At 47.7% G+C, this 57671-nt stretch carries 47 protein-coding genes, 2 pseudogenes and 1 riboswitch (1 of these 50 running past the window's edge); of the genes and pseudogenes, 42 read left to right on the top strand and 7 right to left on the bottom strand.

Annotated features, from left to right (window positions below; all coding sequences use genetic code 11):
- The first annotated feature begins 136 nt into the window (after positions 1 to 136).
- The 3 genes and pseudogenes from ACIFQM_RS08605 to ACIFQM_RS08615 all read left to right on the top strand — a co-directional run bounded on the left by ACIFQM_RS08605 (position 137) and on the right by ACIFQM_RS08615 (position 2567).
- A pseudogene (locus tag ACIFQM_RS08605) lies at positions 137 to 1156 on the top strand (WXG100 family type VII secretion target).
- Between the two features lie 88 nt (positions 1157 to 1244).
- Positions 1245 to 1478 carry a hypothetical protein gene (locus ACIFQM_RS08610; RefSeq protein WP_430046216.1) on the top strand — a complete coding sequence of 78 codons (234 nt, stop codon included), beginning with the start codon at positions 1245 to 1247 and terminating at the stop codon, positions 1476 to 1478.
- 489 nt (positions 1479 to 1967) lie between these two features.
- Entirely contained in the window at positions 1968 to 2567 is a 600-nt protein-coding gene (locus ACIFQM_RS08615) for a YdeI/OmpD-associated family protein (protein WP_430065280.1), read from the top strand.
- Positions 2568 to 2750: 183 nt separating this feature from the next.
- Here ACIFQM_RS08615 and ACIFQM_RS08620 read toward each other — a convergent pair whose 3' ends face one another.
- Positions 2751 to 3665, bottom strand: coding sequence for a TIGR01777 family oxidoreductase (locus tag ACIFQM_RS08620; RefSeq protein ID WP_430039733.1), 915 nt, complete (start codon positions 3663 to 3665; stop codon positions 2751 to 2753).
- Between the two features lie 272 nt (positions 3666 to 3937).
- Between ACIFQM_RS08620 and ACIFQM_RS08625 the strand changes: the two genes are divergently transcribed.
- The 4 genes from ACIFQM_RS08625 to ACIFQM_RS08640 all read left to right on the top strand — a co-directional run bounded on the left by ACIFQM_RS08625 (position 3938) and on the right by ACIFQM_RS08640 (position 8908).
- On the top strand, positions 3938 to 5065 hold the full coding sequence (locus ACIFQM_RS08625) for a deoxyribonuclease IV (protein WP_430039730.1): 1128 nt from the start codon (positions 3938 to 3940) through the stop codon (positions 5063 to 5065).
- A gap of 22 nt (positions 5066 to 5087) precedes the next feature.
- A complete protein-coding gene (gene purU, locus ACIFQM_RS08630) occupies positions 5088 to 5987 on the top strand; it encodes a formyltetrahydrofolate deformylase (RefSeq protein ID WP_430039727.1) in 900 nt (299 codons plus the stop codon).
- A 390-nt stretch (positions 5988 to 6377) separates the two neighbouring features.
- Positions 6378 to 8423 carry a transketolase gene (gene tkt, locus ACIFQM_RS08635; protein WP_430039725.1) on the top strand — a complete coding sequence of 682 codons (2046 nt, stop codon included), beginning with the start codon at positions 6378 to 6380 and terminating at the stop codon, positions 8421 to 8423.
- Between the two features lie 170 nt (positions 8424 to 8593).
- On the top strand, positions 8594 to 8908 hold the full coding sequence (locus ACIFQM_RS08640; RefSeq protein ID WP_430039722.1) for a pyrimidine/purine nucleoside phosphorylase: 315 nt from the start codon (positions 8594 to 8596) through the stop codon (positions 8906 to 8908).
- Between the two features lie 108 nt (positions 8909 to 9016).
- Here the strand turns inward: ACIFQM_RS08640 and ACIFQM_RS08645 are convergent, their stop codons facing one another.
- Positions 9017 to 9916, bottom strand: coding sequence for an NAD(P)-dependent oxidoreductase (locus tag ACIFQM_RS08645; protein ID WP_430039719.1), 900 nt, complete (start codon positions 9914 to 9916; stop codon positions 9017 to 9019).
- A gap of 254 nt (positions 9917 to 10170) precedes the next feature.
- Here ACIFQM_RS08645 and ACIFQM_RS08650 point away from each other — a divergent pair, with 254 nt between their 5' ends.
- From ACIFQM_RS08650 to ACIFQM_RS08660, 3 genes are all read left to right on the top strand, one after another.
- Positions 10171 to 11526: a glucose-6-phosphate isomerase gene (locus ACIFQM_RS08650; protein WP_014280425.1), complete on the top strand. Its 1356-nt coding sequence runs from the start codon at positions 10171 to 10173 to the stop codon at positions 11524 to 11526.
- Between the two features lie 149 nt (positions 11527 to 11675).
- Positions 11676 to 12308 carry a YigZ family protein gene (locus ACIFQM_RS08655; protein WP_430039716.1) on the top strand — a complete coding sequence of 211 codons (633 nt, stop codon included), beginning with the start codon at positions 11676 to 11678 and terminating at the stop codon, positions 12306 to 12308.
- Positions 12309 to 12313: 5 nt separating this feature from the next.
- The gene (locus tag ACIFQM_RS08660) at positions 12314 to 12895 is read left to right on the top strand and encodes a TetR/AcrR family transcriptional regulator (RefSeq protein WP_430039713.1); all 582 of its coding nucleotides are present in this window, start codon (positions 12314 to 12316) and stop codon (positions 12893 to 12895) included.
- 145 nt (positions 12896 to 13040) lie between these two features.
- Here the strand turns inward: ACIFQM_RS08660 and ACIFQM_RS08665 are convergent, their stop codons facing one another.
- A complete protein-coding gene (locus ACIFQM_RS08665; RefSeq protein ID WP_430039710.1) occupies positions 13041 to 13376 on the bottom strand; it encodes a secondary thiamine-phosphate synthase enzyme YjbQ in 336 nt (111 codons plus the stop codon).
- A gap of 220 nt (positions 13377 to 13596) precedes the next feature.
- On the opposite strand from ACIFQM_RS08665, the gene ACIFQM_RS08670 reads away from it, so the two are divergent.
- Together ACIFQM_RS08670 and ACIFQM_RS08675 are read left to right on the top strand one after the other, a co-directional pair.
- Positions 13597 to 14658, top strand: a complete 1062-nt coding sequence (locus ACIFQM_RS08670) for a sulfate/molybdate ABC transporter ATP-binding protein (RefSeq protein WP_430065282.1) — start codon at positions 13597 to 13599, stop codon at positions 14656 to 14658.
- A 154-nt stretch (positions 14659 to 14812) separates the two neighbouring features.
- Entirely contained in the window at positions 14813 to 15583 is a 771-nt protein-coding gene (locus tag ACIFQM_RS08675) for an MBL fold metallo-hydrolase (protein WP_430039704.1), read from the top strand.
- A gap of 9 nt (positions 15584 to 15592) precedes the next feature.
- Here ACIFQM_RS08675 and ACIFQM_RS08680 read toward each other — a convergent pair whose 3' ends face one another.
- Entirely contained in the window at positions 15593 to 17086 is a 1494-nt protein-coding gene (locus ACIFQM_RS08680) for a PLP-dependent aminotransferase family protein (protein ID WP_430039702.1), read from the bottom strand.
- Between the two features lie 133 nt (positions 17087 to 17219).
- Here ACIFQM_RS08680 and ACIFQM_RS08685 point away from each other — a divergent pair, with 133 nt between their 5' ends.
- Complete coding sequence (locus ACIFQM_RS08685; RefSeq protein ID WP_430039699.1) at positions 17220 to 18131, top strand: DMT family transporter; 912 nt, start codon at positions 17220 to 17222, stop codon at positions 18129 to 18131.
- A 119-nt stretch (positions 18132 to 18250) separates the two neighbouring features.
- Here the strand turns inward: ACIFQM_RS08685 and ACIFQM_RS08690 are convergent, their stop codons facing one another.
- Together ACIFQM_RS08690 and ACIFQM_RS08695 are read right to left on the bottom strand one after the other, a co-directional pair.
- The gene (locus ACIFQM_RS08690) at positions 18251 to 19051 is read right to left on the bottom strand and encodes a Cof-type HAD-IIB family hydrolase (protein WP_430065284.1); all 801 of its coding nucleotides are present in this window, start codon (positions 19049 to 19051) and stop codon (positions 18251 to 18253) included.
- A gap of 162 nt (positions 19052 to 19213) precedes the next feature.
- Complete coding sequence (locus ACIFQM_RS08695) at positions 19214 to 20215, bottom strand: lipoate--protein ligase (RefSeq protein ID WP_430039693.1); 1002 nt, start codon at positions 20213 to 20215, stop codon at positions 19214 to 19216.
- A gap of 164 nt (positions 20216 to 20379) precedes the next feature.
- Here ACIFQM_RS08695 and cobD point away from each other — a divergent pair, with 164 nt between their 5' ends.
- From cobD to ACIFQM_RS08750, 11 genes and pseudogenes are all read left to right on the top strand, one after another.
- Positions 20380 to 21483 (top strand): threonine-phosphate decarboxylase CobD, encoded by a 1104-nt coding sequence (gene cobD / locus ACIFQM_RS08700; protein WP_430039691.1) that lies wholly within the window; start codon positions 20380 to 20382, stop codon positions 21481 to 21483.
- The gene (gene cbiB, locus ACIFQM_RS08705; protein WP_430039688.1) at positions 21473 to 22444 is read left to right on the top strand and encodes an adenosylcobinamide-phosphate synthase CbiB; all 972 of its coding nucleotides are present in this window, start codon (positions 21473 to 21475) and stop codon (positions 22442 to 22444) included. Before cobD ends, cbiB begins: the two co-directional genes overlap by 11 nt.
- The gene (locus ACIFQM_RS08710; RefSeq protein ID WP_430065287.1) at positions 22444 to 23238 is read left to right on the top strand and encodes a histidine phosphatase family protein; all 795 of its coding nucleotides are present in this window, start codon (positions 22444 to 22446) and stop codon (positions 23236 to 23238) included. The genes cbiB and ACIFQM_RS08710 overlap by 1 nt, the downstream gene beginning before the upstream one ends.
- A 123-nt stretch (positions 23239 to 23361) precedes the next feature.
- A riboswitch (cobalamin riboswitch) is annotated at positions 23362 to 23579 on the top strand.
- A gap of 206 nt (positions 23580 to 23785) precedes the next feature.
- Entirely contained in the window at positions 23786 to 24790 is a 1005-nt protein-coding gene (locus ACIFQM_RS08715) for an ABC transporter substrate-binding protein (RefSeq protein ID WP_430065289.1), read from the top strand.
- Positions 24787 to 25833 carry a FecCD family ABC transporter permease gene (locus ACIFQM_RS08720; protein WP_430065291.1) on the top strand — a complete coding sequence of 349 codons (1047 nt, stop codon included), beginning with the start codon at positions 24787 to 24789 and terminating at the stop codon, positions 25831 to 25833. The genes ACIFQM_RS08715 and ACIFQM_RS08720 overlap by 4 nt, the downstream gene beginning before the upstream one ends.
- The gene (locus ACIFQM_RS08725) at positions 25830 to 26696 is read left to right on the top strand and encodes an ABC transporter ATP-binding protein (protein ID WP_430039676.1); all 867 of its coding nucleotides are present in this window, start codon (positions 25830 to 25832) and stop codon (positions 26694 to 26696) included. The genes ACIFQM_RS08720 and ACIFQM_RS08725 overlap by 4 nt, the downstream gene beginning before the upstream one ends.
- Positions 26697 to 26770: 74 nt before the next feature.
- Entirely contained in the window at positions 26771 to 27841 is a 1071-nt protein-coding gene (gene cobT / locus ACIFQM_RS08730; protein ID WP_430039674.1) for a nicotinate-nucleotide--dimethylbenzimidazole phosphoribosyltransferase, read from the top strand.
- A pseudogene (locus ACIFQM_RS08735) lies at positions 27838 to 27969 on the top strand (bifunctional adenosylcobinamide kinase/adenosylcobinamide-phosphate guanylyltransferase); the annotation flags it as partial. The gene cobT and the pseudogene ACIFQM_RS08735, both read left to right, overlap by 4 nt.
- Positions 27958 to 28599 (top strand): bifunctional adenosylcobinamide kinase/adenosylcobinamide-phosphate guanylyltransferase, encoded by a 642-nt coding sequence (locus ACIFQM_RS08740; protein WP_430065323.1) that lies wholly within the window; start codon positions 27958 to 27960, stop codon positions 28597 to 28599. The pseudogene ACIFQM_RS08735 and the gene ACIFQM_RS08740, both read left to right, overlap by 12 nt.
- Complete coding sequence (gene cobS / locus ACIFQM_RS08745; protein WP_430065293.1) at positions 28596 to 29462, top strand: adenosylcobinamide-GDP ribazoletransferase; 867 nt, start codon at positions 28596 to 28598, stop codon at positions 29460 to 29462. The genes ACIFQM_RS08740 and cobS overlap by 4 nt, the downstream gene beginning before the upstream one ends.
- Before the next feature lie 39 nt (positions 29463 to 29501).
- On the top strand, positions 29502 to 31118 hold the full coding sequence (locus ACIFQM_RS08750; RefSeq protein WP_430065295.1) for a cobyric acid synthase: 1617 nt from the start codon (positions 29502 to 29504) through the stop codon (positions 31116 to 31118).
- A gap of 100 nt (positions 31119 to 31218) precedes the next feature.
- Here ACIFQM_RS08750 and ACIFQM_RS08755 read toward each other — a convergent pair whose 3' ends face one another.
- Positions 31219 to 32919, bottom strand: a complete 1701-nt coding sequence (locus tag ACIFQM_RS08755) for a methyl-accepting chemotaxis protein (protein ID WP_430065297.1) — start codon at positions 32917 to 32919, stop codon at positions 31219 to 31221.
- A 438-nt stretch (positions 32920 to 33357) separates the two neighbouring features.
- Between ACIFQM_RS08755 and ACIFQM_RS08760 the strand changes: the two genes are divergently transcribed.
- The 18 genes from ACIFQM_RS08760 to ACIFQM_RS08845 form a co-directional block, all read left to right on the top strand.
- Positions 33358 to 34593 (top strand): PTS transporter subunit EIIC, encoded by a 1236-nt coding sequence (locus ACIFQM_RS08760; protein WP_430047657.1) that lies wholly within the window; start codon positions 33358 to 33360, stop codon positions 34591 to 34593.
- Positions 34594 to 34916: 323 nt separating this feature from the next.
- Complete coding sequence (gene licT / locus ACIFQM_RS08765) at positions 34917 to 35750, top strand: BglG family transcription antiterminator LicT (protein ID WP_044644666.1); 834 nt, start codon at positions 34917 to 34919, stop codon at positions 35748 to 35750.
- 167 nt (positions 35751 to 35917) lie between these two features.
- Positions 35918 to 37822: a beta-glucoside-specific PTS transporter subunit IIABC gene (locus ACIFQM_RS08770; protein ID WP_430065299.1), complete on the top strand. Its 1905-nt coding sequence runs from the start codon at positions 35918 to 35920 to the stop codon at positions 37820 to 37822.
- A gap of 234 nt (positions 37823 to 38056) precedes the next feature.
- On the top strand, positions 38057 to 39454 hold the full coding sequence (locus tag ACIFQM_RS08775) for an L-cystine transporter (protein WP_430065301.1): 1398 nt from the start codon (positions 38057 to 38059) through the stop codon (positions 39452 to 39454).
- Positions 39455 to 39703: 249 nt separating this feature from the next.
- Positions 39704 to 40402 carry a queuosine precursor transporter gene (locus tag ACIFQM_RS08780; RefSeq protein WP_134910656.1) on the top strand — a complete coding sequence of 233 codons (699 nt, stop codon included), beginning with the start codon at positions 39704 to 39706 and terminating at the stop codon, positions 40400 to 40402.
- 532 nt (positions 40403 to 40934) lie between these two features.
- Entirely contained in the window at positions 40935 to 41987 is a 1053-nt protein-coding gene (locus ACIFQM_RS08785) for a hypothetical protein (RefSeq protein ID WP_430039652.1), read from the top strand.
- Positions 41988 to 42009: 22 nt separating this feature from the next.
- On the top strand, positions 42010 to 42444 hold the full coding sequence (locus ACIFQM_RS08790; protein WP_430039650.1) for a DNA polymerase III subunit gamma/tau: 435 nt from the start codon (positions 42010 to 42012) through the stop codon (positions 42442 to 42444).
- A 125-nt stretch (positions 42445 to 42569) separates the two neighbouring features.
- On the top strand, positions 42570 to 42788 hold the full coding sequence (locus ACIFQM_RS08795) for a hypothetical protein (protein ID WP_430047666.1): 219 nt from the start codon (positions 42570 to 42572) through the stop codon (positions 42786 to 42788).
- 65 nt (positions 42789 to 42853) lie between these two features.
- Entirely contained in the window at positions 42854 to 43369 is a 516-nt protein-coding gene (locus ACIFQM_RS08800) for a hypothetical protein (protein WP_430039645.1), read from the top strand.
- 55 nt (positions 43370 to 43424) lie between these two features.
- Positions 43425 to 44042 carry an S-layer homology domain-containing protein gene (locus ACIFQM_RS08805; RefSeq protein WP_430039642.1) on the top strand — a complete coding sequence of 206 codons (618 nt, stop codon included), beginning with the start codon at positions 43425 to 43427 and terminating at the stop codon, positions 44040 to 44042.
- A 1-nt stretch (position 44043) separates the two neighbouring features.
- Positions 44044 to 45093, top strand: coding sequence for a hypothetical protein (locus ACIFQM_RS08810; RefSeq protein ID WP_430039640.1), 1050 nt, complete (start codon positions 44044 to 44046; stop codon positions 45091 to 45093).
- A 10-nt stretch (positions 45094 to 45103) separates the two neighbouring features.
- Complete coding sequence (locus tag ACIFQM_RS08815) at positions 45104 to 48562, top strand: peptidoglycan DD-metalloendopeptidase family protein (protein WP_430065303.1); 3459 nt, start codon at positions 45104 to 45106, stop codon at positions 48560 to 48562.
- A gap of 107 nt (positions 48563 to 48669) precedes the next feature.
- The gene (locus tag ACIFQM_RS08820; protein ID WP_430065305.1) at positions 48670 to 49089 is read left to right on the top strand and encodes a hypothetical protein; all 420 of its coding nucleotides are present in this window, start codon (positions 48670 to 48672) and stop codon (positions 49087 to 49089) included.
- A 3-nt stretch (positions 49090 to 49092) separates the two neighbouring features.
- Entirely contained in the window at positions 49093 to 49479 is a 387-nt protein-coding gene (locus tag ACIFQM_RS08825) for a hypothetical protein (RefSeq protein ID WP_025682897.1), read from the top strand.
- A gap of 17 nt (positions 49480 to 49496) precedes the next feature.
- A complete protein-coding gene (locus ACIFQM_RS08830) occupies positions 49497 to 51815 on the top strand; it encodes a PKD domain-containing protein (RefSeq protein ID WP_430065307.1) in 2319 nt (772 codons plus the stop codon).
- A 40-nt stretch (positions 51816 to 51855) separates the two neighbouring features.
- A complete protein-coding gene (locus ACIFQM_RS08835) occupies positions 51856 to 53280 on the top strand; it encodes a hypothetical protein (protein WP_430047675.1) in 1425 nt (474 codons plus the stop codon).
- Positions 53281 to 53317: 37 nt separating this feature from the next.
- Positions 53318 to 55153, top strand: coding sequence for a hypothetical protein (locus ACIFQM_RS08840; RefSeq protein ID WP_430047678.1), 1836 nt, complete (start codon positions 53318 to 53320; stop codon positions 55151 to 55153).
- Between the two features lie 30 nt (positions 55154 to 55183).
- Positions 55184 to 57671 carry the 5' portion of a hypothetical protein gene (locus ACIFQM_RS08845; protein ID WP_430065309.1) on the top strand. It continues 1019 nt past the right edge of the window, so the window shows 2488 of its 3507 coding nt (coding positions 1–2488); the start codon lies at positions 55184 to 55186; the stop codon falls past the right edge of the window.

Consider the following 57671-nt stretch of genomic DNA (forward strand, 5'->3'; position numbering starts at 1 on the left):
CATCCAGTAGAGCGAAGAGCCTCTTTTTGTACAGGCATAAAGATGTAGTTTACTTATAACAATTAGGAATTGAGAAGGTTTTCTATGAATTTGAATAATGATATCATGTCATAACGAACTTGAACCGAGGTAAATTATGACAACCATTAAAGTGACACCGGAACAACTGATGTCTGTCTCCAATCAATTTGAGCTTGCACAGAAAACGCGACTCAGATGAATAATCAATTGACACAGCGCGGATAAATTCAGATTAGCGGATATGATGGAAGCGGGGAATATAGATGCAAGCTGCTTACCGCCTCCATCTAATTCATGTGCCGTTCCCGCTCCAGATACACGAAATGCGTTCCAGAAATCGGCGGATAGTTTGGCCGAGCTGGGGAATGCGTTTATGGAGGCTGCTGAGGACAGGTATGAAAAACGTTACGATGGCGTGGGCAGTTTTTTGGATTATTGGACGTTTGGTATTCCAAAAGGAATGTATCAGGGCTATATGGAACGTGCAGCTAAACAAGGGGATTCTTTTAATGATTTATTGAATTTCGGTACATGTGGCATAACAGGAACCATCCAGGGGGCGTTTGCTCCTACCAATGCCTAGTCGACGGAACATTGGGCCAATATGATTGGTGTAGCCGGGATGACCGGGGGAGTCAGTTCATTAATTAAGCCTAAAGTTGGATTGGGTACAACGGTTAAGTATGAAGGGGCAGTTGACCTACCGCAAATATCTTCGGATGGTTTACGTAATGAGTTGCCGCTCACTGATCTACAGAAAATAGAAATTATTCAGTATACTAAATCGTTAGATTTTCCCGAAGATAATATAATAATGAGTAGAACTGGTTTTTATGATGATTGGAATACAGGTATGATGTACGATAGATTTATTGTAAATACGGATGTATTACCAGCAGAAAATTCAGGAATTGGAACCTTGAGTGCTAATTCACATGTTTCAGCCAAGGCAACGATTGCCCATGAAATTGTGGGTCATTATGAGGCTTATAAGGCAGGAAGAGCATTTGATTTATATGATGTTACTACAGATACATTTAAGAGAAATTTTGCACTGGATGAAGCTCAAGCTAGTATAAGAGCAGCAAGATTTGCACCTGATTTAACATCCATAGAAAGAATGACACTACTGTGAGATGCTATTACCAGATTAAAAAGTGCCAATCTACGTATACGTGATGTAAAGGGTGACTCTTGATGCCCAAAATGAAGGCACAATTATAATGGGAACTAGTAAAGAATTAGATCATTTAACTCATCCAGAGATAAAAAAGATCATTGGTAATCAAATTCTCATCAAAAACACAGATCAAAATGAGATGGTTTTACGTGTTAGTTCTGTTCAAATTTCAACTTCAATGGCTGAAAGGAAAAATATTGGTATATGTATTGGTAAATTAGAATCCTCTAATCTTATTCAAGCAGGGGCAACTGTGTATAGATTGGAAGACAGATGAGTTTGAATTTTATTTTCATCGTATGGAGATCATAAAATAGAACTACTCAATTTATCTAAAGAAGAAATACGAGAGGGAAAAATAAGTGATGATCAATTGGTGGAATGTTTGGATATCCAGCATAATCAGGTACAGTGGAATGCTATAAGTCAGATCGATAAAAAAAGCTGTGTAATGCAAAATAATCGAAAAATTGAGATATATTAGCCAGTTCAGAGATCCCAAGATAAACAAGCTTTTGTTGAAAGGATTTCAGAGGGGATAAGTTAACATTTATGCGAAAAGCCCATTGGTGGGCTTCTCTTTTTATATAGGTGTACGCAATCATGAAAGCCGTTCTCTACCGACTCTCCGCGGCACCGTAGTCGTGTCCACCAGCATGGATCGGGCGCAAAGGGGGCAAGCTAAGCAAGCAATCAAGTGGATTTTTGAAAATGAACTGCTTATTTTGACAACACAATATTATGATGATGAGAGGGGTGTTTCTTGATGACAAATAGTAGAATGAATCCTAAGGTTGATGAATATTTAAGTAAAGCTAAAAAGTGGAAGGAAGAATTTGAAAAATTGAGAATGATCATTCTTGACTGTCAGCTGACCGAAGAATTGAAGTGGGGTGTTCCTTGTTACACCTCTCAGAAGAGGAACATAGTTTTAATACATGGATTTAAGGAATACTGTGCGCTTCTGTTTTTCAAAGGTGCCTTGTTACATGATGTCCATGGTGTTCTAATCCAACAAACGGAGAATGTACAGGCGGGGCGCCAGATTCGGTTCACCAATGTTCAAGAAATAGTTGCAATGGAAACCATCTTGAAAGCCTATATTTATGAAGCCATTGAAGTTGAAAAAACCGGTTTGAAAGTGGATTTAAAAAAGAATACAGAATTCATAATTCCTGAAGAATTTCAAAATAAATTTGATGAAATCCCTGCCTTGAAAACTGCTTTTGAAGCATTGACGCCCGGACGGCAAAGAGCATACATTCTTTATTTTTCTGAACCCAAACAATCCAAAACTCGAGAGTCAAGGGTTGAAAAATATATGCAGCAAATTCTCAATGGAAAGGGATTAAATGATAGAACATAGCTCGGGACTATCAAGAAAAATATAAGTTATATGCAGTAATCTGAACTTGCTCCTCAATTATAAAAAGGGTGGGCTTTTTTCGCGTGTCAGCATCTTGTGCGAAAATATTTCATACCTAATAAAAGAGGAACCCTAAGCTGATAAAGATCTTATCAGTCCAGAGTTCCTCTTTTTAAAATCAATTCAATGCTGCTTTTGAGGAGAGTGTAATTCCTCCAGTGCTTCCTTCAGTGAAGGATATTTAAACTGAAATCCGTGCTCCAGCGCCTTGCGCGGGATTACTTTTTGACCATCCAATACAAGGGTACTCATCTCTCCGACTAGCTTTTGTACGAGAACGCCGGGAACGGGAAACCAGTGTGGGCGATGATATACCTCAGCCACGGTTCTACCAAACTGGTCGTTTGTCAACGGATGTGGTGATGAAGCGTTCACAGCCCCGGTGATATCCGGCGTATGGATGCAGTGGGTGATCAGGTGGACGATATCCTTAATATGAATCCAGCTCATCCATTGATGGCCGTTGCCTATTTTACCGCCGAATCCGAAGCTGTAAGGCAGCTTCATCAGTGGAAATGCTCCGCGTTTGCTGTCCAGCACAAGGCTGATACGCAGCTTGATTAACCGAGCTTCGGAAGGATAAGCGTTGGCGGCTTCTTCCCACTGCTCGACCACTTGAGACAGAAAGTCTTCCGAACGGCGCGGGCTGGTTTCATCGAACGTTTCAGTAAGAGATGTGCCGTAGGCGGCGACAGCCGAAGCCTGAATGATGACTTCCGGCTTTTTTTGCAGAGCATTTAGCGCTTGGGCCAATTTGGCAACAGGCAACAGGCGTGATTGGAGAATTCTTTGTCTGGACTTGTCCGTCCAGCGCTGATTCAGTGTTTCGCCTGCCAAATTAACGGCCACATCTGTGCCCTCTAATGCTTCCGGCTTTTGTTTCAGTTCGTTCCAGCTCATATATTGCAAGCGTGGGCTCGCTTCGTGACCTGCCATGGGTTTACGGGTGATTACCTTCACCGTATGCCCGTCGTTGAGCAGGCTTTTGGTCAGCGCACACCCTACTAATCCAGTACCTCCGCATATGACGATGTTCATGGAGTTCGACTCTCCTTCCGATTCGCAAAAAAATATGTATGTTATAGAATATAACCCTTTTCAAGAAAAAAACCTCATTCGAATGTACCTGTATATGCTAAAGGATGTCAATCCATGCTTTCATTTACCTCGTTTCCCTTCGTGTAATCCTGATTTGTGTGTGCACTACCATAAAAGCCATGTTGTTTGATTTCAATAATCACGTTAAAATGATTAAATCAAAATAAGATAAGCATAACAGAATAACAAGGATAAGGGGATGAAACCGAATCATGCTGAAAATTGGTTCTCATGTGTCCTTTTCGGACAAGGGTCTGCTCAGCGCTACAAAAGAAGCGTCTTCATACGGGTCCAGCTCGTTCATGATATACACGGGGGCACCGCAAAACACGCGTCGTAAGCCGATGGAATCCATGTATCTGGAGGAAGGCAAGCAGTTGATGGCTGAAAAAGGGATGGATGATATCGTGGTGCATGCCCCATATATTATCAATCTCGGCTCTTACAAGGAAAATACCTATGAGCTGGCAGTTAGCTTTCTTCAGGAGGAAATTCGTCGCACCCATGCGATTGGCGTGAAAAATATTGTGCTTCATCCGGGCGCTTTTACCGATAAGGATGCAGAGTACGGCATTCAGCGTATTGCTGATGGCTTGAACGAGGTACTGCACGGTGTGAGGGAGACGAATGTTAACATTGCGCTGGAAACGATGGCAGGCAAAGGCACCGAAATGGGACGTAGCTTCGAGGAAATTGCCTCCATTATAGATAAAGTAGAGCATAACGAGCGTCTTACTGTCTGTATGGATACCTGTCACATTCACGATGCGGGCTATGATATTGTGAATGATCTGGACGGTGTGCTGGAGCAATTTGATCGTATTGTCGGGCTGGATCGCATCGCAGTCGTTCACGTCAATGACAGTAAAAATCCGGTTGGCGCTCATAAAGATCGTCATACTCCGATTGGATCGGGCTGGATTGGCTATCAGACCATTCATAATGTGGTGCATCATGAAGCACTTCAAGGACGTCCATTTATTTTGGAAACGCCATGGATCGGAAAGGAAGCCAAAACTCAGCGTCCCATGTATGAGGTTGAAATCGCTTTGCTTCGCGGGAATGTGAAGGAGCGTTTTGGTGATGAATTTTTGGGTCAGGTAGAGCAATTGAATTCATTTTTCAAAAAGCAGGATGTGGATGTGCGAAAATTTGTGCTAGACACCTGGACGCTGCTGAAAAATGATGCCAAAGCGAAAAAGGCCGATCCGCGCGAGCCGCTGGAGCGTCTGTATGACATGATAACGGAAGCAGCACTGTTTCCAGAGTTGACCGAAGAACATATTAATCATCGTCTGATTGCCTGGTTTGCCAGCAGTCATTTGCCAGTGACGGTATAAGCCAAGGAGGATTTGTAGCCACATGGAACTTCACGTAAAACATCAGCCAAACAGTACTCAATCTGTGCATGAAAACCGTGCGCGTATGCTCGTATCCTGTCCTGATGGCCCGGGTATTGTAGCGGCCGTGTCTCGCTTTTTGTACGAGCATGGCGCCAATATTGTTCAATCTGATCAATACACGATGGACCCGTCCGGCGGTATGTTTTTTATGCGGGTTGAATTTGATCTGCCATACTTGAGTGAAGCCCAGCCCCAACTGGAGCAGGATTTTGCCGCGGTTGCAGAACAATTCCGGATGGAGTGGACGATTTCAGCGGTCAGCCGCAAGAAAAAGCTCGCTATTTTCGTTTCCAAAGAAGATCATTGTCTGGTGGAGCTATTGTGGCAATGGCAGGCAGGGGATCTGGACGCGGATATTTCTCTGGTGGTCAGCAATCATCCGGATATGAAGGAGTACGTGGAATCGTTCGGCATTCCGTATCACCATATTCCGGTGACCGCCGATACCAAACCGGAGGCAGAACGCCGTCAACTGGAGGTTATTGGTGAGGATATCGACGTCATTATTTTGGCCAGGTACATGCAGATTATTTCACCCAAGTTTATTGAGCATTATCGCAACCGGATCATTAATATTCATCATTCGTTCCTGCCTGCATTCGTGGGTGGGAAGCCATATGCCCAAGCCTATAATCGCGGTGTGAAAATTATTGGCGCTACCGCGCATTATGTAACTGAGGAACTGGACGGTGGCCCGATCATCGAGCAGGATGTGCAGCGGGTAAGCCACGGTGATGATGTCAATGAGTTAAAACGGATCGGTCGCACCATTGAGCGGGTCGTTTTGGCAAGAGCCGTGAAGTGGCATGCGGAGAACCGAATTTTGGTTCATGAAAATAAAACGGTCGTTTTCAACTGATTTTATATTTTTTAAAATGTAAAAGTTCATACTTCTTACAAGCAAAGCCCGTCGAAATGACGGGTTTTTTGCTTTTTTTCTATGGAAAACGGGTGTCAAAACCGGACAAAATACGTTATTTTTCGCGATTCTATGATTTTTTAAATGAGTTTAATACTTTGCGGGTATATTTAAATGAGGACCTGGTACGATTTTTCGACAACCATCTGTATAAACGATCTGGCAAACCTGCACGGCAAATGGTACAATATTTAAGGATGTATAAGTCATATTGAAACATTCAAGCAGATTTACTCACTTCAATGGGCGTCGTTTCTATATCGGACGGCGGTATTGGAGAGCATGACCGAATGCAATTGGCATACTTTTTACAATATGAGGAGGCAAACCATGACCGACCAGAATCAAGCGATTCAAAAGGATGAAAACTCCACGATCGACAATTTGTCCATTACGACAATCCGTACGCTGGCAATTGATGCCATCGAGAAAGCAAACTCAGGACATCCCGGCATGCCGATGGGTTCCGCGCCGATGGGCTACCAACTTTTTGCTAAAACGATGAATCATAACCCGAACCACCCTACATGGATTAACCGTGACCGTTTTGTACTGTCCGCAGGACACGGCTCTATGCTGCTGTACAGCCTGCTGCACCTGAGCGGCTATGATCTGCCTATGGAAGAACTGAAACAATTCCGCCAATGGGGCAGCCTTACACCAGGTCATCCTGAGTTTGGACATACCGCTGGTGTAGACGCTACGACCGGACCTCTGGGACAAGGTGTAGCTATGGCCGTTGGTATGGCAATGGCTGAAGCTCAACTGGGCGCAACCTATAATAAAGATCAATTTAAAGTTGTGGATCACTTCACATATGCAGTCTGCGGCGACGGCGATCTGATGGAAGGTCTGTCTCACGAAGCGGCTTCACTGGCTGGGCGTCTGCAATTGGGCAAATTGATCGTATTGTTTGATTCCAACGACATTACACTGGACGGCAAGCTGAACCTGTCCTCTTCCGAAAGTGTTGCAAAACGCTTTGAAGCTTACAACTGGCAAGTACTGCGCGTAGAGGATGGTAACGATCTTCCTGCGATCCAAAAAGCGATTGAGGAAGCACGAGGAGACTCCACACGTCCTACGTTGATTGAAGTGAAAACAGTCATCGGCTACGGAAGCCCGAACAAACAAGGTAAAGGCGGACATGGCGGTACTCACGGTTCCCCACTGGGTGCAGACGAAGCCAAGCTGACTAAAGAATTTTACAAATGGGTGTACGAAGAGGACTTCCATGTACCGCAAGAGGTTCGTGAGCATTTTGCTACAGTAAAAGAGCGCGGTATCGCAGCTAACAAAGCATGGGATGAGCAGTTCGCGAAATACAAAGCGGCTCACCCTGACCTGGCAGCTCAGTTCGAGACAGCCGTAAACGGCGACCTTCCAGAAGGATGGGACCGTGATCTTCCGAAATACACGACCGAAGATAAAGCAGTTTCGACTCGTGTGGCTTCAGGTAATGCACTGAACGGATTGGCTCCAAACGTACCGTTCCTGACTGGCGGATCTGCCGATCTGGAAAGCTCCACGATGACACACTTGAACAACCTGACGAACTTTACACCAGAAGACTATGCTGGCCGTAACATCTATTTCGGTATCCGTGAGTTTGGTATGGCTGCTGCAATGAATGGTATGACATTGCACCAAGGGGTAAAAGTATTCGGCGGTACATTCTTCGTGTTTACGGATTACCTGCGTCCGGCTGTTCGTTTGGCAGCTCTGATGGGATTGCCTGTTACTTACGTTCTGACTCACGACAGTATTGCTGTTGGTGAAGATGGCCCGACTCATGAGCCGATCGAACAATTGGCTTCCCTGCGTATTATCCCGAACCTGACGGTTATTCGTCCAGCGGACGGCAATGAAACTTCCGCTGCTTGGGCTTACACGCTGGAAAACAAGAAAAATCCGGTTGCTCTGGTATTGACTCGTCAAAACCTGCCAATTCTGGCTGCTACTGCTGAGCATGCACGCGAAGGTATCAAACGCGGTGCTTATGTCGTTGCAGATGCGACAGACGGCAAGCCGGTTGCTCAAATTCTGGCTACGGGTTCTGAAGTACAACTGGCTGTTAAAGCCCAAGAAGCACTGGCAGAACAAGGTATCCAAGTACGCGTTATCAGCTTCCCAAGCTGGGATCTGTTCGAAAAACAAGACAAAGCATACAAAGATTCCGTTCTACTGCCTGAAGTAAAAGCTCGTTTGGCTGTAGAAATGGCTTATCCACTGGGCTGGGAAAAATATGTCGGCGACCAAGGCGACATTCTCGGTATCAGCACATTTGGTGCATCCGCACCTGGCGACCGCGTCATTAAGGAATATGGCTTTACAGTTGAGAACGTTGTTAATCGTGTAAAAGCTTTGTTGAAATAAAACAATTTTTAAACAGACAGTCGTAACCTGAGCAAGGCTTACGGCTGTTTGTTTCATATATTAAGGGAATTTGCAGCCCTGTGTATTTTCATACTGAGGCTTGGAACAAATGTATGTTATGATCCATAAATATTCATTCAACCATTGATGAGCAGATGAGGGGATAACGAATGACACAGTTTGATGGAGTCAGCGTAGTTAAAAAAGCAAATGTATATTACGACGGTCAGGTCACAAGCCGTACAGCTATTTTGGGTGACGGCAGTAAGGTTACATTGGGGATTATGCTGCCGGGAACGTATGAATTCGGCACGGATTCTCGTGAGATCATGGAGATTTTGGCAGGGGATTTGAAGGTGCTGCTTCCGGATACTGAGGAATGGCTGGAAATACAGGGAACGGCAACGTTCCACGTGCCTGCGCAGTCTTCCTTCAAGCTGGAAGTACGAAGCGTAACAGATTACTGCTGCTCTTACCCAGAATAAGTAGTAAAAAGAGGGTAAGCACACTCGACTCTAAGTCAAGTGTGCTTACCCTATAAGCTATGCGATATGTACAAAAGCACAGCAACATGGTTAAAAGAAGAATGCGGCTTATTCGAGTGGCTTACCGCCAATAGTGTGGCCGATCCACGATTCATAGGTCTTCACGACAGCGGACAAGTCCTCGTCGCCGTAGCCTTGCGTTTGCCCGGCTTGAAACAGGCTTTTAGCAATGGACAGCATAGGTGTCGGGATGGACAAGCTATCCGTCAGCGAGGCAGCGAGCTTCAAGTCTTTGAGCATCAAGGCCAGTGAGAACTGGTTGCTGAAATCATGCTCGATGATTTTGCGTCCTTTCAGGTCAGCAGCCTTGCTGCCTGCCGATCCGAGCTGTACCAGCTCAAGGAAGCTTTCCGCCGGAATGCCGGACTTAGCAGCGATGGCGAAGCCCTCAGCCAGAGCGAGGTTGTTAATACCCACCATCGTGTTATGAGCAAGCTTGGCGATGGCTCCGCTGCCATTCGGTCCCATGTGAAGCACCTTTTTGCCCAGCGTATCAAAAACGTCCGACTGTGCGGCAATGGCCTCCGCGTCACCGCCAACCATGAACACAAGCGTGCCGTCTACAGCAGCAGGCTTACTGCCCGTTACTGGAGCATCAATGAAGGAACAGCCCAGCTTGTCCGCTTCGGTAGCTAGTTGTTTGACCAGCTCAGGTGAAATGGTGCTGTTGTCCATCACAGTTACACCAGACGTAAGACCGGCAAACACGCCGTCCTCGCCGTAGTAGATATCACGGATCGAGTGATCATCGCTGACCATGGTAATGACCAGCTGCTGGCCTTCAGCCGCCTCACGGGGCGTTGAAGCCGTATGCGCGCCTTGCTCTCCCAGCGGCTCGCAGCGTGAGGCGGTGCGGTTGTAGACCGTGACTCCATATCCCTGCTTCAGCAGGTTGGATGCCATCGGGGCGCCCATGGTGCCCAATCCGATAAATCCGATGTTCTTCATAGCTAATCACCTTTCTTGTTGGAGGTTGCCGTCCGATGCAGATGCGAGTTTGGCTAGATTTGACGGTTTAAATCAGTTGATCTCCGTTTATTGTAGCATGGGTATGCCACCCCATCTACTACACTAGGGTCTGGCAAGGCACCGGACATACAGGTAACGCAAGCTTGTCAGGCCCTGCAAATTAAAGTATCCTATTCCTAAGTCCTTATGTTCGTATTCATGGTCTTAGCAATACAAAACAGGAGGTTCCAAACATGTCTAAAAAAGTTATTTTTGATTACACCAAAGCGCTCTCCTTTGTAGGACAGCACGAAATTGATTATTTTGCAGAACCCATCAAGCTGGCTCATGAGCAGCTGCATAACCAAACCGGTGTAGGTTCCGATTTCCTGGGTTGGATTGACTTGCCTACCAATTATGATAAAGAAGAGTTTGCACGCATCCAAAAGGCTGCTGCTAAAATCCAAAGTGATTCCGAAGTGCTGATTGTCATCGGCATCGGCGGTTCTTACCTTGGCGCACGCGCTGCGATTGAAATGCTGTCGCATTCCTTCCACAATGCACTGCCTAAGGACAAGCGCAAAGGCCCGGCTGTTTATTTTGCAGGCAATAACATCAGCTCTACATATGTGAATCATCTGTTGGAACTGATTGAAGGAAAAGACTTCTCCGTGAATGTCATTTCCAAATCAGGTACAACAACAGAGCCAGCTATCGCTTTCCGCGTATTCCGTGCGGCTCTGGAGAAAAAATACGGTAAAGAAGAAGCGCGCAAACGCATTTATGCAACAACAGATAAAGAACGCGGCGCTCTGAAAAAACTGGCTAACGAGGAAGGCTACGAATCCTTCATTATCCCTGATGATGTAGGCGGCCGTTACTCCGTGCTGACAGCAGTAGGCTTGCTGCCGATTGCTACAGCTGGTATTAACATTGAGGAAATGCTCCAAGGGGCGGCAGACGCTTCCAAGGAATACAGCAATCCGAATGTAGCTGAGAACGAGGCTTACCAATATGCAGCCGTTCGTAACGCGTTGTACCGCAAAGGTAAAGCTATTGAAATTCTCGTGAACTATGAGCCGTCCCTGCATTTCGTTTCCGAGTGGTGGAAACAATTGTACGGCGAAAGCGAAGGCAAGGATTACAAAGGTATCTACCCTGCTTCCGTTGACTTCTCGACTGACCTGCACTCCATGGGACAATTCATCCAGGAAGGTAGCCGTAACATTTTCGAAACAGTTATCCAAGTAGAAAATGTACCTAGCCACATCACCATCGAAGCAGATGAGGATGATCTGGATGGACTGAACTTCCTGGCAGGCAAAACGGTGGATTTTGTAAATAAAAAAGCATTCCAGGGTACATTGCTGGCTCACACAGATGGACAAGTACCGAATCTGATCGTGAACATTCCTGACCTGAGCCCTTATTCCTTCGGGTACCTGGCTTATTTCTTCGAAAAAGCTTGCGGCATCAGCGGCTACCTGTTGGGTGTGAATCCGTTCGATCAACCGGGCGTAGAAGCTTACAAGAAAAACATGTTTGCTCTGCTGGGTAAACCAGGCTTCGAAGAGCAAAAAGCGGAGCTTGAAGCGAGATTGTCCGAATAAGGAAGCTGTAAACTCCTGACTGAAACAGTTTCAGATAGGAGCGTTATAGGCGTATAGCAAGAAATTAAGTACAGGAAAGCAGTTCACCGGCTGCCAGAAGCGGGGGGACTGCTTTCTTGTAAAATGAAGTAAGGAAGGTTATTTGTGATATGTTGGAACAATACCGAACTGTACGCGGCTCCGGCAGCAAGGAAATTGTGATCCGGAAATCCCGTTTTATCGGTCACATCCAGCCTGTTCAGACCGAGGAAGAAGCGGCTGCTTTTATCGAGCGCATTAAAAAAGATCATTGGAACGCAACCCATAATTGTTCTGCCTACATGATCGGGGAACGAGACGAGATCCAGAAGCAATCGGATGACGGTGAACCGAGTGGTACGGCGGGCAAGCCCATTTTGGAGGTTATCCGTAACCAGAAGCTGAAAAATGTGGCAATTGTCGTTACCCGTTACTTTGGGGGGATTTTGCTGGGAGCAGGCGGTCTGATTCGTGCATATTCAGACGGTGCTGTTGCAGCCATTGAGGCAGGGGATGCGATTACGCGTGTGCTGCATCGTGAAATTTTTGTGGAATTGGATTACACCTGGTTGGGCAAAGTGGAAAATGAATTGCGAAATCGCAGCATCCGTACAGGAGAAACCCTGTTTACGGATAAAGTTACCTTAACCTGTCTGCCGCTGGCTGGTGATGCGGAATCCTTCAGCAACTGGATAACAGACTTGACACAGGGGCAATCGCTTGTGTCGGAGGGAGAGCAGCTTTACTTTATTGAAGGGGAATAAAAAATATGGCTAGAAGAGCAGTGGAACAGGAGTTGTCAAGAGGGCGGATTCTGGAAGCGGCCAGGCACTTGTTTATTACCAAGGGCTACCGTGCTATTTCAATGCGCAGCATTGGCCAGCATCTGGGTTACAGTCACGGTTCATTATATTATCATTTTAAAGAGAAGGCTGAACTGTTCTACGCCATTGTGATTGAGGATTTTAATACGTTACGCGGAATTCTACTACAAGGAGCAACAGGTACTCCGAAGGATGGTCTGAACAGACTGGAGCACTTGATGCTGGAGTTTATCCGTTTTGGCTTGGAAAATCCTTATCAATACGAAATTATGTTCATGATGCACGATGAAGAACTGTTCGCATATTGTCGCACAGAGCAAAACCGTTGTGTAGAATTATTCGCGTCCATGATCCGTCAGGAATTAAGTGATCAGGGACATTCGGAGGAAGATTCTTCACGAGTACCGCAAAGTCTGTTTTTGTCTATGCACGGCTTTGTGTCCTTTTATATTCAGGATGGTTTGACATTTGAAGAAATCAGGCCCGCTGCTTTGGCACATGTAAAGCTGCTGTGCAGAAACCTATGAGCGTACCTGCAATCACATGCCTCGGTTATGAATCTGTAGGGCGCTTTTCTGGATATATTCACTTCATGACGGTGCCTTATCATTACGGTACTTTGCGAAAGCGACTAAGATTGTAACAGACGATGATGCATCCAGCAGGAGAACATCATGGTCTGTTTTTTTGCATGGTCAGTCCATCATGAATAATGACAGTCTGAGAGGGACCTGTGGTGATAGATTTAAGGTGGGATGCCGTATTCCCTTCCATATGGCGATATTGGGGATGCTTCCACGGATAAGCTTCATCCAGCCTTAAAATCACATCATGTTTGACGTCCGGGTCTGCATTTTCATTAATGGCTATTTCGGCCGTTGTGTGTGGACAATAGATCAGTGCGGTTCCTTCCTGGACTCCGCTTTTTTCGATCAATGAAGCGACCTCGCGTGTAATATCACGCATCTCATCTCGTCCGCTAGTGGATAATTCTAAAGTATGCAACATTATTACACTCTCCCTTCTTCTTATTACTTTACCCATTTTACACCTGACGTAATATATAGAGTTGACGACGAAAGCTTTCCTTTGATAAAGTATCACATAAGAAAAACATAGTATATACATTGGAATAATAACATGATTTCAAATGAGGTACGCGCTTTGCGGTAAGCAAGGCTGCTGCTGTTCCTGCACAGGTTCAGAAGCGGAAAGGAAGTGTACGGTTATGCATGTGGAAGTAAGGGGTTTAAACAAGCATTTCGGTAATTTTCATGCGGTTAAGGACGTATCCTTTGATATTCAAGCGGGTCATCTGATTGGTTTACTCGGTCCGAGCGGTGGCGGTAAAACGTCCATTCTTCGGATTTTGGCGGGTCTGGAGCAACCGGATGCGGGAGAAATTCATTTTCACGGAAAAAGGGTAAACGAGCTGGCCCCGCAGGAACGCGGAATCGGATTTGTATTTCAAAACTATGCTTTGTTCAAGCACATGAGCGTGTATGACAATATTGCCTTTGGTCTAAAAGTGAAAAAAAGCTCCAAGGCCCGCATCAAGGAACGTGTCACAGAGCTGGTCGAGCTGACAGGACTCAAAGGCTTCGAGCATCGTTATCCGCATCAGTTATCTGGTGGACAACGGCAGCGGGTTGCTTTTGCACGCGCCTTGGCACCGGAGCCTCAATTACTGCTGCTGGATGAGCCTTTTGCAGCCATTGACGCCAAGATTCGCCAGGAGCTGCGTACCTGGCTGCGGGAGTTGATTGAGCGAGTGGGGATCACTTCGATTTTCGTCACGCATGATCAGGATGAGGCTATTGAAGTAGCCGATGAAATTATGGTGATTAATCAGGGACGGCTGGAGCAGAAGGGAACACCTTGGGATATTTATAAAAAGCCGGGGACGCCGTTCGTAGCTTCCTTTATTGGGGAATCGACGGTGATCGAGCAGGCGGGCCGTCTCAAAGGCTTTGAGACGGCTGCTGGAACGGGAGCACGTGCCTTGATCCGTCCGGAGTATATTGATGTCGGGCCAAGCGAGGAGTTTGCGCTTTTGTCAGCGACCGAGGAAGGCATTGTGAAGCATTTGCATTTTCGGGGGAGTGAATGGATGGTTGAAGTACAGGTCGGGGATCATCGACTCATGACCTACCGTTCGCTGGAGAAGTCCACGCTGGAGCCTGGTCAGCAGGTGCGCGTACTAGTGCATCGGGCTTATCTGTATAACGACCAGTCCAGTTGGATGGTGGAAAACCGTCTCAAGAAAGATCCAATGCCCATTATGATTTAAAATTATAACGCGATCATACATGAGGGGATGTCCGGCCTGTATTCAGGGTTTTGGGGCATGCTCCTTTTGGCGTTGGGCGCTGGAAGGATTTACGCAGATATGATGTGTTCGTTATAATAGTAGTAAAAACACCCAGATAGATAGGAGTTAAACCATGAATCGGCTTATTTTTCTTGGCACGGGGGATGCGATGGGTGTTCCGCGTGTGTATTGTGATTGTCTCGTATGTACGGAGGCCCGCACGACAGGGGCAAATGTGAGGCTGAGGTCGTCTGTGCTGATCGAAAGCGAGACGGAGGACTTTATGATTGATTGCGGCCCGGACTGGCGCAAGCAGATGGAAATACGCGGGCTTCGCTTCATCGGTACGATCCTCGTGACGCACGCACATTTTGACCATATTGGAGGACTGCCGGAATGGGCAGATGCCTGTCGCTGGACCGGGAACAGAGGTCGTTTGTACGCTCCACAGGAGGTGATCGACACGATCCTGCGTCAATTTTCTTGGCTTCCGGGGCATATTGACCTTATCCCTGTCGATCAGGGGGCCTTGCTTGGAGGGTGGAATATCCGGGGATGGCGTGTGAATCACGGGAAGAACGGTTATGCTTACGCTTATCGACTGGAAAAAGACGACTTCTCGTGGGCCTACTGCTCGGATTCGATTGGGCTAAATGATGCGGAAATCCTGCCCCTGCACAATCTGGATTTGCTCGTGCTGGGAACGAGCTTTTATCATGAGGAGGCCGAATATGCAACCCGCTCGGTATATGACATGCTGGAGGCTCAGGAGCTTATAGGGAGACTCCAGCCTAACCGCACGGTATTTACACATATGTCTCATGATGTGGATGCCACACGCAACTACGGGCTTCTGGAAGGGATCAGCCTGGCACGGACCGGAATGAGCCTGCCATTGGAATAATGCTGTCCCTTACATCGTCCGGCTGATGCGGAGAAGGGTCGCGATGCCTTCTTTGATTTGCAGCTCGTTGGCATACGAATAGGACAATCTCACATGCGTTTTGCCTTCCTCGCCAATCGGATCGAATACATTACCTGGTACGAAGGTGACCGACTCCTGTACGCATTTGGCGAGCAGTTCATTAGGTTTCAACGTAGAAGGCAACTGGAGCCACAGACTGAGGCCGCCTGCCGGGCTGGTCCATGTCCAGCCGGAATCGCGGAGGCTGTCTTCCATCGTTTCCTTACGGATCTGGAGCGCTATACATAGCTTTTTGAGATGCTGCTGCATGCGTGGAGATTGAAAGTATTGCAGGAACAGCTTCTGATTCAGCAGTGGCGAGCCGTTATCTACCAGCGCTTTGACATTCAGCAGGCTGTTCATGAGCTGTGGTCGGCAGGTCACGGCTGCGATTCGCAGACCTGGCGCGACATATTTGCTATAGCTGCGAATGTAGACGACGCTTCCCGAAATATCATAAGCGAAAATAGGTAACGGCGGCTTTTGTCCAAAACTGATGTCATAGGTACTGTCGTCCTCGACAATAAGGCAGCCGTAGCGCTCCGCCAGCTCGGGCAGACGTTTGCGCTGTTCATCGGGTACCGTGAAGCCAGTCGGGTTATGAAACGTTGGATTGATATAGAACACACGTGGCTTTTCTGTCTTCATACACCATTCAATGTGTTCCATATCATAGCCTTCCGGTCGGATATCGGTCATGGTCAGGCGCGCACCTTGTCTGCGGAATATTTCCATAGCAGGGCCATAGGCGGGACGCTCGGTCAATACGCGGTCTCCTGTCCGGATCAGAGAACGGGAAATCAGGTCGATGGCCTGCTGTGCTCCGGAAGTAATCAGTACTTCGTCTGGTGACAATGCAAAATGCTTATCAACGCTAAAATGCTGCGCCATCGCATCCCGAAGCTCGGAATCGCCCTGTACAGAGGAATAAGTGGCCGCTACTTTCGGATGCTTTTCAAATACCTGCATCATCAGCTCACCCCAATATCGGTTGGGCAGGAGAGACGGGTCAATCAGCGCCTTGGAAAACTGAAAATTCGCATTCACCGATTGAACGCGGCTAAGTCCATCCATTCCCCTCCAGGCTGAAACAGACGGATCATCTGCCGCATGGGCGGATTCGGAGTGAAACGTAAGGTCAATGGATGAATGCCCCGAGTAGCCAGCATATTTCGCATGGCCGGTCGCTGGGGAAGCATGAACGTAATATCCTGATTTGTCCTTTACATAAACCAGCCCCCGTTGCTTCAACTCCTGATAGGCCCGGAAAACGGTTAGCCTATGTACACCCAACTCCTGAGCCAGGCTTCGTACGGATGGCAGCTTCGTGTCTGCTTGCCAATCCCCGCGATCAATCCGCACAGTCACATAATGGATGACCTGCTCATACAGCTTTAAGGCATGATCGGCTGGAAAAAGTAATTCGCTGTTGTTCTTGCCCACGCTGTCCACGCTCCTTTTGTGTGTATTTTACTATAAAACATTTCAAAACCGTCTACAACTGTTCTGTGAGTACACATCTGTTCTGTTCGTCTCCCTGTATGCTTGAAAGCAACTGAAGGGAGAGGGACGTATCATGGTTGGTATCGCGTTTACGATAATGTGTCTTATTTTTGGTACAACATTTTTGGCTATAAAAGTGGGGGTAGAAGCGGGACTTCCGCCGTTTTTGTCGGCAGGCGTACGTTTTTTCGCGGCAGGGGCTATATTGTTTATCGCCATGAAGCTGATGGGAAAAGTTCGCTGGTCGTTATTATGGCGTAAGGAAATGGTACTCATTGGAGCGGGAACGACCTTTGGTACGTTTTCGGCCTTGTATTGGGCAGAGCAATATGTCAGCTCGGGCATCGGAGCCATTTTGTCAGCCACGGGGCCGATGATGATCGTCATTTTGCAATCCATGCTGCTAAGGCAAAAAACGTCGCGGATTACAGTCATTGGCTGCATGATCAGCTTTCTTGGCGTGGTGCTGGTGGTGCTGCCCGGATTGGCGGTTCAGATCAGCGGCCTGTGGCTGGCGGGATGCCTTGTCATTTTGCTAGGGGAGCTGTGTTATTCCGGGGGCGCTCTTTATTCCAAGCGGGTGATGGATGTATTTCGCGAAACGAACCCGATTGCTCTGAATGCGGCGCAAATGCTCCATGGAGGATGGATGCTGCTGGTACTGTCTGCGATTACGGAGCCGTGGAGTTCTGAGGGGTGGCAGTACCTTCCTGCCATGGGCTCCTTATTGTATCTGATTTTGTTTGGCTCGATGATTGCACATACACTGTTTTACTGGCTCATGGAGCGTACAAATCCTCTTTTCCCGACGACGTGGTTGTATATTTCACCGCCGATTGCGGTGGGATTGGGAGCCTTGGTGTACGGAGAGCATGTAAGCTGGTGGATGCTGGCGGGGGTGCTGCTCATTGTGACCGGATTAATGCTTATGAACAATGGAATGATCCGTCTGGTGAACAGGCGAAAGGTGCGTTCTGCTGCCTGATATTTTGAAGTCGTATTTAGGTATTCTATGATAGGACAGAAAAAACCTCCAAGCTGCCGCGTGTTATTGAACATGCGACGTTTGGAGGTTTTGTTGTGTTGCTATTTCATGAGCACAAATTATTCAGCATTCAGCACGAATTTGTCAATGGCGTGCTTAACGCCGTCTTCGTTATTGCTGCTAGTGATGTAATCAGCCAGCTTTTTCAAATCCGGAATAGCATTCTCCATCGCTATGCCGAGACCCGCACATTCGAGCATTTCGTGATCATTCCAAGAGTCGCCGATTGCAATCGTTTCGGACAGATCACAGCCGTAATGGTTAGCAAGGAACGTAAGAGCGTGACCCTTGGTGCCTTCATGATGCATGATTTCCAGAAAATGAGGCTTGGATTTGGTAATATGCACTTCATTACCAAGCAGCTCGCGCAGTTCTGGAATTAATTTGTCCAGCACTTCCGGCTCGTCAATAATCAGCATTTTAGGTGTAGGCAGTTCTATCAATTTGCTGAATAAAGGCTCTACAAAATATTCCGTACTGTTTAGCGCGGTGTAATCTTTGATTTTCTGATTATCTTCACGTGTGTACAATTTGTCATCTATATACGTTTGCAGATGCAGATTACGTTCCACGCAGAATTCATACAAGCGACGTGCAGCCACGAGTGGAACATAACGCTCATACAGCACGTTTTCGTCCAGCAGATTTTTAATCAAGGCACCTTGGTACGTAATGATCGGAACGTTCAAGCCCGTTTGGCGGGCAAGTTGTTTGGCAGATGCATAAGCACGTCCTGTTGCAAGTGTAACCACGACACCTTTGGCTACAGCAGCTTCAAGCGCCAGTTGCGTTGCAGGAGTAACTTCTTTCTGATCGTTAATGAGTGTATCATCGATATCAATGGCAATTAATTTATACATATCGGTATTCTCTCCTTTATCTCAATCATGGGGCAATGTCCAAATTGTATCTTATAATATTCAAAATGACAATATCACAATGAAAAGGGGATGACTCCTTTAAGAGCCTGTCCCCTTATAACCACTGAAGAATTGGATTGAATCAATGGGGAAAAGTGGATGTTAGTCTTCCAAAAATACGAGTCCGACAAAATCGTCCAATTCAATATTGCCGAAATAATGCTTCAAATCAAGAGAGGACAAGGCTTGACGAACCTCACCTTCATCGTAGCGTTTGCCGCGCAGGATATTTTCAATATCAGCGACGTCACCCACACCGAAGAAATCACCGTAGATTTTAATATCACGGATGTGGCCTTCCTTGAGATCCATGCGGATATCAATAATGCCAACCGGAAATTTACGTGTGTGCTTGATATTGCTTTCAGGCGATTGACCATAGTTCCAGTCCCACGATTGGTAGCGTTCAGCGGAAATTTCATGGATTTTGGCCCAGTCGGCATCGGTTAGCTTATATTGGGGTACCTGGTCCAGCTCTGCACCGAATATGTAACGCAGTAGCTCCTCGCGGAATTGCTCAATGGTCATCTCACGGTCCATCAGCTCGCTGATGTTAGCGACGCGACTGCGGACCGATTTAGTACTTTTGGATTTAAACTTTTCGGGATTGGCATGCAGTGATGAAGCCACATTGTCCAGATTCAGGTTAAACATCAATGTACCGTGGCTGAACATGCGTCCGCGCGTGGCAAATTGGGCGTTCCCTGAAATTTTGCGCTCACCGACCTGAAGATCATTGCGTCCGGTCATTTCGGCTTCCACACCCATTTGGCGCAGGGCGTCGATGACAGGCTGCGTGAATTTGAGGAAATTATGAAAGGACTCCCCGTTATCCTTGGTAATGAAGCTGAAATTTAAATTACCGAGGTCATGATATACAGCCCCGCCGCCAGACAGGCGACGAACGACTTGAATGTTGTTGTCTCTGACAAACTCGGCGTTGATTTCTTCAATGGTATTTTGATGCTTGCCTATAATAATAGAAGGCTGATTAATGTAAAACAGCAGATAGCTGTCGTCCAGCTGAAGATGCTTGAGTGCGTACTCCTCAATGGCAAGATTAATGGCTGGATCGTGTATGCCCTGGTTGTCGATGAACAGCATGTCCATTCCTCCATATATATAAACTGTGTAGTTTTAGGTGTACCTCCTTCTATTGTAACCCAAGTGAGCGATGTACACAAAAGCTCATTTGCATTGACGGGACGCGAAAAGCAGCCCCATAATGGAGCTAAATGATTCGGAACGGCCGGAAAGGATGATAGGCAATGATAGAGGTTTACGGTCACGGCGGGGACAGGGAGACGGCTGCGGCGACATTCGGCGGGGCGGCTGCGGATTTTGTGGATTTTAGCGCAAATATTAATCCGCTGGGTCCGCCACCGGAGGTGCTTGAGGTGCTGCAAAGTGCGTTGGACACTGTGGTTCGCTATCCAGATCCCGGGCACCGGAATTTTAAAAATATGCTGGCGCGGCGACTGCATGTTCCACCAGAGTCGCTGAGTATCGGAAACGGCGCGGCTGAGAGCATGGCGTTGCTGCTACTGGGACTGGCTCCCAAGCGTGTGGGTACGGTGGAGCCATGCTTTTCGGAATATGCAGAGCTGGCTGGTAAATTCGGAGCCGAGGTAAGCCGGGTGTACGGCAAGGCCTCGCTTCAATGGAAGGCGGACGTGGAAGACATACTTCAGCTCATGGAGCAGGTGGATGTTCTGTTTCTCGGTCAGCCGAATAATCCGAACGGTGTGCAATACGGCGATCAGGAGCTGCGCGAGCTGGCAGAGGCGGCGGGGAAAACGGACACCGTGCTGGTGGTGGATGAAGCGTTTATTGATTTTATCCCGCTGGAGCGGCAAATTTCACTGCTGCCTGTGCTGGATCGGTATCCTCATGTGATTTTAATCCGGTCGATGACGAAATTTTATGCCATTCCGGGCTTGCGCTTGGGCTACGCGGTTGCTCATCCAGACTACATCCGGCGAATGACGGCCAAGCAGGTGACCTGGAGCGTGAACGGACTGGCGTTGCTGGCCGGAGAGGCGTGTTTGCGAAGCGGTGGGGCGTACGAGCGTCGTACGCAGGAGCTGATTGCTACGGAGCGTAGCCGTCTGCTGACCGCTTTGGCGGAATGGGGCTGCGGTGTCATCCCCGGTGAAGCGAATTACGTGCTGGCACGGGCGCCGGGGACGTGGAGCGCATCGGCCATTCAACAGGCGCTTGGACAGCGCGGGATTCTGATACGGAGCTGTGCCATGTACCCGGGGCTGACGACGAGCCATTTTCGAATTGCGGTCAAGGACGCGGAAGCCAACGGCATGCTGCTGTCGGTATTGGGCGAAGTGCTGGAGGAGGAACGGCGGCGTGACAGTTAGCTTGATGATGATGGCTGCATATCTTCTGGACAGGCTGATCGGTGATCCGAGGTGGTTGCCACATCCGGTCATCGGCATGGGACATGCCATTTCTGCCTTGGAAAAGGCGATTCGCCGCCGTGTTCACAGTGACCGTGGTTTGAAACGCGCTGGCTTGCTGCTGCCACTGATTGTGGTGGGCGGCTCCTTCGTGTTTGGCTGGGCGTTACTGTGCTTGCTTGCCTGGATTCATCCGTGGCTGTCTATCGGCGCGGAAATGGTGCTGATCGCCACCACGATTGCTTCCAAAGGACTAAAGGACGCCGGAATGGCGGTGTATCGCGAATTGAAGGCGGGTGACCTGCCTGCGGCACGCCGGGAGCTGGGGATGATCGTCGGGCGGGATACGCAGCAGCTTGATGAGCCTGAGATTGTACGCGGTACCGTCGAAACGGTGGCTGAAAACATCGTGGACGCGATTATTTCCCCGCTTTTTTATGCCCTGATCGGGGGAGCACCCTTAGCTCTGGCTTATCGTGCCGTGAATACCCTCGATTCCATGGTTGGCTACAAAAATGAAAAGTATCTGCATTTGGGCTGGGCCTCGGCACGTCTGGATGATGTGGCTAATTACATCCCAGCACGCCTGACAGCCGGGATGCTGGTAGTAGCGGCGTGGATTTATCGGTATGATGCCAGACATAGCTGGCGTACGGTTAGGCGAGATGCGCGGCTGCATCCCAGTCCGAACAGTGGCTTTCCAGAATCAGCAGTTGCGGGTGCGTTGGGGATTCGCCTCGGGGGCTATAATGTATATCATGGCGTACGCTCTCTCCGTGCATATATGGGAGAGCTGGTGCGACCGATGGAGCCGGAGGATATCCGACATACGATTCGGCTGATGTTTGCCGTGTCCAGTATGTTCGTGGGATTGTGTCTGTTCGTGTCCGCCGGATGTTATGCACTGGGGTGGACGCAGTGATGAAGCGTGACGCACCGAACACCAGCAATAGAGCAGGAAGTGATGTGACCTTGAAGCATGATTTTACAGAACACCCGCCATGGGATGTGGAGCTTGTGCTGGTACGTCACGGCACAACCTTATGGAACAGGGAACGTCGATACCTGGGGCACTCTGATCTGGGCTTGCTGCCAGGAGCAGAGCAGGAATTAGAGCCTTTGCGGGAACAATTACAGACACATTCCTTTGCCCGAATCTATTGTAGTGACTTGATACGTTGTCGTCAGACCTTGCAGATCATTTTGCCAGAATCGGAACTGAAACCAGATAATATGTCTGCTTGGTCTGTCATCATGGAACCACGTCTGAGAGAGCTTCATTTTGGGGAATGGGATGGAAAAACGTATGATATGCTCAAAGATGTGGCATTGTACCGCGCGTGGATTGATGAGCCGCAACGGGTTACGCCGCCGGGTGGAGAGCCCTGGAAAGACTTTGTGAACCGCCTTGGTGAATTTCTAGACTCTTTGTATGAGTGGCGTACAATGATGGAGCTTCAGAAAACAGGTTTGTCTGATGCTCCACCTTCCGTTCTGATTGTTACGCATGGTGGAGTGATTCGTCAGTTGGCTTGTATGCTGGTATCGGGTCATGATTTTTGGAGCCTGAATCCGAAGCCGGGAGGGGCCATTAGGATTCGGTTGAGTTTGGCACAAAAGCCATTTGCATATTTAACCGCCACCTGTTCTACAGCATCACATCCAGATTTGGCTACAGGGCACAAGTTCACCGGATGGCTGGTGGATCAGAACTGACTGCGTATATACTTCTCATGATCACAGACATAGGGCAGGTAAACAGGCGGTTTGGGTTGTAAGCCAGTCTTTTTTAACCTATAATCATCAAGTAAAAGAACGGCTTGACCAACACTACATCAAATATCCAGCAGACGAGGTCGGTGCAGTGGTATGAAACCCTCGGATTCATATCGGTGCGCTGTTAAAAGGGAAGTCGGTGTGAATCCGGCGCGGTCCCGCCACTGTAAATGGAAAAATGCCAGTCCGCTCTGGTTTATGTGCCACAAAGCATATGAAGGAGCAACAGGCTGTCGCATATTTCTGTAAGTCAGGATACCTGCCCGTCCGCCTGTCACCATAGTCCTTCGAGGAAAGGATGACGTGTTCGCAGTGACTGTCCATGCGGAAGAAACTGCCGCCTGCGTACGATCTGCGCTAACGTGACCCCTGTGTCCTTATCTGAGGATGCAGGGGTTTTTTGAAAGGAAAAGAAGGCTGGATTTAGAGATATCGGATGATGTTCAAGTGACGCTTTTAAAAGAATTTATATGGAGGGGTGCAAATCATGGCAGGGAATAAAATAAAGGTCTGGACTACAGGCTTATTGGCTCTGGTCTTGGCGGTTGTGCTGAGTGCATGTGGAGCTAACGGAAAGAACGCTGAAAATAAAGGGGATCAAGCCTCACAGCAACCGGGACAGACGGCAACCGCTCAGGAGCCTCCGGGCAAAACGGTCTACCCGCTGATCATTAAGGATGCGACCGGACAGGAATTTACGTTCAAAAAAGCGCCGGACAAAATCGTTTCTGTCTCCCCGGCTGAAACCGAGGCGCTGTTCGCCATCGGACTGGATAAGGAAATTGTCGGTGTATCGGACTATTCCGATTACCCGGAAGCAGCTACGAAGAAGCCCAAAGTGGGCGGCATTATGAAGCCGAATGAAGAGGCGATCATTGCTGCGAATCCAGAAGTCGTTTTTGCAGGGATATCACTCAGTGAGCAGGCGACAACCAAGCTGCGTGACCTGGGAATTATGATTTTTAAAACCGAGCCGAAAACGGTTGAAGATGTCATGGCTAACATCGAACTATATGGGAAAATTACCGATCATCAGAAAGAAGCAAGAGCGGTAACCGACAAGATGAGAGCCGATGTAACGGAAGTGAAAAACGGTGTTAAAAATATCGGTAAAGGGCAAAAGCTGAGAGTCTACGTCGAATTTTCACCCGGCTGGACGGTCGGCAAGGACGAGTTTATGGACGAGCTGATTTCTTTGGCGGGCGGCGAAAATGTGGCAGCAACGCAAAAGGGCTGGTACCAGATCAGTGAGGAAAATATTATTGCGGCTAATCCAGACGTCATTTTATACAGCAAGAATGTCAAGGACGACAAAACAGGCCAAACACTCGGCGATATCATCAAAGCCCGTAGTGGATGGGATCAAATATCGGCTGTTCGTCTCAACCGGGTGTTTGCCGTGGATGATAATCTGATTAGTCGTCCGGGTCCGCGCGTAACGGAAGGTCTCAAGGCAGTGGCCAAGGGCGTGTATCCTGAAATTTTCAAATGAATCGTAGGCTGATTGGCTTTGGAGGGGCAGGTCTTGCCTTATTGCTGCTGACGCTGCTGCTCTGTCTCGGTATCGGCTCGGCCAAGCTTCCCGTCAGCCAAATTGCGGGTATTCTGGTCAACCATCTGCCGTGGTTAGGTGAGACGGTTACACCGGATTGGAATCCATCTACAGAGCAGATTATTTTGAAGGTCAGACTGCCGCGTGTGTTACTGGGTATGCTGGTAGGCGCAGCGCTTGCGCTGGCGGGAGCCGGATTTCAGGGTGTGCTACGCAATCCGCTGGCTGATCCTTACACGCTGGGGGTATCCTCGGGGGCTTCGGTAGGGGCAGCGGTACTGATTTATTGGGGGCTTCAATTTTCGTTTGTAGGCGTATGGACACTGCCGCTGGTGGCGTTTACGACCGGAATGCTGACGTTGTGGATGGTGCTGACGCTGGCGAGGGAAGGCGGCAAAATTCCGACGCAAAGCCTTATTTTATCGGGCGTGGTGATGCAATCTTTTCTGGGTGCGGTTGTTTCTTTTCTGACAGCCATGTCGAAGGAGACGGTTAATGAAATATTGTACTGGACCATGGGGAGCCTTAGTCTGCGCGGCTGGTCGTATACAGGCATCCTTTTGCCTTATGTGGTCATTGGGCTGGTGTTTCTGTGGAACCGGGCACGAGTGCTGAACATTCTGGCCTTGGGTGAACGTCAGGCGGCTCATATGGGGGTTCATGTCGATGCAACGAAGCTATCTGTTCTGATCATATCCACGCTGCTGACAGCCACGGCTGTCTCGGTATGCGGAGTGATTGGCTTTGTGGGACTCGTTGTACCGCATATTATCCGTCTGGTGACGGGCCCCGACTATCGGATGATTGTTCCGTTATCCGCATTGGGCGGGGCTATTTTTATGGCTTGGGCCGATACTGCGGCGCGTACATTGCTGGCTCCGACGGAAATTCCCCTTGGTGTCATGACCGCCTTTGTTGGCGCACCGTTCTTCGCATATCTCCTGTACCGGAACAAGAAGTTGCGCAGGGGGGGATTGCTGTGAAAGATGCAAATGAACCACAGGAGACGCGGGTCCGAGCGTTAGAGATTGCCAGTCTGACTCGTGATTTTGGGGAATTCCATGCGTTGAAAAATATAAGCTGGAGCGTGGATGAAGGAGATTGGTGGGGCATCATCGGCCCGAACGGGAGTGGAAAATCGACGCTGCTGCATTTACTTTCCGGTGTGGATCACCCGACTTCGGGCAACGTTCTTGTATATGGTAAAAGGGTCAGCAGCTATGGCAGAAAAGAGCTTTCCCGTCTTGTAGCTGTACTCCAGCAGGAGGGGCTCCCCCCGGTGGGTTACACGGTAAGGGAAGTCGTGGAAATGGGACGCTTTCCCCATCAGGACTGGTTTGGTAGAGAAAAGGTGGGTAAGGAAAAAGGGATGGACCCGGGAATCATTACGGATCGTGTGCTGGAGAGGCTGGATCTTACCGACTTGTCGGACAGGTCGTTAGACCGTTTGAGCGGGGGACAGCGGCAGCGCGTGGCTTTGGCGAAGGTGATGGTGCAGGAGCCACAGATTTTGCTGCTGGATGAGCCTACAACCTATCTGGATTTACGCTATCAGCTTGAATTTATGGAGCTGCTGGCGGAATGGCGGCGGGAAACAGGTGTGACGATTATATCTGTTCTGCATGATCTCAATTTGACTGCCCAGTTTTGTGATGATTTGCTTGTGCTCAAGGACGGGATGGTTGAAGGGTTAGGAGCTTCGTCAGAGCTGCTAACAGAGGAACGAATTCGCCATGTGTACGGTGTTGAGCCTGTGATGCTGCCTCACCCGGATAGTGGTGTGCCGCAGCTTTTACTGCGAAGACGTGCAAGGGATGTATCTGGTCAGGGTGAACGACTTGATTGAGTCAAGTGCTGAAGCAACAGAATTTACGATGAGATCACTAAACACATATGTATACGGAGCAGGGAGTGGAAGGCATGAACGAAAAATTACAGCAGTTAATAGACAGCATCGCACAGCCGGATGGGGCGACAGCCTTGGAGGCTTCGCAGCATCTGGATCAATTAACGAAGCCACCGGGAAGTCTTGGAAAGCTGGAAAGTTTGGCTATACAGCTGGCAGACATTACGGGGGTGGACAAGCCTGAGTTTGACCGTAAAACCGTTATGGTGATGGCTGCGGATCATGGTGTGTGTGTAGAGGGGGTCAGCGCCTTCCCGGCTGAGGTTACACAGCAAATGCTGTATAACATGCTGTCCGGCGGCGCGGCAATTAACGTGCTGGCACGTCATGCAGGCGCAGATGTCAAGGTGGTAGACGTGGGTGTGAATGCAGAGGTTGCTCATGCGGATCTGGTGAACCGCAAGGTGCGTATGGGGACCTCGAACATGGCCAAGGGGCCGGCGATGCTGCGTACGGAAGCGGAGCAAGCGGTTTTGGCTGGAGCTGAAGCCGTAGCGGAAGCATTCAAAGGCGGCACACGACTGTTCGTAACCGGAGAGCTGGGCATTGGAAATACGACGGCCAGCGCTGCGGTCGTGTGTGCCCTTACCGGGCTGGAGCCAGAAATAATCGTCGGCCGGGGCACAGGTGTGGATTCGGCCGGGCTGACCCGTAAAATAGCGGTCGTCTGCCGCGCATTGGACGTGAATCAGCCTGACGGAAACGACGCCCTTGACGTACTGACCAAGGTCGGCGGTTTGGAGATTGCTGCATTGGCAGGCGTCATCCTCGGCGCAGCCGCTCATCGCTGTCCAGTCGTGCTGGACGGCTTTATCTCGGGCGCTGCTGCGCTCGCTGCGCGTACACTTGCGCCTGCAAGCGCAGCGTACATGCTCGCTTCGCACGCCTCGGACGAGCGCGGGCACGCGGCGGTGCTCCGCGAGCTCAAGCTGGAGCCGATGCTTCATCTGGACATGCGGCTCGGGGAGGGCACGGGCGGTGCGCTTAGCCTGCACCTGATTGATGCGGCGTGCCGCATTATGCGCGAAATGGCGACCTTTGCCGATGCAGGCGTATCGGACGGTCAGGGAGCCGCGCAGCGATGAAGGTGCTCGTGACCGGCGGCGCACGCAGCGGTAAAAGCGGCTTTGCCGAGCGATTGTGCATGTCGCGCGCCCCGCGCGCCTGCTACATTGCAACGGCGCAAGCCTACGACGTGGAGATGAAGGAGCGCATCGCCCTTCATCGGCTCCAGCGCGAGTCTGCCGGGTACGACTGGCAGACGCTGGAGGAAGCGCAGGCGCTGCCGGAGCTGCTGCGGCGCCTGGGCAGCGGCGTAGAGCCACGGCTGGCTGCGCAAGGCGGCAAGCCTGCCGACGAAGCCTCCGCGTCGGGGGCATCTGCTGCGTTCTCAGTGGCGCAGCCTGATGCATCGACAATAGGCGAAGGCCGCAGCGCTTTGCATTCTGCGGCGCGGTCTGCCGCTGCGGAACAGCAGCGCAGCAGTGGCACTGCCAACTTGCACGCCAGTCAAGCATCGCAGCCATCGTCCGCGCCGATGGTGCTGGTCGACTGCCTGACCCTCTGGCTGTCGAACGTGCTGCTGGCCGCAGGCGAGGACGGCGAAGCCGCATCCAGAGCCGCCATGGATGAGCTGGCGATAGCTGTGGAGCAGTATCCGGGACCGCTCGTCATCGTGACCAATGAGGTCGGTGATGGCATTGTGCCCGAGTATCCGCTTGGACGGCTGTATCGGGATTTAAGCGGGATGATGAATCAGCGGATCGCCCGCCTTTGTGATGAGGTATTTTTAGTGACGGCTGGCATTCCCGTAGAATTAAAACAGTTGGAATACAAGCTATGAGTGGCGAACGTCAGGCGATTGCGGCGGCTTTTCAATTTTTGACCCGTCTTCCAGTTAAGGCAGAGCTGGATTTTTCGCCAGAGCTGCTAAAACGTAGTGCAAGCTATTATCCGTTGGTAGGGATGGTCATTGGCCTCATCGTATGGTGCTTTGCAGCGCTTGCCTCTCTGATATTGCCACCGTTGCCATGTGCAGTTCTTACTCTTGCCGTTTGGGTGTGGCTCACGGGTGGGCTGCATCTGGACGGCTGGATGGATGCGGCTGATGCTTTGTTCAGCTACCGTTCCCGTGAACGGATGCTGGAGATTATGAAGGATAGCCGTGTAGGAGCGATGGGCGTCATTGCTTGTGTGTTATTGCTTATGCTCAAGGCTTCTTTGCTGTATACGGTGCTGGCTGAACGGGATCTGTCCGGTTTATTGCTGCTCCCTATGGTTTGGAGCCGCTGGTTTATGGTAAGCGCGATGAAGCGCTGGCCGAAAGCTCGTAATGATGATGGACTGGCATCGCGTTTTGCCGATATGAGTAGCAGACGTGCCGGATTGGCTGTGTTCTGGGCTGTACTCATTACGGTGTGTGCCGCAGTAGGGCAATGTATCGTTGCAGGATGGTTCACAGGAACAGGCGGCATGGGCAATACATCTTTTACAGCGTATGGGAAGTCCGTTTTTTTCCATCCGGGCGACTTAGCCATTTGGACAGGCTTTTTGCTGCTGCCGCTGCTGGCCAATGGAGTTGGAAGCTTCACAGCAAGCCGTATTAACCGCCGTTTGGGAGGACTGACAGGGGATATTTACGGAGCCTTGAACGAATTGCTGGAGACCGTTTTATTGCTGTTTATTGTAATTTTGCACGGACTGTAGGCAGATTTTTAAATGAATTGGTAAAAGGGGAAGAGGCAATTGTCAAATTTCGAACCGTCCCGCACGAATCCCGCAGCGGTGCTTATGCTCCAGGGCACAGCATCGGATGTGGGCAAAAGCTTGGTGACCACTGCACTGTGCCGTATATTCACGCAGGATGGCTATCGTCCCGCACCGTTCAAGTCACAAAATATGGCGCTAAATTCTTATGTCACCGAGGACGGCAAAGAAATTGGACGCGCTCAGGGTGTGCAGGCAGAAGCCTGCGGTATTGAAGCGACGACCGACATGAATCCGATTTTGATCAAACCGGTCAAGGATATGCATTCACAAATTGTTGTTCACGGTGTGCCTTATGCATATATGAGTGCTTCCGATTATCGAAAGAAATTTTTGCCGCAAGCCAAACAGACGGTCATGGACGCGCTGAATCGGCTGCGTGATACCCATGACATTGTGCTTATGGAAGGGGCAGGCAGTCCGGCAGAAATTAATTTAAAGGACCGCGATATTGTAAATATGAATCTTGCGGGCTGGGCGGACGCTCCCGTGCTGCTTATTTCGGATATCGACCGGGGCGGTGTTTTCGCTTCTCTGGTAGGAACGATTGAGCTGCTGGAGCCACATGAGGTGCAGCGTATCCGTGGATTTGTCATTAACAAGTTCAGAGGGGATCTGTCCCTGCTTCAGCCGGGACTAGACTGGCTGGAGGAACGAACCGGTATTCCTGTACTCGGCGTGCTGCCCTATCTACCGGATATCCGCATTGAGGCAGAGGATTCTGTGGTGCTGGACAAGAAGCCCAAGCTGTCTGCAAAGGATAAAGCGCTGGACATCGCGGTCATTCGTTATCCGCGTATTTCCAATTTTACAGACACGGATGCTTTGGCCGCAGAGCCGGATGTGAGTGTACGTTATGTCACGGAGGCCGGAGAACTGGGTGTACCTGACGCTATTATATTACCGGGGACGAAGGACACGATTGGCGATCTGCTTGAATTGCGGACAAGAGGTCTGGAGCAGGACATTCGGGAGGCTATGAATACGGGACGCACGCAGTTGGTTGGCATTTGTGGAGGTTATCAGATGCTCGGCACAGCCTTGTTTGATCCCGAAGCGGTCGAATCTGGGTTGCCGCAGCAGGCAGAAGGGTTAGGTTGGCTGGCTCTATCCACAACCTTTTTAAAGGAAAAGCAAACGGTGCGCGTACAGGGAACCTTGTCTGGTCACTGCCCATTGTTGCTAATTGCGCCTGATTCGGATTCTGTTCCCGCGACGATGATTGAAGGCTATGAAATACATATGGGCGTTACGGAATGTGTTACAGAACCACACGCGCCTAAAGATGGTACCGAGGGAATGAACCCAATGCACACCTTATTCCATATCCGTCGCGGCGAGGGAACAGCCTTTGAGGAAGGTTGGGGAACAGCGGATGGTAAAGTATGGGGTACCTATTTGCATGGGGTGTTTGATAATGATCGTTTTCGCCGTTCCTGGCTGGATGGATTGAGACAAGCCAAGGGCTTGGCAGGGCTGGATAGCACCTTTACCGTACGTGAAGCCAAGGAACGTGAGTTTGACCGTGTGGCAGAGGTGGTGCGGGCTCATTTGGACATGGACCGAATTTACCGCATTATAGGTATGGACTCTTAACCTTCATAGATGATCGTATAACATCACGCTTTAAAAAATAAGGAGGTATCTTCACAGCCGTGTTCGTGGCCGCGAGATACCTCTTTCATTGTAGTTCAGCTTACTTGATTTTGAATTTTTGTACAGCTGTTTGCAGTTCGGTCGCTTGCTTGCTTAATTGGCGTACGACCTCGCTGTAGCCTTCCATTTCATTCAGTTGCTCATCGGAATTTAAACCGATTTCCTGAATCATAAGCTGGGCATTGGCAGCGATGAGAGCTGTCTCTTCCACGGAAGCCGATACTTCCTCCGAGCCGGCGGATACCTGCTCTGTTGCTGCGGATACCGTCTGGATCGTCGCGTTGATCGTCTGCATGAGCTGACTTAGCTGATTAAAGGCTGTACTCGCTTGCTGCACCATTTCCGTTCCCGAATGGATTTCACGGCTGACCCGGGTCACAGAGTCAACGGACTGCTGCGATACTTCCTGAATGGTTACCAGGTAATCGGAAATTTGCTGTGTCGCTTCTTTCGACTGCTCGGCCAGCTTGCGAACTTCTCCGGCTACAACGGCGAAGCCGCGTCCATGCTCACCCGCACGGGCAGCCTCAATGGAGGCATTCAGGGACAACATTTGGATCTGCTTCGTAATATCAAAAATAGCTGAAACAATGCTTCCGATGGCCTCGGAGCGCTCATTCATACTATGGATGTATCGAAGCGACTCATCGGCAGCCTGTCCTACCTGCGACATTTGGGCAACAGCATTTTGAGCGAGTGTATTACCGTTCACTGTTTCTTCGGTTGCTTCGCTGATCTGATCGGATACATCATTGGCAGAGGAGGCGATATGTTGAACACCTTGAGCGATTTCCTCCATAGCCTGTGCATTTTCAGCAGCAGCAGAAGCTATGCTGGTACTGCCCTTTGCCACTTCTTCTGCGGCAACGGTAGAGTCCTGTACTTTTACACTCATGATTTCAGTCCGGCGAAGCAGCTCGTCCGAGCCTTGTACAACCGCACCGGATGTGGAAAGCACATGACCGATCATTTCTTTCAGATTGTGGGACATGGCTTGGAAGCTGCGGGCAAGCTGCGCAATTTCGTTGTTACCGATAACCTTCGGTTCTTGTGACAGGTCACCTTGAGCAATTTTTTCACTATGACGAACCAGTTCGGCAATAGGCTCTACAACCTTGCGTATGATAAGCGTAGAAATAATTCCTCCCAGCAGGAGTGTTGCAACTGTAATACCTATGCAAATCCATAAAATTTGTTGGGATTTATCCTGCACAAAACCCACATCCTCGTTCACACCCAGGACCAGATTACTGCCCGCTATGGCAAAGAAGGCGGTTTTGTGTACTCCGTATGAATCGCTGTAAATGTCACTGACATTCATCTCGCCTTGCTTTGCTTTTTGGATATCCTCTACTGGAACCAGTACATCCTTGACCTTATATACCGATTTTTCATTTCGTGCGATCACCTCGACCTTATCGTCTTTCACCACTGCGATATATGCCGATTCAAGCTTAAGCGTGTTGACCTTATCCTGAAGATAAGATTCCATCTGCATACCAGACCCGGAATCTGAACCATTTCCTTGCTGTGCCTGAACTGCCAAAGAAATATTAAGATCCTGGTAAACATTCTTGGCCCCGGTCTCCAGCATTTGGTCCACCTGAGGCATGACACTGTTATTAATGATACTCATGGATACTGCATAAAAACTGATGCTGAACAGAAGGGACGCAAAGAGCAGAATCAATAAAATCATAATCCGTAATTTTGCGCCAATGGAACGATTAAAACGCTGCATGAAAAATCTCCTCTCACATGATAACACGTTATGATCTACTTATTTTCCTTCTCTGCTTGAAGAAAAACTGAAAATGTTCGGATTCTATGTATATTTCAGTTGTTTTCAAGGGGCAAGAATAAGAAAGGAAAGCAATCCATGAATTACTAAAAAGTAGGTTAGACCTATTTTACATAATTAACAGGCGGTTGAATAGTCATATTTGCCCAAAAACAAACAAAAAAATGTAACTATGGTCGTAGGCTATTAGATGTAAGCTTGATGTAAAATCATCAGAGCATGAAAATGAATATCTCATTCCTTCTTTTAAAACTATTGTAAAAATGAAGGAATGAAAGTAGTATAAGGAATGTCGACTTCCATGTACTTCCTGTAAGCAGTTATATATTAAGTACGAATGTGGCCTTCAATATACATAAAAAAGGGGAAAAGGTTTTGATGAATCAGGATTTACTTTCCAAAGAAATGAGTTCGCAGGCAGGAGGAGAAAACAAACAGGAGCTTGCTTCCGGCAATAGAAAAGCTGGCACAGCAAGGAATCCGATAAGTCGACTGTTTGATTTTATTTCGGGCGTATTTACTTCAATCCTGCCGGCACTGATCGGGGCGGGAATCATTCAGGTGATTGCTTCTGTCTTGTTGTATCTGGATCTTCATTCTAATTTTAAAATTTTTACAATTGTAATGTACATTGGCGGATTAGTATTTTATCTTTTACCCATTTTGGTAGCTGTAAGTGCAGCCAAAAAGCTTGGCAGCAATATATTCATTGCAGCGGTCATCGGAGGCTGCTCATTTTTTCCCGGCCTTACAGATATGCTGAAGTCCGCTAAAGAGATCAGCTCGACTAGTTTACCAGTGGCGGAGCCGCAATATGTTTCTTCTTTTATACTGATTCTTATTGCCGTTTGGCTTGCAGCGAAGATTGAGCAAGGATTGGGCAAATTTAATCGCTATGCCATAAAGCTGGTGGTTGTCCCAACGTTGACGCTCATGATTATCATGCCTTTATTGCTGTTTGTTTTCGGTCCGCTGTGGACTACCTTGGCTCATACATTGTCAGAAAAATTTTCTTCATTGTTCTTCTTCAATTCGGAAGTATTGGCGGGTCTGCTGTATGGAGGCACACTACCTTTGCTTCATTTTTCGGGCATGCAATATATGCTATTGAACGATATGCTGGAATCCGTTGCTGCAACGGGCTATGATTATATTGCTCCTGTCATGGTAGCGGCGGTTATGGCTCAAGCCGGGGCGGCGTTCGGCGTATGTATTAAATCCAAAAATTCCAAAGTCAGGGCGCTGGCCGCAACCACAGGTTTGTTAGCCATGCTAGGAATCATTGAACCGGCCATGTATGGTGTGAATGTACGTTTCAAAAAACCGTTTCTTGCTGCGTTGATCGGCGGGGCCGTTGGTGGGGCATTTGTGTGCCTGTTTGAAACGGCGATCACTGCTCTGGTAAGCTTATTCGGACTAATGACTTTACCGCTGTTTAGTGACTCTACGCTAGTGTATGCCGTTTTGGGTATGGTCATCTCGTTTGTGACGGCTGGTGTAATTACGTATTTCATGGGCTTTGTGGAGGAAAAAGAGGAACCTTTAAAAGGATCATCTGCATCTGGCACCAGCACTGCTTCGGATTTGGCAGTGGACAAGAGCGCCAACAACTAGGCGGCTTCGAATAAACCATCGAAGGACGTGTCATTTCCCCCCGTGGGGGGATCGTGTTTTCTAACTCTAAAAGCGGACACGCGTCTGCACCATTATTCTGATTAACGTCAGTAATTGGGAATTGCCGCTCGCCTAGAGGCCTTATGAAAGTGTTTACAAAAAAAACTTGTCAGTTCAGTTCTTATATGATATTATGATGGCAGTTATTCAAAACTGCACATTCGTGGATTGTTACTGATCATTCAGGCAAAACCATAAGCAGGCACTAAGTGTCAGTTTTGGTATTGCCTTTTTTATTACTCCAAGCGGCCTAAGGTGATGGAATGAAGATAGCAAAGGTGCTGAATAACAATGTCGTAACGGTCATTGATGAGCAGCAGAAAGAATTAGTCATTATGGGAAGAGGCATTGCTTTTAAGAAAAGCGCAGGCGACGAGATTGATGAAGGGCATATCGAGAAAATCTTTAAGCTTGAAAGCACCGAGGTTTCCCGCAAGCTGATGACCCTGATGTCTGATATTCCGATTGAATATGTTGAAATTTCTGATGAGATCATTCAATATGCCAAAACGATACTTGGAGTGGAATTGCATGACAGCATCTATATTTCGCTGACGGATCATATCCATTTTGCCATAGAGCGTTATCGTTTGGGGATGGATATAAAAAACGCCCTTTTCTGGGAAATCAAACGAATGTACCGCAAGGAATTTTCGATTGGGACGAAAGCACTGCACATGATTCAGGACAAGCTGGGAGTTACGCTTCCGGATGATGAAGGAGCCTTCATTGCCCTGCATCTGGTGAATGCTCAGCTCAACAGTGAAATGCGCGAAACGATAGCCCTGACTAACATCGTCAAGGATATCATGAACATTGTAAGCCGCTTTTTTGTAATGGAGCTGGATGAAGAGTCGTTAAGCTACTACCGCTTTATTACACATCTCAAATTTTTTGCTCAACGGGTAATGAACGGGACCCCTGTACAAAATGCAGATAATTCCCTTCATGATATGGTTAAGGTGCAATACAAGAATGCCTATGCCTGTGCTGAAAAAATAAGAGATTATACGACTAAAATCTATGGTCGGAGCTTGTCCCAGGATGAGATGCTATATCTCACCATTCATATCGAGCGTATCATTAAAAATCAATGATATTATTCGATGTTCAGAGATTTAGGATTGCTACTTCCAAACCAGAAGGCAAAACCTGAATGCTGAAAGAAGATTGGCTTTTTATAAAGCTGTCTGCTTTCTGTATTCAGGTTTTTTTTATTGCCGATTTACACATTTTATACCTTAAAAGAAAAGAGGAACACCTCATGGATCGAAATCAATTATCTAAAGAGATACTTACACTGGTCGGTGGTGAAGAGAATGTTGAGCAGGTAGTTCACTGCATGACTCGTCTACGCTTCAATCTTCATGATGATAAGAAAGCTCAGAAGGAGCAACTGCAAAAAACGGATGGCGTTATGGGAGTTATGGAGAGTGGTGGCCAGTTTCAGGTTATTATCGGTAATGATGTAGCCAATGTGTATAAATCGTTGGTGAGCAACATGTCCAAGGTGCCACAAAGTGAAACAGCCGCAAGCAGTGCATCCAAGAAAAAACAAAACCCGATCAGCAGTCTGTTTGACTTTATAGCGGGTATGTTTACACCTATTTTGCCGGCGATCACTGGTGCAGGTATGATCAAAGGGATCATTGCTCTATTAGTGGCAATGCACTGGATGTCCGATAAGAGCCAAACCTATACGATTTTAGCGGCCATAGGTGACGGTGCATTCTATTTCCTGCCGATTATTCTGGCTGTGAGTGCTGCTAGAAAACTGGGAAGTAACATGTTTATTGCGGCTGCGATAGGTGGTTCAATTTTGCATCCGACGATTACGGCATTGCTGGCATCCAATGTGAAGGTCAGCTTTATCGGTCTTCCGGTGACGGCGGCCACTTACGCATCAACTGTTATTCCCATCGTCATCGCCATCTGGCTGGCGTCCTATGTTGAAAAGTTTATTGATAAATATACGCATGCATCATTGAAGCTGATTGTTGTTCCGACACTGACTCTATTAACTATTGTACCTTTGACGTTGATCGCTGTAGGACCGTTGGGCTCCATTATTGGTAATGGACTGTCGGGTGGTATCTCTTGGCTGTTTGAAAATACAGGTCCGTTTGCAGGTCTGGTGCTTGGTGGTACCTTCTCCTTGATCATCATGACAGGTATGCACTATGCGTTGATTCCTATCATGCTTGGCTCAATTGCAACGTTGGGCTATGACTACATGATTCCGATTATGGGAGCAGCTAACCTGGCTCAGGCTGGTGCTGCACTCGGTGTATTTTTAAAATCAAAAAATTCCAAAACCAAAACAGTGGCTTTCTCCACGAGCTTGACAGCTATTATGGGTGTAACCGAACCTGCAATGTATGGTGTAAATATGCGGTTTAAAAAACCGTTTATCGCAGCGTTGATCGGGGGAGCCATCGGCGGGGGCTTCATGGGCTTGTTTGGCACAAAAGCGTATGTTATGGGTGGACTGGCTGGTTTGCCTGGTCTGGCGATGTTTATTGGACCGACTTTCTTGTATGCTGTTCTTGGTCTCATTATCGCATTTGTGGCTGCTGCAGTGGTTACTTACTTCATGGGCTTTGAAGATGTGAAGGAAGAAGAAGTACCACAAGCATCAGCAGTAGCTGGCGGAGATCCCTCTTCTGGGGAAGTAGGTCAATCTGCTGTAGCCTCACTGCCAAAAGGTGAGAAAATCCCGGTATACAGCCCGATTATGGGTGAAGTTAAGCCGCTCAGTGAAGTCAATGACCCTGCTTTTTCTCAGGAAATCATGGGTAGAGGATGGGCTATTGAGCCATCTGAAGGTCGAGTTGTTTCTCCAGTTGAAGGTACCGTATTCTCCATTTCCAAAAGTGGACATGCCGTAGGCTTGGTGAGTGATTCCGGGCTTGAAATGCTCATACACGTTGGGATGGACACAGTTAAACTGAAAGGCCTTCATTTTACCTCTCATGTGAAAGCAGGGGATCGAGTAAAGGTAGGCGACCTCTTGCTGGAGTTTGACCTGGCGGAAATTCGCAAGGCTGGTTACGAAACGATTACACCTGTTATTGTTACGAACGTAGCTCAGTTTAGTGAACTGGAGCCTGCTGGAAATGAGCATAAAGTGGTTAAGGAACAGGAGCTATTTTATACAGTAATTATCTAACGACAACAAAAGATTGTACGTATAATCTAACATCAATCGTTGGATTAACAAAAGGCAGGTCTTCGAAACAGGAAGACTTGCCTTTTTGCGTTTTCAATGTAATCCCCCAAAGCTATACTGGCTTCAACATATTTATTTAAACAAAACCTACAAAAATAGTTGGTATTGTGGTATAGTAATCAACGGATTGAAGGGTCACTTTATAAAATATAACAAGTTTGGAGGAAATAATATATGGATACCTTCTTTATCATTTTGAACGTAGTAGTGCTGCTTTTGCTGCTCGGCGTGTTAGTCTGGATGCAGAAGAAGCATATTTCTTTTACAAAAAGGGTGTTTGCGGGACTGGGCTTCGGGCTGATCTACGGGGCTATTCTTCAATACGCCTATGGGGCGGGCTCGGAGGTCATTACGAAATCGGTTGACTGGTTCAACCTGGCAGGTAATGGTTATGTTCGTTTGCTGCAAATGGTAGTTATTCCGCTCATCATGGTGTCGATCATTTCGGCTATTATGAATTTGAAGGGAAGACAGAATCTTGGCAAAATAAGCGTGTCTATTATTGCAGTACTGCTAATTACAACGGCTATTGCCGCTTCGGTCAGTATTGTGACCAGCTTGTCGTTCGATCTTAAAGCGATTGAGATTCAAAGTGGGGAAAAGGAACAAGCTCAGGGCTTGAAGATGGAGGAACGTCTTGGAACAGTTCAGGATATGACGATTCCACAGCAGGTGCTGGAATTTATTCCATCCAATCCTTTTGAGGATATGACGGGAGCACGTCGTACTTCGACGCTGGCAGTAGTGATTTTCTCGGCTTTTATCGGGGTAGCTGTGCTTGGACTGGATCGTAAAAAGCCAGAGCAGGCGCAAACCTTCCGTAAAATAATCGACGCCGTGTACGCTGTAGTGATGCGGATTGTGACGCTGGTGCTGAGATTGACGCCTTACGGTATTTTGGCGCTGATTACTAAAGTTGTAGCCACGACGAATCCGGATGAAATCTTGAAGCTGATCAAGTTTGTACTCGCTTCTTATGTGGCTCTGTTGGTCATGTTCGTCATTCATCTTATTTTGCTGGCTCTGTTCGGCTATAACCCAGTAACGTATGTGAAAAAGGTATTGCCTACGCTGGTTTTTGCCTTTACATCCCGTTCCAGTGCGGCAACGATTCCGCTAAATGTTGAAACGCAAACGAAAAAGCTTGGTGTGTCAGACGGCATCGCGAATCTGTCTGCCACCTTGGGAGCGACCATTGGACAAAACGGCTGTGCAGGTATTTATCCGGCTATGCTGGCGGTCATGATTGCACCAACCATGGGCATAGATCCGACGAGCTGGGATTTTATCCTCACGCTCATTCTGGTCGTTACGGTTAGTTCCTTCGGCGTGGCAGGTGTAGGCGGTGGTGCCACCTTCGCTTCCCTGATCGTGCTTTCCACCATGAACTTGCCCGTAGCCTTGGCGGGCTTGCTTATTTCGGTTGAGCCATTGATTGATATGGGACGCACAGCGCTGAATGTCAATGATTCCATTACGGCAGGACTTATTTCAGGCAAGGTGCTCAAGGAGAATGATCAGGATGTGTTCAACGACCGTGGTCTGGATTTAGATGCAACGGTAAGCTCTTAAGTAAACGATAAAACGTATCGTGTGCGGAGCAGCCTCCTATCATTCTGTGGTAGATGTAGCACACGCAACGATGCACCTCAATGTTCAGAGTCGGCCATCAGGCCGGCTCTTTGTTTGGTTTCATCGCAATGTAATTTATAGCTGTTCACAAATCCTGATCTGTGATACATTAAAATAATGTTTTTCCGGCTTACTCCGGATGAACCGCGGTTCGCAACCATCCCGCGCTATCAAAACTAGGAGGATTTCATGTTTAATTTGCTATGGGGGGCAGCCTTTGTCCTCGTCAATTTTATGTTCTTTTTGTTATGTTATCGTTTGTTCGGTAAAAAAGGGCTGTACGCCTGGATTGGTGTGGCTACCGTACTTGCCAATATTCAAGTAACCAAAACCATTGATTTACTCGGTATTACGACGACATTGGGAAATACAATGTATGTCTCTATGTACATGGCCAGCGATTTGCTGAATGAAAAATATGGGCCTAAAGAGGCACGCAAAGCGGTGTGGTTCGGTTTTTTCACCTTAATCATGACGACGCTAACGATGCAGATGGCGTTGGTGTTTCAGCCTAATGCAACCGATTTTGCCCAGGCGCCGATGCAGCAATTATTCGGACTATTACCCAGACTTGCGCTTGCCAGCCTGACGGCCTATGCGGTTAGCCAATTGCTCGACGTTCGTCTATACTCGTGGATTCGCAAGTTTTTCCCGGAACGTCACCAGCTCTGGATTCGCGGCAATGGCAGTACGATGATTAGCTCGTTTATGGATACGCTCATTTTTTGCAGCATCGCCTTTTATGGCTATGAATGGGGAATATGGCTGGAGCTACTATTCACCACCTATATCTTAAAATTTGTACTAACCGCGGCGGGTACACCGATATTGTACATCGCACGCAACTTCCGCTTTGCAGAAGAGGAGGGGCAAACGCTCAAGCCGTAATTTGGCTTGGGGTTGCTCCTCCTTTTTTTGTATAACTAATGTACTCGTTCAATGAAGCTTACAGTTGCTTATATTGAAGTATGGTGGTTCTTCTAATCAAACCTTGTACTATAAAGGAGGCTACAGGAAAGATGCAGTTTACCCCATGTATCCGGTGTGAATTTCGTTATGTGACGCAAAGGGCCAGAGAAATTTTTATGGCAGAGAAAATGGCAGGAGAACCCTTGCTATGTCTGCATTGTATCGGTGAGCTTGCAGGTAAACCAATGAATCAATTCGGTAAAAATGTTTATTCTCATGAAGTTGAACAGTCTAATCGGCAGCATATTCCGAGGTCGTCTATTGAGGGGTGTAGACCCTGTATGAAGAAACGAGGACGATGAAGAGATTAAGTACGTCGCTACAGTTAAAACATCCAATACTTCACTTATATTGAGATCGTCAGGAAGGTGGTTTGCTCCAAGGTCAAGTTGTCACGGGTTCAAATCGCCATAAACATTAGAATGGAATAATAAACTGGAGGTTTTTAAGAATGGGAATGACGAAAAACAAAAAAATGTTGATTAAAGGCGCAGGCAAGTTTATGGCTAAAATTCCAAATAGTGATGAACTTATCACGATTGGAACACTGAACAACATGCTTTTGGACATCCAACTGGATATGCAGGATATTGAGGGTGGTGATTCCAGTGTGCCCCTGGATGCATTGCTTCGTAAAAAAACCATTGATATTACAGCTCAAGATGCCAAATTTGACTTAAATCTGGTCCGTCTCGTCCTCGGTTCCAAGCTTCGTGAAGGTGTTAGCGGAGCGTCTTACCGACTGACAACGGAAACCGTGACGGTTCCAGGGGAATCCCCATACCAGGTGCTGCTCACAGAAGCCGCAGCGACAAGTCCTGCTATGAAGGCTTACGAGAATGTAATTACAGGCACAGATGTAACTACGGAAGTTACCGTGATGGGTAATAAGGCAGTGTTCGATACAGCATTGGCCGGAAAAAAAGTAGTGATGGTCTATCCTGTTGCTTTGAGTGGAATTCAGCAGGATGATGATGGATTTGTATGGGAGCTGGAAGAGAAGCACGTTATTCAGGAAGTAAACGGGAAGTGTGAGGCAGAGCTTGTCTTTGGTACCTCGCTGCATACCACGCCTGAAATTTCAGTGCGTACGCTAAATGGAAACAAGCTTCTCAAACGTTCGCTCACCGGAACCCCTACCGAGGAGCAATACCTTGTTGAAGGGGGAAAGCTGATTTTCAATGCAGCGTTGAAGGATGTAGCCATTTATGTAAACTATAAACGCAATGAAGTGGTGGATGTTCTGGATATTTCGAGCAGGGATTTACCGTTGACGGTTCACCTGGTTCATGATGGCCGTTTTGAGCAAAAGGACGGTTCTGTGCAAGGATACCAAACGGAATTGTATCAATGTCGTGTGAAATCCAATTTCACGATTGATGCTCAGCGCCAGCAGGCGTCTACGCATAGTGTAACCTTGACGGTCATTGACCCGGAGCGCTTTGATAACAAGCTCGGCACGATCAAGCGTTATGAGATCGCAACAACATCTGCTAACAACTGATACGTAAGGATGTGTTTTCGAAATGAATGAAAGAGAGTTCACCGTTCCATCTAAAAATGAGCCTTCCAAGTCAGATGCGGTGGTAGAAAGTACAAAGAAGGTTTTGACAGAAGAGGAAGCACAGATCAAAGAAAAAGCTTTCTTTGAAGAGGATGAACAGGTGCGTCTCCGTGACGGTAAAACGTATTATTTGCCTCCGCTTGGGTTAAAGGATGCGCGTAAGCTGATTAAAAAGCTGAACGCTATTGATTCCGGCATTATTATTGCAAATCTGATTCCAGATGACCCGGAAGGTGCGGATCGTTATCATGAGCTGATAGATGTGCTGATGATGGGCTTCAAGCCTTATTATAGCTGGATGACTCCTGAGCATCTGGAGGAGTATGTTGACCTCGAAACGGCCAAGCAAATTATTGATGCCATGATCGGACTGAATGGAATAAAAAAGTCCATGTAGCCACTGAGGATGAGGAGCTGGAGTATGACCGGCAAGCTCCAGTTGACTGGGCGAATCTTTTTTTTAAGCTGGCCCATTATTGTCACCTGGATAAGCATCAGGTTTGGGACCTTACGCTCCCTCAGTTGGGCTACTATCTGGAGCAGTGTCATGACCATATCGAATTTACAATTAAAGTATCCTCCATGTCTGCCGGTGGGCTATGGAACGGGACTGACCAAATGGATCGTTCGGATACCCGCCATACAGGCCGTGAAGAAGTCAGGGAAGACGGCTCATATATGGGCAGCTATAAGATAGCGGACGAAGAAGATATGGCATTTCTGGCTAATATGCTTGGATGAAAGGCACTCCTGCTCTGCTCCGTATGGAGGGGCGGGAGTTTCATTTTATAAAAGGCGGTGAATGTATGGGCAATATAGAGACTGATGTGCTTGTGGAGCTACAGGCATTTATTCAGACACTAAGGCATTCTTCTAATGAAGAGAAGCAGGGGCTGGCTTTCCCCATGAATGAATACATGAGCAAGGTGCAGAGGGATCAAAGCAGAAAGACGCTAAACGCTGAAACAGCAGATATACGAACAGGCTCTATGAAGTATATCCGTATGCGCAGGCACCAAGCTCAGGACTTGCAAAGTGTACTCCGTCATCAGCGTGCATTTCATATGCCAGAAGTCATGACGGAGCTGACCAGAAATGAATATCTGACACATGCAAACATACACCCTTCCTACACGATCAACTCCGGTGACGTCATCGTCCATGTGACATTGCCTAATGTCACGAATAACGTAAGTCCGACCCAACTGGAAGCGATCGGTCACGGACTGGGAAGAGGTCTTAAAAACGGTAGAGCCGGAAGCTTACGGGATCAGCTTCTTATGAATCCGACCACCGCTTATCGTAGCAGTACATCATATTAATCCATACTCCGTTGTACCGGAGTAAACATCATTTTTAATGACAGGAGGTATACATTTGACTCAGCAAAGCCCCAATCAATCAGAAGATGTGATCTACAAAAAGCGACTATTTTACGATAACGGAATTCGTTTTGTCGAGGTTAAGGCCAAGCTAATCAGCGAATACAAGCCACCGGCTCCCCATCTGAAATCTCATGTTCATGAAACGTTTTCCTACTCAGCAGGCTTGGTCAACCGTGGAACCTCACATTATACAGCGAGCCTAACGCTGCTATTCTACAGTAAAAAGGAATACGCGGACTGGCTATCTTTTATAGGCTCAGAGCACAAATACTATGATGAAAAAGGCACGATCTATCTGGGCGTTGTGACAGGTAAACCAGATATTCAAACGGCGGAGCTGGAGACTAAATATATCATCCAGGTCCAAATGTCACTTATTCGTAAGCAAGGTGATGAATATCGCTGCAAAAGTCAATTCATCGACCTCAAGGGCCATTGGGCATCGAGCTATATTGAGGAAATGGAGCAGCGTGGTATGGTGCCCATCCCTGCGGATGAAGGCGAAATCAGTCCTTATTTCAGACCGGACGAGGGTTGTACCCGGGCAGAGGGAATCACCTTTTTGATGAGATCCTACAGGTATGTGGACCGGATTCTAAGGGGGTATTGAGATGAAACGCTGGATTGATGTAGATCCACTGGATTGGTTTTATAGAGATATGTTAGATATGGCACGTTTGGGTCTGGATGCCCGCAACGAGCACAGCTTTATCGAGGGGATGCCCTACGACACTTTTGAACAAGGACATGAACGCATTGTCAAGCGCTTTGTCACATTCGATGGTCAGCAGGAATTTGCCATTCCCGGCTATCAGATGCATATTGACAATCCAGTTTCGGTTTTCGTCGCTGGAGCTCAGATACAGCCTGAAAGAGTGGACAACGGAAAAATAACGATGCCCCAGCCTTTATCCGGCGGACTTGAGGTGGTATGTATTGCTTATGGCAGACCCGCTTATCAGGAGGATGGGTGTGTTCATAGGCCTTATGTTGAGAAGGATGAAAGTGCGATTATCCTGCCATCTGCGACCTTGTCCATGGCGGCTGAATATCAGAGCCCAACGAAATATCAGCCGGAGACGGTCACGGTTCTGGGAACCAAGCTCAAGCGGTTGTCTGTGAAAATCCAATCGGAAGAAAATCCAAAGGAAGTGATTAAGAAAGCATTCGGCTTCAGGCAGGATGGATTTGCGATTCATCAAGGAATTGTGTATCTCCCCTTCAACTATAACGGATTTCCCGCGACTGTCGGATATAACTATCGTGAAGCCGGGAGTGTGCAATTTAAACAGGAGACGGTCGTTGTCAGCACTGCACATGCTCGTTATCATGACCGTTTCTTTCCGAATGTTCGTATGAAAAGAGCACAGTTTCTTGTTCTTCTTCAACAGATGCGGGTGGATATCTATAACAGATATACCGACCGTGGATTGGAGAGCAATACGTATCCACCGAGAACCTTGCAGGATCGAAGCTCTTTCTCAGGCCAATGGTATGAGCAGGCTGTTATGGACTTAATGAGTGAGCAGTTTCTAGACGAAAGCTATGTATTTCCACTCTATGAAAACAATATGCTGGAGCCAGAAAAATGTATTACACGTGCGGAAGCTGTCGTATTTTTAAACCGATTCATAGAATGGGCCCTAGAAAAATTCAGATAGGTGATGAAAAATGACTTTTGAATCCATGAATAAGCACGGACAGGCTCGGGGTCATCAGCCACGCGTCATTGTAGAGCTGGACAAAATGTCCTATGTCCGCAGCTTGCGGCCAAACCAAGACGTTGTTCAATATGTAAAAGATACGGTCGTTAAAGACTTTTTGTCCATTGATGGTGTGACACAACTAACAAGTGAAAAGGAAGCAACAAAGGCTAGCGAGATAGCCCGCCTCTCCAATTTGCCCATGTCCATGCCTATTCTTTCTAGTTCGAAAATGCGTGGGCTTGTTACCGATTCGAATCATATTCAGGGCTTACGGATTACCAGCCGTCACCGTTCAGTGAATCCCAAGCGCCCTCTTCACAAGGGAGTGGACCTGGATTGTGACAAGGAGGATACTATTCATGCCGTATGGGATGGGAGAATTACTGCGGCAGGTGCTGTAAAGGGCTACGGTCACGCTGTATATATTCATCACGGCAACGGCTGGACGACCCGGTATGCTCATTTGAAACCCAATGCGATGATGGTCAAGGTTGGAGATCATGTGAAGGCTGGAGATCCGATTGCTATAGGATGGAACTCGGGTCACAAGCGTAGTAGTGGGGATGGGGATGGAGATGGAGCACATCTTCATTTTGAGGTTCGCAAGGATGGCGAGGATTTGAACCCCGAAGCTTTCCTGCGCGGGGAAAAATCCATACAATTGCCCATTCGATTGCTGGATGCAGCTGTTCAGAATAAAAGCACAGTCACTCCATCGTTGGCAGCTAGCGCCGTCGAATCCTACACGGAATATAGTATGGAAGCGTGGGCTTATTATGTAAATGCTGCAAACTCTGAAGGCATTACAAGAGGCGGAACAGATGTACGGCAGTGGAAGGATTACAAAATTATCGCTGTCGATCCCTCTGTCATTCCGTTGGGAAGTAAGGTTGAGCTGTTGGTAGACGGGAACAATTGGGGCGAATATGTGGCTGATGATACGGCTGGCTCCACGAAGGGCAAGCGTATTGAAATTTTAATGGAAAATGCGGAGCAATGCCTCCAGTTTGGACGAAAACCTGTCATTGTGAAAATCAAGCAGTGGGGGGACGGAAGAACTCGCAGCGCAAATTCAGAAGTAGATCAATCCATTCCATCCTACCAGATCGACCGGACCACGGAGAAGGTATCGTATAGCAAGGATTTTACGGCCCAAAAAACAAGTCTGGACCCTTTGAAATACGTGGATATCGTGGGTGCTACACAATTTTTCACCAATGAAACGCCTAATCAGGTCCGTAATGTTTTAGGTTTTCAACGAACAGACGGGGCAGGTCAGGTGAAGAAATTCATGTTTGTGCATGACTGGTTCAAGCCGGGTTGTTTAAGCTGGGCCTATGTGTCGGATATGGATATCCAGGACAGAGTAGAGGTGAAGGTGGACGACCATATAGTTGCCACCATTGAAGGGGTAAATGCCAAAAACGGACTGGCTTATCCTCCCTCTATTCCGGTGCCTGGTGGGCACCACAAAATCGAATTTTCCATGTCCAATCCTTCTAAGGCGTCAAGAGGCAATTTCGGGATCACTTTCCTGAAAGCCAGAGAATTTGATGTGAAATCCGTCTCAGCCAAAACAGTCTGGACGTTCGAAGACCCGATGAGCACAATAAATGATTGGACTCCCGATCAGCAGGTAGTGGTGACGGATCTGGGGGATCAGCAGAAGATATCCACAGCACGGGAAGAGGCTGGTATTGAACGGACAGGGAAGATAAACAAATTTCCATTTACGATGCAGTTCCGAATTAAGGCCGATCAGGGAACACAAGGGAAAATAATAATGTCCAATGGCTCCAAAGCCTTTGTGGTCAAGGTTACAGATCAAGGGGTTTCTACGAATGTCAGCTCCTATAGCCATAACCATATGAGCGAGTACACCGATTATGTAGTAACCTGCCATAACGAAACGGATATGGATGTATATATAAAAAGCATACTGCCGGGGGGAAACGAACAATGGGAAAATACCCGGGTACGCGGCGTATCCGAGGATGATACGACGAACAGACTTCGATTTTCCGTATTCAGCGGTGGTCTGTATATTGCAGAGGTAAAATATGCCTTTCATGATTACTCTATTGAGCAGTTTGCCACCCGTATCGCAGATACGTATAAGGAGAAATGGTATGACGTCGGAGGGTTTCAGTATGAGGATACCGCTTCACTGGAACGGGATGTGATGAACTGGGAGGTTCATTCTCACATGGATATGTCCTCGACGTCAGCCACCGTAACTTTAAATAATGCCAAAGGGATCTACTCCCCATCCTTGGAACGGTACGCTGCATTTTCGGATGGGAGGAAGCAGCCACCTAACGAGTTTACCTATTGGGAGGAGGGGGAGCGACGACATCTGATTAGTGAAGGGACCCCCATCCGTATTTATGCAGGCTACGGCGATGAGCTGGTACGTGTATTTACAGGCATGATCAAGGGTGAAATTGAGGAAAATGCCGAAAGAAGAACGCTTACGTTTCACTGTGCAGACCGTTATGACATGCTGGAGGAATTTATATTTTATAAGGATATGATTTACCCTCCAGAGGAAGCGTATGCCGGGGACGGCGGCGCCTTTGCCTGGATGAAATCCAGTATTGTAAAGGATATGGTGGTCGCAGCCGGCCTTGATTCATGGCGTGTGCACGGTGAAGATTGCCAATATCCCAATTGGGATATAGACGAAACGGTATATGCTGATGTGCAGAAGGGCAAGCACTCCTACATGAGATTTGATCCCAAGTCAGGAGAGCTTCAGACGATTCCCCAAGATCAAGATCGTATGAAAACAGCAGAAGGCTGGGAAAATCCTTTCGTAGCAACGGTTTCCTTCAAGGCGGGAACAAGGGCATCAGATGCTATACAATCGCTCATACAGGATTTGCCCTATGATGTCAGATGCGATCGTTACGGAACGTTTAGATTGAAACGAATGAATTTTCTGGATACTCCGGATTGGGATCAGATAGCGCGTTCCAAGTGGGAATTTACAGAGGATCATTTGCTTGAAATGACGTCTTCTACCGACTACTCGCGTGTTCGCAACCATCTGATGATTTCTGGTTCTGAGGGGTTAACGGAGCATTTTCTGGATAAAAGCCTGATTGTCGCCACCAAAGGGAATATGAGAACCGCCGGATTACAGCTACCGTGGATTGAAGAGCAGGATGGTGCATCCATGCGTGATCTCAAGCAGCAGATAGCGAATAAAGTATTTTTTGATATGAAAAGACAAGCCCGCACCAAAAATATTGTTATTCGCGGTAACCCCCTCATAGAGCTTTTGGATGGGTGTTATGTGTATGACAACCATACCTCTAATGCAGGATATTATCTGATTAAGGGCAACAGGCTGGTGGGTAATGAATGCGGTATGGTCAACTATCTGGAGCTAACCTGGTCCGCTCTGCCTGCAACATCCTGATTTTGGGGGTATGATCCATAACATAATAAAAGGAAATGGCATTACGCAGCCTGCGTTAATTGTCATTTCTTTTTTCTTATATTGAAGGAGAAGGTGAGGTGTGAGCTTTGGAAAACCAGAATTTTACGAACTCCAACGAGGTATTCCCGATTATTGATCTGATCCGACGTGAAGTACGCAAGGAAAGGGTACATGCGGGTCAGACGGACGACTTGTTGGAAAAAAAGGCTCCGGAGGAGCCCAATGTCATGACCATCGACGTGGCCCGTGAAATGCTTCAATATCCTGCATTGGTAACGTCAGTGCTATACACCTATGATAACGGCTTGCTGGAACGGCTAACGCTGTACCGGGACGATCTGTTGCAGGTGACCGGATTTTTCATTGAATTTGAAGCCTCCACAACCCTGAATGCAGAAATGGAAGAAGAGGCTGATATTCCATCGTTAAACGCTATACGGGGAAGCATTATTCGGGAACATGGTTTGTTCAAAAATCTGACTCTTGATTATGTAAGGGCGGTGTAGTCGTTGTCCAGTGGTGCTAATTTTGCAAGCTATATGGTAGGAGGACGTTTGGACCCGCCTTTTATGCCAACGAAGACCCAACCGTACATTGTGGGCAATCGGATTGAATCCCGAGGAATTGGCAAGGTAGAAAGCACAATGCAAGTCAGCCATGATTGCGAGCTGCTTGCGGTAGCTGTGGGAGCATCCTTTTATGAGTCCAGCGATTATTGGAATCTGTATGTAGGGGATAAGCTGGTATGCCAACGTATCTTCACGAAGGATCTACCTGAGGGGATGTATTTTACAGCCGTTATTCCTTGTCCGACAGGGACGGAATTTCGTTTTGAGTTTTTTAATGAAGGCGGCAGGAACAAGGATATATGGGTGAATTATCAAATGCTCCAATAGAAAGGAGGTGAAACATAATGCCAGAGGATAGTCCTTGGTTGGAAATGCTCGTTAACGAAGATCAGCTATTGAGCCAAATCGTTACCCTGTGCTCTCAAAACGGATGGGATATTGTGGATGAATTTCATAAGGTCGTGTATTCGAGCCGACTGGTCAAACCCACGATTCAGCGATTCTCTCTTCCACTCGTCAACTCCTATGTAGATATTCCCAAGCTTGCGCATAAGGGTGACTACTATGTGTATTTGGATGGCGAGCTTATGCCGTCTTCCTATTATTTGGCAGAAGAGAAGAAGGATGGCGGACAACGTATTAGCTTCGCGTCAGGGGTTTCAGGAGAGGCGGCTGTTTATTACAGTGATCTGAATGGCTCGGAGGAATTTGAATTTGTCGTAGCCAAGCACTACATTTTGCGAAATGTATCAGGGCATCTTTTTGGCATGGCTATGCTGGGCAGTGTGAAGGAAAAGCTGCACAATACAGGCTCAAAAATCCCGTTTGCTGTTTACAGAAACCATGCCGGTTGGGGAACGCAGTTGGAGCCACAATCTGACGGGATATTCTCTTGGGCTGTTCAGAAGATCGAAGAGGACAATCTGTTTGAGCGTCATACGATGTATTTTTATCAATTGGAAAAGTTCGTGAATACGAGCAGAATGATTGTAGGCTGGGATAAATCTGCTGATTTTAAAAGGCTCGCTTTGGATGTAGAGATTCAATCTTCGATGTGGGGGCTGCACGATGAGACCCAAGCGCTTCAATTTATGATTACGCATCAATTCCCTCAATTCTACCAATCTCCTTACGTTGCTTCGCGGACGCGGATTCCGCAAATGGATCGCTATGAACAGGTAGCCTCCATGAATGTGAAATTCACGAACTGGTGGCAGGACAGCAAGGTGCAGCTTAGAGGCTACGTGGATGCAAAGACTGTCATGTTGGTTTTGCTGGCAGATACAGCACCTGCCTGGGAACGTAATGCAGTACCTTCGATCCCGATCTATATGGGCGATTTTGATGTCAAGGGCAATATCCATTCGATAATGAACGAGAGTTGCGTTTTTGAACTGAATGGCGGTGAAGAATCTCGCAAAGCAACCTTTTTCTCCGATAGTCCTATGGTTCATACCAGATCGACGATGAAGGTGTGGTTATCGGGAGATGTGGCTGCGGAATCAAACTATATCTCTCTACGTATTGCAGGTCACGAGCTTGTAAAGCTACGAACGACGGAAGCCCGTGAACCCGTTCATTCCAGAGATCAGGCAGAGTATCTTGGAGAGTTCTCTGTTTACGGGGTTGATGGTAAAAATTCATTTGACTTGGAAGTGTTCTCTTCTTCCGGAGTTGATGGCTTTAGTCCTGTTTCCGCAAGAGCCTGGGTGGAGCTTCAAATCTATACAGAAAACGCGGGGGCTACAGCCGCTCTATTCGCAGGGACTGCATTTGCAAAAGACGGCTTAAGTTTAGAGAGTGCGCTCAGTCAATCGGCCCGGTTTGACTATGATGATGCAGATCCAAAACGTTATCAGGATACGCTTATGCCGATGTTAAAAGAATATCCTGTTCATCCGAGTAACGGTATTGATTCTGTCATGGTCAAGAGAACAAAGTATGGTGCGCGTTATCAATCGTACTATTTTGCCTGGACTGTTCCGTCAAACAGGATGCCTCCCTTGCGGGAGGACACGACTGGAGCCAAGCACGTCCGAGCCTGGAACAACAGCGATATGAGCAGTGCCTATCAGTATCAGTTTAATCCATCCCGCTACACGGAGCAGGTACATTCTTCGAGAGCTATATTAATACATCCGGAAGATGGTACGCACGGAACACTACGAAATGTTATTTTACTGTCGCCCCTAACTATAATGAACGGGGATGAGCTGGAGGCCGTTGATGAACACTGCACCGATGGAGAGGTTCCTAAGCATCAGACGTATTCTTATTATCTGACAGAGGGCATATCACCATTGACCAAGCGGGCAGCGACACCTTATCGACCAGCGGGTATCGGTATTCTGAAGGCGGGGAATCTTCGAAGGCCAGCAAAACGGTTACCTATTTCGCCGCCTCCGTTCGTTGTATCCCTGACTCCGTCCCATATTTCGGTCCATGCTGGGGAGGGAGTGGAATTGATGTCTTCCTATAACAAGCATTCTCCGGTATTGATCTCCAACTGGTTTGCATCAGGTGGTGCGAATCCAGAAGGCCATACGGTGAATAACGCCCGCTTTACTTTTCAGAAAGAGGGGAAGTATACCGTAACCTTTACCTTAACGAATGAGCTGGGACAGACAGGAACGGCGACAGCGGACATTGACGTAGTTAAGTAGTAAAGAACACAATCGTAGTTCAAAGAAAGGGGAGAAACAAATGTCATTCATTGATACGACAGCAGCAGCATTTACTCCAAAAGTAACGGAAGCGGACCTGCAACCCCGTTTGGGAGAGTTGCTGGCTACCGCAGGCTGGAAAGTCACAGCCAATTATAAAAGGGTCATTTTCGACGCCAATATTACTCATCCCTCAGATGTAGTGAGGAATTATACAAATTTCCGGATTACGGTTGCCGAGCATTTTATATATGCCAATAAGGATAATCAATGCTTTGGTATCGCCATCGCCGGAACATGGTACCCTCGACTGGTTGATTATGTGAAGCGTCCGGATAAAGATTCCTACAAGCAATTTGGGGAGTGGGCAACAAATGAATTCCGCAAATACCGACTGTCCCATACTTTATACGTGTACATGCTGGAGGATTTGAAAGGATTGAAGCCAGACGGTTCGGATGTTGTACTGGCCTGGAACGATAATTCTGAAGCTGGACAGCTTCGAGCAGCGTTAGATATCGAGGTAGAGGAATCTGCCTGGAAAACATCGGCTAGCGGTCCTATGTTTACAGTTACCAAAGCAGAAGGTGCGCGTATGCAGTCTCCGATTATGCAAGCAGGTCTGCGCTACAAGCTGATGGAGTCTTATTACAACAACTCTTTTAATTATCCTGTCCAAAACACAAACTGGTGGAGTGATTCTGAAATTTCCGTGAAGGGAACTCTTTCGGACACGAATTTCTTTTTCACCATTCAGTGTGATAATGTACCTGCTCCAGAAAACAATCTGGTTCCGATCATTCCACTCTATTTTGGCAAGCTGGACCCCGTCGAGGAAGGTGATAACGTTTATGCTTTATTTGCAGGAACGGTTCCGATCAGGGATACGGTGAATGGAGTCGCTACGTATGACTTTGACGATACTACCAGCAGACAACCCCATATTATGCCTTTATTAAAATCATATCCTAACTTTCCGGCTAATGGTTTGGATAATATTATGGTAAATCGCGCCAAGCTGGGTGCTAGATATCAAGCCCATTATCTTTCCTGGAATTCGCCACCCAATCTCATGCCGCCAGCCAGAACCTCTGTTGACGGTAAGAAAGATTACCCGCGCGCCTGGAATCATGCTGAAAATCCTTTGTACAAATACACTTTCAATCCTTCTCGTTACAGTGGGAAGGTGCATACCTCCAAGGTATACGTTATTCACCCCGAGGAGGGTGTGCGCGGTACATTAAAAGATACGATCTCTTTGGCTGCCTTTTCGTTTAATGCCAACAAATTAAGAGTCAAGCGGGCCAACTGTCCTGATGAATTTGATGTATACCGTTACTTCTTGATCGAGGGGATTTCCCCACTGACCAAAAAACCCGGTACTCAATTCAGATCCGCGGGCATTGGCTTGTATGTGAACACCGTAGATGGTGAAGGAAATGAAATAAAACCAACTACCCTGTAGTGTAGCTTGGAAAATCTAATCGTAGAGGTGATTGATTGTGTCGTGGTTTGATGGAGATGCTACTTTTCAACTGTTTCCGCAGGAATTAGAGAAACAATTCAATGCTCATGGCTGGAACACGTTTATTAAATACCGGGCCGTAACCGGGAACCCTAGAAATACGGCGACCAAATTCGCTGACGTCCGATTGTTCAGGTCCATGGGCAGTGACGGTCAGATACGTAATTTCGGCATGGCTTTTGGTTACGGTGGAACGGTCAAACAGCCCGGGGAGATGGACTTTATCTCACAAAACTCCATGCTTGGAGAAGCACAACGGGTACAAGGTAGTGACACGCAATTGCAGGTTGTCGTACGGCCTGTAGAGGCGGACTCGGAGATGCTGTATAAGAATGGCGTATTCGTTCAGAAGACAGAATATACCTTTGAGCCTTACAGTGGCGTGCTTAAGCTGAATAAAGCTGCACTGGCAAGCGATCAATTTACCGTATCCTATGCACCTGCTGCTAATGCTCCAAGTCTGCCCAAACGTTTATTTTTCTTTACCTTCGATGATGTACGTTCGGAAAAGATCGTAGAAGCTGTAAATAACGGAGTAAGGGTAGGCGATCCTGAATCCCTTCTTCCTGACGGAGATGGAACTCGTCGAGAATTTAAAATACCTGCTGACACGACCATCAAGGCAGGAAGCGTCCGGTTATATATTAATCAGGTAGAGGTTTCTCCTACCGATTTTACGGTTGACTACGATACCAATACGATTAAAATCCCAACCACGGTTAAGGCGCCGGATGCCGGCAGTGAGCTTCACGCTTCTTATATCAGGGTATTGGCGGGTACAGGAACAGAAATGATTAATTTCGGGGATGTAACTACCCGGAATTTTGACCCGGATTCCGGAACAAGCTTAATGGACGCTGTATACTCCTGCATATACTATATCTATCCTTCGTTGCCAACAGCTTTGTCCTTTACTTCACTGGATAACTATACTCGGGGCTGGCAGCGCGATTCCAGCATATATTATTGGGGAAACTTCAACAAAGACCGTATTGTCATGTTTCTGCGTCCTGACCCTACCTCGGGTCCAGAGAACACATACTTTGCACCACTTTACATTGGCAAAATGACCACGCTTGGCAAATCGCCAAGAAAAAATCACGTTCTGATCTCCGGATGCCGGGAAAAGGACGAAGTGAAATGGAAAAAGGATATGAAGCTGGGTGCCACCTACGTAGACTATGGACTGAATACCTCGAATGGTAACAGCTCCGTACAGCTTCAACAGTCTATTGGCGGAACGTATTATCAGCAGCATTATCTCGCCTTCATTACACATGATAAACAGGTGGATGCGGGTGAGTCCCGTTTCAATCCTTCGGTCTACAGCGGAAAATACCATATTTCTCCTATGTATGTGGTTCATCCCAATGACGGTTTTGTCGGTAAGCTGGATGAATGCTACGCTGTTCATCCGAAAAATATCTCTCAGCTCGACGAGCTGGAGGTCGTAGAAACGACAGATCATGAAATTCTGGGCACAGGTAATGGGAAAAATAAGGTGTTCCATTTATCTCATCAGCCTTCATTAAAAGATGATGGTACACCCTTCAATCTGGTGATCAAAGTCAATTGTGTCGAGGCCAAATTTGGCACGGATTACACATTGGATCTGGAAACCAAGCAAATCATGTTCCTGGACGGTAAAGCACCGAAGGCGGATGAAGAGGTTCTGGCCACCTATGAGTACAAACAGATTTACCGTTATACCTTGGCGGATACACCTGTGAGTCCGTTCACGCTGGCTACCATCAGTCCATTCGCTCCGATCGGCTTGGGTATTCTGAAGGAAACGCTTGTTAAGAACAGTTAACCTACAGGGTTAAAGGAGGTCGGCGGTGACATGCTGGACGGTAAAAAATCTTACCTGATCAGTATCACCGCCCTTTTTTCTAAAAAGGGCTATGAACTGTCATTTGGTACAGACATGATCTTGGATACACAGCGGGATACGCGTTACCATCTGTCTGCTCCTGTGAATAGTACGTACCGAACGCTGAGGCAGGATACGTTAAAGAATGCATCCAAAGCTCCCTATTCCGCTACAAGTTTATTCGGGAGCGATTGGAGAGAGGCAGCGATTGCTGGTGAATTCGAGGGTCAAACCGTGGAAGCCGTTCACTCGACCATTGTATCTTACCTATCCGATATTCACAGGCATTTTAGAGGAGAAATCAGACAGAATGCGCAGCAGCCTTCACGTTCCACAGCGTCAGATGCGCGTTGGAAAATGGGTAGCAAGATCCATTCCATGGAACATGCAGATTCTGTACAGCAGGGATATAGGCAGGAGTCCATTCAGGCTGATTCTATTTTTAATGCGGTGCAGGAAGAAGACGCTGTTTCTGAAATGAGGCAGCAGGTAGAGGCTTCAAGTGATGCATATGAATCCGGGAGGGATTTCTTCATCTATGAGGGACTTCTTGATGCAGGCTCTGGATCTGAGCAGCGTCAGGGTAAACGATCGCCTTCTTCAGAATCTGCAATTCACGGAGAAACGGTGAAGCAGGGAGACAACGTTGAACAACAGACGGTTATTCACCAGATATTTCAGGATCGAGAAGTAGTGGTAGAACAGCAAAACGCGGCAGAAAGCCTTGCGATGGAAACTCTCTTCCAGCCAGCAAGTGAGGCGTTGCGCTATCGAACCGATATTCGGGATGCCCTGATTGAGACATCAGAGTCCAGTGTGAAGGAACAGATTTTGGATTCGGACGAAATCAACGATTTAACAAAAGCCGGGAAGCTTGAACAGGTAGTCGGGACTATTCCCGATGATTTGATAGAGACAGAGGCTAGAGCCAAGGATGATAATGCTCCCATGGAAGCTCGTATGGCGAAGTCCGACAAAAGCAAGGATGTCATCATAGATTGGCAGGTGTCTGTCAATCAGCGCCAATTTAAGGATTCCACCGACGATCATAGCACTGCTGCATCGATGCGTTCTGGCACCGATACTGGACATGAACGAATGAGCGCAACGGAGCTGAACCAAGACAAGTCCATGATGATTCAAGAGTCTGCCACAGGTAATCTTATATATCTTCAAGAGGCTACGGAGTCTCAAGGCATGCTGGCTAAAGAGATCCGCTCTGTATATGGCGAACAAGCGATGGGATGGGTTGAAGCGGGAATGGAAAGTAGCCTGCCAGAGGGCTTGCATCAAGTTGACGTACCAGCCACACCAAGCTCGATTGAAAGTGTAATTCATCGAATGCAGGAGACTTTGAACGGCGGCTCACTGGAGGGGGTTCAAGGGCATTCGATGACAGGAAACATGGAATCATCTAATGGCACGATAGGTGTGCAGACAGAAACGGTTACAAGCGGTCTCACATACTCAGGCCGAGACAGTTTGAACGAGCCTGCGAGCGTGGCTAGCTACAATAATGAACAAGTCTATTCTACCAGTCTAGATCAGTATAGAGCAGCTTCTCCATACGACGACTCTAAAGTTCTGCCAGTGGAGCAGAGCAGTACAGCTTATATTCATGCCTCCACAGATGCCGACAATGAACAATTAGGTTCAGCATTATCTGAACATCACGCAACGTTAGACGACTCTCAGCGTGGAGAGCGGATATATGTCAGTGAAGAAGGAGAGTTGGACGATCTTGGTTCTGCCCGTTTTAGTGGCTTGGAGTTGGATGGGCAGCATGGAGAGTTACTTGCAGCTCATGTTCTGAGAGAAATGATTGCGGAATTCCCTGAAATCAGCAAGATGGCTCGAATGCTCCGAATTATGTACGGTGAGCAAGCGATGGAAATGATTGAAGCAGGCATTGAAAATATTGTGGCAGAGGCTGTGAAGGAAGGGACAACTCAGGCTTCGGTTAATCTAATTACAGATAGCGTCATTCATCATTTGGAAACATCATTGGGTGGTGGTTCGCTGGAAGCTATCCAGATTCGTTCGGATCAAGCCAATATTGAGCATACCGAAGGAACGTTACAAACAAACGCTGAACAAGGAAGTAAGTCTTCCGCTGAAGAGGGACAGCTTACAAATTCCGAATCCGGTAACTCCTATTCTTCCAAAGAAGGTGCGTATCATGCGATGGAACATACAGAAAGACGCATGTCTACCGAAGCTGAAATCCAAGCGTTGGGTAAAGCACTTATTAGCTCGGATTGTGCGAATGTCATGATACAGGGCACGCAAACAGGCAGGACCTTCTCCAGCACTACAGGTGTTACGGATTCCATGGAACAGGGCGTTCTCCAATCGTTTACGGATGGTGAATACAGTCATTTGGAGAGTGCAGCCATGAGCAGTGGAAACTTTGATGCAACGGAGTCAGGGCCACTGGAAAGCGTACAGTATATTGGCG

The organism is Paenibacillus sp. NRS-1782 (assembly GCF_050467685.1).
GTDB classification, from domain to species: Bacteria; Bacillota; Bacilli; order Paenibacillales; family Paenibacillaceae; genus Paenibacillus; species Paenibacillus terrae_A.

Excerpts from the sequence above, each read along its gene's own strand:
- ACIFQM_RS08610 (WP_430046216.1), top strand. The coding sequence starts at position 1,245 with ATGGGAACTAGTAAAGAATTAGATCATTTAACTCATCCAGAGATAAAA.
- ACIFQM_RS08615 (WP_430065280.1), top strand. The coding sequence starts at position 1,968 with ATGACAAATAGTAGAATGAATCCTAAGGTTGATGAATATTTAAGTAAA.
- ACIFQM_RS08620 (WP_430039733.1), bottom strand. The coding sequence starts at position 3,665 with ATGAACATCGTCATATGCGGAGGTACTGGATTAGTAGGGTGTGCGCTG.
- ACIFQM_RS08625 (WP_430039730.1), top strand. The coding sequence starts at position 3,938 with ATGCTGAAAATTGGTTCTCATGTGTCCTTTTCGGACAAGGGTCTGCTC.
- purU (WP_430039727.1), top strand. The coding sequence starts at position 5,088 with ATGGAACTTCACGTAAAACATCAGCCAAACAGTACTCAATCTGTGCAT.
- tkt (WP_430039725.1), top strand. The coding sequence starts at position 6,378 with ATGACCGACCAGAATCAAGCGATTCAAAAGGATGAAAACTCCACGATC.
- ACIFQM_RS08640 (WP_430039722.1), top strand. The coding sequence starts at position 8,594 with ATGACACAGTTTGATGGAGTCAGCGTAGTTAAAAAAGCAAATGTATAT.
- ACIFQM_RS08645 (WP_430039719.1), bottom strand. The coding sequence starts at position 9,916 with ATGAAGAACATCGGATTTATCGGATTGGGCACCATGGGCGCCCCGATG.
- ACIFQM_RS08650 (WP_014280425.1), top strand. The coding sequence starts at position 10,171 with ATGTCTAAAAAAGTTATTTTTGATTACACCAAAGCGCTCTCCTTTGTA.
- ACIFQM_RS08655 (WP_430039716.1), top strand. The coding sequence starts at position 11,676 with ATGTTGGAACAATACCGAACTGTACGCGGCTCCGGCAGCAAGGAAATT.
- ACIFQM_RS08660 (WP_430039713.1), top strand. The coding sequence starts at position 12,314 with ATGGCTAGAAGAGCAGTGGAACAGGAGTTGTCAAGAGGGCGGATTCTG.
- ACIFQM_RS08665 (WP_430039710.1), bottom strand. The coding sequence starts at position 13,376 with ATGTTGCATACTTTAGAATTATCCACTAGCGGACGAGATGAGATGCGT.
- ACIFQM_RS08670 (WP_430065282.1), top strand. The coding sequence starts at position 13,597 with ATGCATGTGGAAGTAAGGGGTTTAAACAAGCATTTCGGTAATTTTCAT.
- ACIFQM_RS08675 (WP_430039704.1), top strand. The coding sequence starts at position 14,813 with ATGAATCGGCTTATTTTTCTTGGCACGGGGGATGCGATGGGTGTTCCG.
- ACIFQM_RS08685 (WP_430039699.1), top strand. The coding sequence starts at position 17,220 with ATGGTTGGTATCGCGTTTACGATAATGTGTCTTATTTTTGGTACAACA.
- ACIFQM_RS08690 (WP_430065284.1), bottom strand. The coding sequence starts at position 19,051 with ATGTATAAATTAATTGCCATTGATATCGATGATACACTCATTAACGAT.
- ACIFQM_RS08695 (WP_430039693.1), bottom strand. The coding sequence starts at position 20,215 with ATGCTGTTCATCGACAACCAGGGCATACACGATCCAGCCATTAATCTT.
- cobD (WP_430039691.1), top strand. The coding sequence starts at position 20,380 with ATGATAGAGGTTTACGGTCACGGCGGGGACAGGGAGACGGCTGCGGCG.
- ACIFQM_RS08710 (WP_430065287.1), top strand. The coding sequence starts at position 22,444 with ATGAAGCGTGACGCACCGAACACCAGCAATAGAGCAGGAAGTGATGTG.
- ACIFQM_RS08715 (WP_430065289.1), top strand. The coding sequence starts at position 23,786 with ATGGCAGGGAATAAAATAAAGGTCTGGACTACAGGCTTATTGGCTCTG.
- ACIFQM_RS08720 (WP_430065291.1), top strand. The coding sequence starts at position 24,787 with ATGAATCGTAGGCTGATTGGCTTTGGAGGGGCAGGTCTTGCCTTATTG.
- cobT (WP_430039674.1), top strand. The coding sequence starts at position 26,771 with ATGAACGAAAAATTACAGCAGTTAATAGACAGCATCGCACAGCCGGAT.
- ACIFQM_RS08740 (WP_430065323.1), top strand. The coding sequence starts at position 27,958 with ATGAAGGAGCGCATCGCCCTTCATCGGCTCCAGCGCGAGTCTGCCGGG.
- cobS (WP_430065293.1), top strand. The coding sequence starts at position 28,596 with ATGAGTGGCGAACGTCAGGCGATTGCGGCGGCTTTTCAATTTTTGACC.
- ACIFQM_RS08755 (WP_430065297.1), bottom strand. The coding sequence starts at position 32,919 with ATGCAGCGTTTTAATCGTTCCATTGGCGCAAAATTACGGATTATGATT.
- ACIFQM_RS08760 (WP_430047657.1), top strand. The coding sequence starts at position 33,358 with ATGAATCAGGATTTACTTTCCAAAGAAATGAGTTCGCAGGCAGGAGGA.
- licT (WP_044644666.1), top strand. The coding sequence starts at position 34,917 with ATGAAGATAGCAAAGGTGCTGAATAACAATGTCGTAACGGTCATTGAT.
- ACIFQM_RS08770 (WP_430065299.1), top strand. The coding sequence starts at position 35,918 with ATGGATCGAAATCAATTATCTAAAGAGATACTTACACTGGTCGGTGGT.
- ACIFQM_RS08775 (WP_430065301.1), top strand. The coding sequence starts at position 38,057 with ATGGATACCTTCTTTATCATTTTGAACGTAGTAGTGCTGCTTTTGCTG.
- ACIFQM_RS08780 (WP_134910656.1), top strand. The coding sequence starts at position 39,704 with ATGTTTAATTTGCTATGGGGGGCAGCCTTTGTCCTCGTCAATTTTATG.
- ACIFQM_RS08785 (WP_430039652.1), top strand. The coding sequence starts at position 40,935 with ATGGGAATGACGAAAAACAAAAAAATGTTGATTAAAGGCGCAGGCAAG.
- ACIFQM_RS08790 (WP_430039650.1), top strand. The coding sequence starts at position 42,010 with ATGAATGAAAGAGAGTTCACCGTTCCATCTAAAAATGAGCCTTCCAAG.
- ACIFQM_RS08800 (WP_430039645.1), top strand. The coding sequence starts at position 42,854 with ATGGGCAATATAGAGACTGATGTGCTTGTGGAGCTACAGGCATTTATT.
- ACIFQM_RS08810 (WP_430039640.1), top strand. The coding sequence starts at position 44,044 with ATGAAACGCTGGATTGATGTAGATCCACTGGATTGGTTTTATAGAGAT.
- ACIFQM_RS08815 (WP_430065303.1), top strand. The coding sequence starts at position 45,104 with ATGACTTTTGAATCCATGAATAAGCACGGACAGGCTCGGGGTCATCAG.
- ACIFQM_RS08830 (WP_430065307.1), top strand. The coding sequence starts at position 49,497 with ATGCCAGAGGATAGTCCTTGGTTGGAAATGCTCGTTAACGAAGATCAG.
- ACIFQM_RS08835 (WP_430047675.1), top strand. The coding sequence starts at position 51,856 with ATGTCATTCATTGATACGACAGCAGCAGCATTTACTCCAAAAGTAACG.